The organism is Sphingomonas qilianensis (assembly GCF_039614825.1).
GTDB classification, from domain to species: domain Bacteria; phylum Pseudomonadota; class Alphaproteobacteria; order Sphingomonadales; family Sphingomonadaceae; genus Sphingomonas; species Sphingomonas qilianensis.
Genome location: NZ_JBDIMF010000003.1, coordinates 170,468 through 225,925, shown reverse-complemented (window position 1 = coordinate 225,925; position 55,458 = coordinate 170,468). Strand labels below are relative to the sequence as shown.

At 66.4% G+C, this 55,458-nt stretch carries 55 protein-coding genes (2 of these 55 only partly in view); 32 read left to right on the top strand and 23 right to left on the bottom strand.

Features of this window, described 5'->3' with window-relative positions:
- Positions 1–1,758 carry the 5' portion of a 1-deoxy-D-xylulose-5-phosphate synthase gene (dxs, locus tag ABC969_RS09850; RefSeq protein WP_345864516.1) on the bottom strand. 168 nt of this gene lie to the left of the window's left edge, so only the first 1,758 of its 1,926 coding nucleotides appear in the window; the start codon lies at positions 1,756–1,758; its stop codon lies off the left edge, out of view.
- Between the two features lie 93 nt (positions 1,759–1,851).
- Here dxs and ABC969_RS09845 point away from each other — a divergent pair, with 93 nt between their 5' ends.
- The gene (locus ABC969_RS09845; protein WP_345864515.1) at positions 1,852–2,394 is read left to right on the top strand and encodes a GNAT family N-acetyltransferase; all 543 of its coding nucleotides are present in this window, start codon (positions 1,852–1,854) and stop codon (positions 2,392–2,394) included.
- 258 nt (positions 2,395–2,652) lie between these two features.
- Here the strand turns inward: ABC969_RS09845 and ABC969_RS09840 are convergent, their stop codons facing one another.
- Both ABC969_RS09840 and ABC969_RS09835 read right to left on the bottom strand, forming a co-directional pair.
- Positions 2,653–3,120 (bottom strand): Fur family transcriptional regulator, encoded by a 468-nt coding sequence (locus ABC969_RS09840; RefSeq protein WP_345864514.1) that lies wholly within the window; start codon positions 3,118–3,120, stop codon positions 2,653–2,655.
- 61 nt (positions 3,121–3,181) lie between these two features.
- Positions 3,182–3,574, bottom strand: a complete 393-nt coding sequence (locus ABC969_RS09835) for a MerC domain-containing protein (RefSeq protein WP_345864513.1) — start codon at positions 3,572–3,574, stop codon at positions 3,182–3,184.
- A 322-nt stretch (positions 3,575–3,896) separates the two neighbouring features.
- On the opposite strand from ABC969_RS09835, the gene ABC969_RS09830 reads away from it, so the two are divergent.
- The 5 genes from ABC969_RS09830 (at position 3,897) to rpsI (ending at position 7,639) form a co-directional block, all read left to right on the top strand.
- Entirely contained in the window at positions 3,897–4,454 is a 558-nt protein-coding gene (locus ABC969_RS09830) for a hypothetical protein (RefSeq protein ID WP_345864512.1), read from the top strand.
- Positions 4,455–4,482: 28 nt separating this feature from the next.
- The gene (locus ABC969_RS09825; RefSeq protein WP_345864511.1) at positions 4,483–5,334 is read left to right on the top strand and encodes an alpha/beta hydrolase family protein; all 852 of its coding nucleotides are present in this window, start codon (positions 4,483–4,485) and stop codon (positions 5,332–5,334) included.
- An 11-nt stretch (positions 5,335–5,345) separates the two neighbouring features.
- A complete protein-coding gene (locus ABC969_RS09820; RefSeq protein ID WP_345864510.1) occupies positions 5,346–6,386 on the top strand; it encodes a COX15/CtaA family protein in 1,041 nt (346 codons plus the stop codon).
- Positions 6,387–6,602: 216 nt separating this feature from the next.
- A complete protein-coding gene (gene rplM, locus ABC969_RS09815) occupies positions 6,603–7,082 on the top strand; it encodes a 50S ribosomal protein L13 (RefSeq protein ID WP_261292930.1) in 480 nt (159 codons plus the stop codon).
- Positions 7,082–7,639, top strand: a complete 558-nt coding sequence (rpsI, locus tag ABC969_RS09810; RefSeq protein ID WP_345864509.1) for a 30S ribosomal protein S9 — start codon at positions 7,082–7,084, stop codon at positions 7,637–7,639. Before rplM ends, rpsI begins: the two co-directional genes overlap by 1 nt.
- Positions 7,640–7,708: 69 nt before the next feature.
- Here rpsI and ABC969_RS09805 read toward each other — a convergent pair whose 3' ends face one another.
- The 5 genes from ABC969_RS09805 to ABC969_RS09785 form a co-directional block, all read right to left on the bottom strand.
- Positions 7,709–8,479 (bottom strand): metallophosphoesterase family protein, encoded by a 771-nt coding sequence (locus ABC969_RS09805; protein ID WP_345864508.1) that lies wholly within the window; start codon positions 8,477–8,479, stop codon positions 7,709–7,711.
- Complete coding sequence (locus ABC969_RS09800) at positions 8,476–9,309, bottom strand: diacylglycerol/lipid kinase family protein (RefSeq protein WP_345864507.1); 834 nt, start codon at positions 9,307–9,309, stop codon at positions 8,476–8,478. Before ABC969_RS09800 ends, ABC969_RS09805 begins: the two co-directional genes overlap by 4 nt.
- Positions 9,310–9,481: 172 nt before the next feature.
- Positions 9,482–10,036: a DUF922 domain-containing protein gene (locus ABC969_RS09795; RefSeq protein WP_345864506.1), complete on the bottom strand. Its 555-nt coding sequence runs from the start codon at positions 10,034–10,036 to the stop codon at positions 9,482–9,484.
- On the bottom strand, positions 10,021–10,704 hold the full coding sequence (locus tag ABC969_RS09790; protein WP_345864505.1) for a Fe2+-dependent dioxygenase: 684 nt from the start codon (positions 10,702–10,704) through the stop codon (positions 10,021–10,023). Before ABC969_RS09790 ends, ABC969_RS09795 begins: the two co-directional genes overlap by 16 nt.
- A 72-nt stretch (positions 10,705–10,776) precedes the next feature.
- On the bottom strand, positions 10,777–13,236 hold the full coding sequence (locus ABC969_RS09785) for a TonB-dependent receptor (RefSeq protein WP_345864504.1): 2,460 nt from the start codon (positions 13,234–13,236) through the stop codon (positions 10,777–10,779).
- Between the two features lie 123 nt (positions 13,237–13,359).
- Between ABC969_RS09785 and ABC969_RS09780 the strand changes: the two genes are divergently transcribed.
- The 3 genes from ABC969_RS09780 to ABC969_RS09770 all read left to right on the top strand — a co-directional run bounded on the left by ABC969_RS09780 (position 13,360) and on the right by ABC969_RS09770 (position 15,805).
- Positions 13,360–14,370 carry an aldo/keto reductase gene (locus tag ABC969_RS09780; RefSeq protein WP_345864503.1) on the top strand — a complete coding sequence of 337 codons (1,011 nt, stop codon included), beginning with the start codon at positions 13,360–13,362 and terminating at the stop codon, positions 14,368–14,370.
- On the top strand, positions 14,370–14,642 hold the full coding sequence (locus ABC969_RS09775) for a hypothetical protein (RefSeq protein WP_345864502.1): 273 nt from the start codon (positions 14,370–14,372) through the stop codon (positions 14,640–14,642). The genes ABC969_RS09780 and ABC969_RS09775 overlap by 1 nt, the downstream gene beginning before the upstream one ends.
- Positions 14,643–14,734: 92 nt before the next feature.
- Positions 14,735–15,805, top strand: coding sequence for a winged helix-turn-helix domain-containing protein (locus ABC969_RS09770; RefSeq protein WP_345864501.1), 1,071 nt, complete (start codon positions 14,735–14,737; stop codon positions 15,803–15,805).
- Positions 15,806–15,993: 188 nt separating this feature from the next.
- On the opposite strand, the gene ABC969_RS09765 is transcribed toward ABC969_RS09770, so the two are convergent.
- The 5 genes from ABC969_RS09765 to ABC969_RS09745 all read right to left on the bottom strand — a co-directional run bounded on the left by ABC969_RS09765 (position 15,994) and on the right by ABC969_RS09745 (position 19,521).
- Positions 15,994–17,796 (bottom strand): acyl-CoA dehydrogenase C-terminal domain-containing protein, encoded by a 1,803-nt coding sequence (locus ABC969_RS09765; protein WP_345864500.1) that lies wholly within the window; start codon positions 17,794–17,796, stop codon positions 15,994–15,996.
- 10 nt (positions 17,797–17,806) lie between these two features.
- Positions 17,807–18,229: a MerR family transcriptional regulator gene (locus ABC969_RS09760; RefSeq protein WP_345864499.1), complete on the bottom strand. Its 423-nt coding sequence runs from the start codon at positions 18,227–18,229 to the stop codon at positions 17,807–17,809.
- 31 nt (positions 18,230–18,260) lie between these two features.
- Positions 18,261–18,770, bottom strand: coding sequence for a hypothetical protein (locus ABC969_RS09755; protein WP_345864498.1), 510 nt, complete (start codon positions 18,768–18,770; stop codon positions 18,261–18,263).
- A complete protein-coding gene (gene hisI / locus ABC969_RS09750; RefSeq protein ID WP_345864497.1) occupies positions 18,767–19,129 on the bottom strand; it encodes a phosphoribosyl-AMP cyclohydrolase in 363 nt (120 codons plus the stop codon). The genes ABC969_RS09755 and hisI overlap by 4 nt, the downstream gene beginning before the upstream one ends.
- A 143-nt stretch (positions 19,130–19,272) precedes the next feature.
- Entirely contained in the window at positions 19,273–19,521 is a 249-nt protein-coding gene (locus ABC969_RS09745) for a DUF7218 family protein (RefSeq protein WP_345864496.1), read from the bottom strand.
- A 132-nt stretch (positions 19,522–19,653) separates the two neighbouring features.
- Here ABC969_RS09745 and purF point away from each other — a divergent pair, with 132 nt between their 5' ends.
- Positions 19,654–21,120 carry an amidophosphoribosyltransferase gene (purF, locus tag ABC969_RS09740; protein ID WP_345864495.1) on the top strand — a complete coding sequence of 489 codons (1,467 nt, stop codon included), beginning with the start codon at positions 19,654–19,656 and terminating at the stop codon, positions 21,118–21,120.
- Positions 21,121–21,231: 111 nt separating this feature from the next.
- Positions 21,232–21,942 (top strand): SDR family NAD(P)-dependent oxidoreductase, encoded by a 711-nt coding sequence (locus ABC969_RS09735; RefSeq protein ID WP_345864494.1) that lies wholly within the window; start codon positions 21,232–21,234, stop codon positions 21,940–21,942.
- 61 nt (positions 21,943–22,003) lie between these two features.
- Here ABC969_RS09735 and ABC969_RS09730 read toward each other — a convergent pair whose 3' ends face one another.
- The 5 genes from ABC969_RS09730 to ABC969_RS09710 all read right to left on the bottom strand — a co-directional run bounded on the left by ABC969_RS09730 (position 22,004) and on the right by ABC969_RS09710 (position 27,055).
- Positions 22,004–23,263, bottom strand: a complete 1,260-nt coding sequence (locus tag ABC969_RS09730; RefSeq protein ID WP_380807705.1) for a class I SAM-dependent methyltransferase — start codon at positions 23,261–23,263, stop codon at positions 22,004–22,006.
- Positions 23,264–23,308: 45 nt separating this feature from the next.
- Complete coding sequence (locus ABC969_RS09725; RefSeq protein ID WP_345864493.1) at positions 23,309–24,685, bottom strand: cryptochrome/photolyase family protein; 1,377 nt, start codon at positions 24,683–24,685, stop codon at positions 23,309–23,311.
- A 60-nt stretch (positions 24,686–24,745) separates the two neighbouring features.
- The gene (locus tag ABC969_RS09720) at positions 24,746–25,144 is read right to left on the bottom strand and encodes a GxxExxY protein (RefSeq protein WP_345864492.1); all 399 of its coding nucleotides are present in this window, start codon (positions 25,142–25,144) and stop codon (positions 24,746–24,748) included.
- 108 nt (positions 25,145–25,252) lie between these two features.
- The gene (locus ABC969_RS09715; RefSeq protein WP_345864491.1) at positions 25,253–26,068 is read right to left on the bottom strand and encodes a PEPxxWA-CTERM sorting domain-containing protein; all 816 of its coding nucleotides are present in this window, start codon (positions 26,066–26,068) and stop codon (positions 25,253–25,255) included.
- An 84-nt stretch (positions 26,069–26,152) separates the two neighbouring features.
- On the bottom strand, positions 26,153–27,055 hold the full coding sequence (locus tag ABC969_RS09710) for a histone deacetylase family protein (RefSeq protein WP_345864636.1): 903 nt from the start codon (positions 27,053–27,055) through the stop codon (positions 26,153–26,155).
- A gap of 58 nt (positions 27,056–27,113) precedes the next feature.
- Here ABC969_RS09710 and ABC969_RS09705 point away from each other — a divergent pair, with 58 nt between their 5' ends.
- The 7 genes from ABC969_RS09705 to ABC969_RS09675 all read left to right on the top strand — a co-directional run bounded on the left by ABC969_RS09705 (position 27,114) and on the right by ABC969_RS09675 (position 33,718).
- Complete coding sequence (locus tag ABC969_RS09705; RefSeq protein ID WP_345864490.1) at positions 27,114–28,088, top strand: alpha/beta hydrolase; 975 nt, start codon at positions 27,114–27,116, stop codon at positions 28,086–28,088.
- 123 nt (positions 28,089–28,211) lie between these two features.
- Positions 28,212–28,688: an RNA pyrophosphohydrolase gene (locus tag ABC969_RS09700; RefSeq protein WP_345864489.1), complete on the top strand. Its 477-nt coding sequence runs from the start codon at positions 28,212–28,214 to the stop codon at positions 28,686–28,688.
- A 68-nt stretch (positions 28,689–28,756) separates the two neighbouring features.
- Complete coding sequence (locus ABC969_RS09695; RefSeq protein WP_345864488.1) at positions 28,757–29,635, top strand: DUF481 domain-containing protein; 879 nt, start codon at positions 28,757–28,759, stop codon at positions 29,633–29,635.
- Positions 29,636–29,793: 158 nt separating this feature from the next.
- Positions 29,794–30,999 carry a hydrolase gene (locus ABC969_RS09690; protein ID WP_345864487.1) on the top strand — a complete coding sequence of 402 codons (1,206 nt, stop codon included), beginning with the start codon at positions 29,794–29,796 and terminating at the stop codon, positions 30,997–30,999.
- The gene (locus tag ABC969_RS09685; RefSeq protein ID WP_345864486.1) at positions 30,999–32,018 is read left to right on the top strand and encodes an arginine N-succinyltransferase; all 1,020 of its coding nucleotides are present in this window, start codon (positions 30,999–31,001) and stop codon (positions 32,016–32,018) included. Before ABC969_RS09690 ends, ABC969_RS09685 begins: the two co-directional genes overlap by 1 nt.
- Positions 32,019–32,180: 162 nt before the next feature.
- The gene (locus ABC969_RS09680) at positions 32,181–33,434 is read left to right on the top strand and encodes an N-succinylarginine dihydrolase (RefSeq protein ID WP_345864485.1); all 1,254 of its coding nucleotides are present in this window, start codon (positions 32,181–32,183) and stop codon (positions 33,432–33,434) included.
- Positions 33,435–33,499: 65 nt separating this feature from the next.
- On the top strand, positions 33,500–33,718 hold the full coding sequence (locus tag ABC969_RS09675; RefSeq protein WP_345864484.1) for a hypothetical protein: 219 nt from the start codon (positions 33,500–33,502) through the stop codon (positions 33,716–33,718).
- Between the two features lie 6 nt (positions 33,719–33,724).
- Here ABC969_RS09675 and ABC969_RS09670 read toward each other — a convergent pair whose 3' ends face one another.
- Positions 33,725–35,209 (bottom strand): serine hydrolase domain-containing protein, encoded by a 1,485-nt coding sequence (locus ABC969_RS09670; RefSeq protein WP_345864483.1) that lies wholly within the window; start codon positions 35,207–35,209, stop codon positions 33,725–33,727.
- 88 nt (positions 35,210–35,297) lie between these two features.
- On the opposite strand from ABC969_RS09670, the gene ABC969_RS09665 reads away from it, so the two are divergent.
- Complete coding sequence (locus ABC969_RS09665) at positions 35,298–36,680, top strand: leucyl aminopeptidase family protein (RefSeq protein WP_345864634.1); 1,383 nt, start codon at positions 35,298–35,300, stop codon at positions 36,678–36,680.
- A 63-nt stretch (positions 36,681–36,743) separates the two neighbouring features.
- The gene (locus ABC969_RS09660) at positions 36,744–37,205 is read left to right on the top strand and encodes a DUF3606 domain-containing protein (RefSeq protein ID WP_345864482.1); all 462 of its coding nucleotides are present in this window, start codon (positions 36,744–36,746) and stop codon (positions 37,203–37,205) included.
- A gap of 44 nt (positions 37,206–37,249) precedes the next feature.
- On the opposite strand, the gene tpiA is transcribed toward ABC969_RS09660, so the two are convergent.
- Entirely contained in the window at positions 37,250–38,026 is a 777-nt protein-coding gene (gene tpiA / locus ABC969_RS09655; protein WP_345864481.1) for a triose-phosphate isomerase, read from the bottom strand.
- Positions 38,027–38,154: 128 nt separating this feature from the next.
- Here tpiA and ABC969_RS09650 point away from each other — a divergent pair, with 128 nt between their 5' ends.
- Entirely contained in the window at positions 38,155–40,107 is a 1,953-nt protein-coding gene (locus ABC969_RS09650) for a peptidylprolyl isomerase (RefSeq protein ID WP_345864480.1), read from the top strand.
- A complete protein-coding gene (locus ABC969_RS09645; RefSeq protein ID WP_345864479.1) occupies positions 40,107–41,609 on the top strand; it encodes an anthranilate synthase component I family protein in 1,503 nt (500 codons plus the stop codon). Before ABC969_RS09650 ends, ABC969_RS09645 begins: the two co-directional genes overlap by 1 nt.
- Before the next feature lie 99 nt (positions 41,610–41,708).
- Here ABC969_RS09645 and ABC969_RS09640 read toward each other — a convergent pair whose 3' ends face one another.
- Entirely contained in the window at positions 41,709–42,137 is a 429-nt protein-coding gene (locus ABC969_RS09640) for a hypothetical protein (protein ID WP_345864478.1), read from the bottom strand.
- A gap of 123 nt (positions 42,138–42,260) precedes the next feature.
- Between ABC969_RS09640 and ABC969_RS09635 the strand changes: the two genes are divergently transcribed.
- The 4 genes from ABC969_RS09635 to moaC are packed head-to-tail and all read left to right on the top strand — an operon-like array spanning position 42,261 to position 45,086.
- Complete coding sequence (locus ABC969_RS09635) at positions 42,261–42,842, top strand: anthranilate synthase component II (RefSeq protein WP_345864477.1); 582 nt, start codon at positions 42,261–42,263, stop codon at positions 42,840–42,842.
- Positions 42,839–43,834 (top strand): anthranilate phosphoribosyltransferase, encoded by a 996-nt coding sequence (gene trpD / locus ABC969_RS09630; protein ID WP_345864476.1) that lies wholly within the window; start codon positions 42,839–42,841, stop codon positions 43,832–43,834. The genes ABC969_RS09635 and trpD overlap by 4 nt, the downstream gene beginning before the upstream one ends.
- Positions 43,831–44,616 (top strand): indole-3-glycerol phosphate synthase TrpC, encoded by a 786-nt coding sequence (gene trpC, locus ABC969_RS09625; RefSeq protein WP_345864475.1) that lies wholly within the window; start codon positions 43,831–43,833, stop codon positions 44,614–44,616. Before trpD ends, trpC begins: the two co-directional genes overlap by 4 nt.
- Positions 44,613–45,086, top strand: coding sequence for a cyclic pyranopterin monophosphate synthase MoaC (moaC, locus tag ABC969_RS09620; protein ID WP_345864474.1), 474 nt, complete (start codon positions 44,613–44,615; stop codon positions 45,084–45,086). The genes trpC and moaC overlap by 4 nt, the downstream gene beginning before the upstream one ends.
- Positions 45,087–45,360: 274 nt before the next feature.
- Here moaC and ABC969_RS09615 read toward each other — a convergent pair whose 3' ends face one another.
- Positions 45,361–47,679: a TonB-dependent receptor gene (locus ABC969_RS09615; RefSeq protein ID WP_345864473.1), complete on the bottom strand. Its 2,319-nt coding sequence runs from the start codon at positions 47,677–47,679 to the stop codon at positions 45,361–45,363.
- 253 nt (positions 47,680–47,932) lie between these two features.
- Between ABC969_RS09615 and ABC969_RS09610 the strand changes: the two genes are divergently transcribed.
- Both ABC969_RS09610 and lexA read left to right on the top strand, forming a co-directional pair.
- Entirely contained in the window at positions 47,933–49,114 is a 1,182-nt protein-coding gene (locus ABC969_RS09610; RefSeq protein WP_345864472.1) for a molybdopterin molybdotransferase MoeA, read from the top strand.
- A 54-nt stretch (positions 49,115–49,168) separates the two neighbouring features.
- The gene (gene lexA / locus ABC969_RS09605) at positions 49,169–49,870 is read left to right on the top strand and encodes a transcriptional repressor LexA (RefSeq protein WP_345864471.1); all 702 of its coding nucleotides are present in this window, start codon (positions 49,169–49,171) and stop codon (positions 49,868–49,870) included.
- A gap of 100 nt (positions 49,871–49,970) precedes the next feature.
- Here lexA and ABC969_RS09600 read toward each other — a convergent pair whose 3' ends face one another.
- Entirely contained in the window at positions 49,971–52,115 is a 2,145-nt protein-coding gene (locus ABC969_RS09600) for a ComEC/Rec2 family competence protein (protein WP_345864470.1), read from the bottom strand.
- Positions 52,116–52,271: 156 nt separating this feature from the next.
- Between ABC969_RS09600 and gltX the strand changes: the two genes are divergently transcribed.
- The 4 genes in view from gltX to ABC969_RS09580 are tightly spaced (at most 21 nt apart) and all read left to right on the top strand, a layout consistent with a single transcriptional unit that may run on beyond the window.
- Positions 52,272–53,681: a glutamate--tRNA ligase gene (gene gltX / locus ABC969_RS09595; RefSeq protein ID WP_345864469.1), complete on the top strand. Its 1,410-nt coding sequence runs from the start codon at positions 52,272–52,274 to the stop codon at positions 53,679–53,681.
- 10 nt (positions 53,682–53,691) lie between these two features.
- Positions 53,692–54,975 (top strand): citrate synthase, encoded by a 1,284-nt coding sequence (locus tag ABC969_RS09590; protein ID WP_345864468.1) that lies wholly within the window; start codon positions 53,692–53,694, stop codon positions 54,973–54,975.
- Entirely contained in the window at positions 54,975–55,169 is a 195-nt protein-coding gene (locus tag ABC969_RS09585; protein WP_345864467.1) for a hypothetical protein, read from the top strand. Before ABC969_RS09590 ends, ABC969_RS09585 begins: the two co-directional genes overlap by 1 nt.
- 21 nt (positions 55,170–55,190) lie before the next feature.
- Positions 55,191–55,458, top strand: the 5' portion of a protein-coding gene (locus tag ABC969_RS09580; protein ID WP_345864466.1) for a DUF2490 domain-containing protein. 440 nt of this gene lie beyond the right edge of the window; only the first 268 of its 708 coding nucleotides appear in the window; it begins with the start codon at positions 55,191–55,193; its stop codon lies off the right edge, out of view.

Here is a 55,458-nt window from a genome sequence, read left to right as displayed (position 1 = left end):
ATCGGTCAGCCCCTCGTCCGACGCCAGCGTCAGCACATGCGCGCCGAGCCCGCCGACGGCGCCTTCCTCGATCGTCACCGCGACTTCGTGCGTGGTCAGCAGGCGACGGATCAGCGCTTCATCAAGTGGCTTGGCGAAGCGCAGATCGGCGACCGTGGTGCTCAGTCCCTTGGCATCGAGCGCATCCGCCGCCTTGAGTGCTTCGGCCAGGCGGGTGCCGAGCGACAGGATGGCGACCTTCTTGCCTTCGCGCACGACCCGGCCTTTGCCGATCTCCAGCCGCTCGGGCACTGCGGGCAGAGCGATGCCGATGCCGTTGCCGCGCGGATAGCGCACGGCGATCGGGCCGCTGTCATGCAGCACGCAGGTGTGCGTCATGTGCACCAGTTCCGCTTCGTCCGCTGCGGCCATGACGACGAAGTTGGGCAGCGTCGCCAGATAGGTCACGTCGAACGAGCCGGCGTGCGTCGCGCCGTCAGCGCCGACCAGACCGGCGCGGTCGATGGCGAAGCGGACGGGCAGGTTCTGGATCGCCACGTCATGCACCACCTGATCATAGGCCCGCTGCAGGAAGGTGGAATAGATCGCGCAGAACGGACGCATGCCCTGCGCCGCCAGCCCGGCGGCGAAGGTTACCGCATGCTGCTCGGCGATGCCGACATCGAAGAAACGCTCGGGATAATTCCTGGCGAAGGCATCGAGCCCGGTGCCCGAGGGCATCGCCGCGGTGATCGCCACGATGCGCTCGTCGGTAGCGGCTTCCTTAACCAGCTGCGCGCCGAACACGTTCTGATATTGCGGCGGCCCCGGGGGCGCCTTGGCCTGCGTGCCGGTGATCACATCGAACGTCTGCACGCCGTGATATTTGTCCGCCGCGGCCTCGGCCGGGGCATAGCCCTTGCCCTTCTTGGTCACGACATGGATCAGCACCGGGCCTTCCTTGGCGTCGCGGACATTCTCCAGCACCGGGATCAGATGCTCGAGATTATGGCCGTCGATCGGGCCGACATAATAGAAGCCCAGCTCCTCGAACAAGGTGCCGCCGGTGGCCAGGCCGCGGGCGAATTCCTCGGCCTTGGCGGCAGCGCTGTGCACCCGGGGGGACAGCTTGCGCGCGACCTTCTTGGCGAGGCTGCGGAACCCCATATATTCGGACGACGACACCATCCGGGCGAGATAGGCCGACAGCCCGCCGACCGGCGGCGCGATCGACATGTCGTTATCGTTGAGGATCACGACCAGGCGGCTGCCCGCCGCCTGGGCATTGTTCATCGCCTCATAGGCCATGCCCGCCGACATCGCGCCATCGCCGATCACGGCAATGCCCTTGCCCGGCGTACCGGCCAGCTTGTTGGCCACGGCAAAACCCAAGGCGGCCGAGATCGAAGTCGACGAATGCGCCGCGCCGAATGGGTCGTACTCGCTTTCGCTGCGCTTGGTGAAGCCCGACAGGCCGCCGCCGGTGCGCAAGGTGCGGATGCGGCTGCGCCGTCCGGTAAGGATCTTGTGCGGATAGCATTGATGGCCGACATCCCAGACGAGCTTATCGTTCGGCGTATCGAACACATAATGGATCGCCACGGTCAGCTCGACCACGCCGAGCCCGGAGCCGAGATGGCCGCCGGTGACCCCGACCGCCGAAATCGTCTCCGCGCGAAGCTCATCGGCAAGCTGGCGTAACTGGGCGGGAGCGAGCTTGCGCAGGTCCTCGGGCGTATCGACCGTATCGAGCAACGGCGTTTGGGTAACGTCAGACATTGATAGGGTTTAGCGAAAGCACCAACGCGTGTCGATTGGTCTAGTCAGATGCCGCGTCTTGACGTCGCCGCTACGGTATGGGGAGATTGGCGCATGATTTCGCTCTCGCACCGCATCGCCACCCCGGTCGACGCGCCCGCCATCGCCGCGCTGATGGAGCGGGCGATCGAATCGCTGCAGCAGGCTTTTCTGACGCCGGCGGAAATTGCGGCGAGCCGGCTGAGCATGGGGCTGGATACGCAATTGATCGATGACGGCACCTATTTCCTGGTCGAGTCCGGCGGCGCGCTGGCCGGGTGCGGCGGATGGAGCAGGCGCGCGACGCTGTATGGCGGCAATCACAGCGCGGCGCTGCGCGATGATCGGCTGCTTGACCCCGCGACGGAACCGGCGCGGATCCGCGCCATGTATACCGATCCGGCGTTCGTGCGGCGCGGCGTGGGGCGGCTGATCCTGACGCTGGCCGAGGCGGCGGCGCAGGACGCGGGATTTGCCCGCGCCGAGATGATGGCGACGCTGGCGGGCGAGCCGCTATATGCGGCGTGCGGCTATGCGCCGATCGAACGGGTGACGCGGATGTCGGCGCAAGGCGCGCCGGTGCCCGGGGTACGGATGGGCAAGATCCTGACACGATGACCGCTGGCTTGCGGCGAATGTTGACAATGTTGAGGCGCTGGCACGGGTTTGGCCAGCCGACTCGGCCGACGCGACGGCGATGCACTACGAGGCGCCGCCAACGCGGCACTGACGCGCCACTGACGTCCCTGATGCGCAACGGCGCGCACCGAGTCCGCAACGGCGCGCAACAGCAAATATCGACGGCAGCAATGTCAAAGAACCATCCTAGGTTCTCAGACAAAATCCAACATTACAAGTGTTTGCCGCCAATACGGGTCAGTTCGCCGCGGTGCAGTCCTCGCACGTGCCACGCACTTCGATCACCGGGCGGACCGGCGAGAATCCCGTTGCCGACGCGGCCGAGCGCACGCCGCTGGTGATCACATCATCATCGATATGCACGGTGCTGCCGCAGCTGTCGCAGACCAGAAAGATGCAGTCGTGCAGGCAATCGGGATGCGCGTTGGCGACATAGGCGTTGGCGCTCTCGACTTTCCGCGCGAGGTTTGAGGCCACGAACAGATCGAGGATGCGGTACACGCTGTTGGCGGCGACGCGACGCCCCTCCGATTTGGAAACTGCCTCGGCAATGTCATAAGCGGAGGCGGGCTTATCGAACCCGGCCAGCGCCTTGTAGATCTGCGCGCGCATCACCGTCCATTGCTCGCCGGATTTCTCCAGCGTGGCCTGCGCCGCGGTGGCGAGATCGGCGCCGGAAGGTTCGTGATGATGATGCGATGCCATGCGCTTCAGATAAGACGCGGGCAGCCCCGGGGCAAGCGCCCGGCCCCGACGCGCACGCTGCTCAGTAAGTGGCGCGGCGGTTCAGATCATGGCCAAGCGCGAGCAGGCCGACGCCGACCAACGTCCAGATCGTCTCCAGCCCGCTGCCATCATGCGGCAACGACATCGCGCCGGCCATGATGCCCAGCCCCATGGCGCCGACCGACGCCGGCATCATATAGCCATGCGAGGCGATGCCGCGACCGAGCGCGAGGATGCCGAAGCCGATCGCGATGGTCAGCCCGATTTCGTGGAACAGCGGATTGAGCAACAGCCCCCCCGCGGTCGACAGCAAGGCCAGCAGCACCGCGCTGGCCAGGCAATGCACCATGCACAGGCCCGACAGCCCGATCGCCAGGCGATCGGCATGCGACTCGATCCAGCCGAGCGGGGTGGTGCGGAGGTGCGTCGTCATCGTGGGCGCTATATGGCAGCGGCGGGGCCGGGTTACAATATATCATGGAGTAAATTTGTGCGATGGGGGCGCTGTGGTGCCGGTGGGGGGATGCAGGAAGCAACGATGGCTCCCGGATCCCCTCACCACTCAGGCTATGCTCGGCTCGGCTGCGCTAGCTTTCCGTATCCTCTCCTCTCGGAAGTGGGATTGTGGTGCTCGTGCCAGGATCGCGCCGTGGCGTGCGTGCGCACGAAGTCTTCCAGCCAGCAATCGCACCTTTGCGCAAAACGGCAGCTTCCGCCCAATTGCAGACATAGAGGTGACGGGTTAGCCTCGACATATGGATGATGACGACGACGCCAAGCCCCTTCCCAGGTGGCTGTTCATTCCAACAGGCGCTCTTGGAATATTAGTTACGTATCTTCTGAATAAAATATCTTTTTTCGCAATGGCCGAAGCTGCAGGATTTTCCACTGCTATCTTGACTGCCGCCGCAGTAGCAATGTGGCCGCTACGCCGCGAAGTTTCCACCCAGATATTTGCGGCTGTTGCTGTGTTGGCTACCATAACAGGTCTGATCTTTATCCCTTGGCCAGAACACCACCAGTTTGAAAAATCTGACGCGATCTATGTCTGGCTATATTCACTCTCACTGGTTGGCGGCGGATTGCTGGTGGACCGCCTTACGCGCTTGCTTAGACGCGGGAGAGCCGTCAGGCGGTGGTGGCCACGCGGAGGAGTCGTAGAACATGCCGAAAAGAATATCAGAAACGCGGCGACGTTTCTCGCGCGATTTGCGTTCGCGTGCATGCCGCAGCGACTGCAATTTCGGGGCGGAAGCGACACCGGGCAGCATAGCGTCGAAGCGCGCATTCCATTGACCTTCACGGCCATATAGATGCACCGTCACACTGAGGAGCCCCGTGATGCGCATCCTGCCCCTGCTTGCCGCCCTGCTTGCCATGCCCGCCGTGCTGCCCGCGCAGCAAGTGCCGCCTGCGCTCTATACCGATCCTGCGCCGGACAAGGCGCACCCCGCCGGCATGACCGTGCTGCATGTGCCGAGCGGCGGGGTGACGATCAACGGCATCGCTTATCGGCCGGGCGGCGCCGGGCCGCATCCGGTGGTGATCATCGCGCACGGCCTGCCCGGCAACGAGAAGAACCTCGATCTGGCGCAGGCGTTGCGCCGCGCGGGCTGGATCGCGGTAACGTTCAATTATCGTGGCTCCTGGGGCAGCGCGGGCACGTTCCGCTTCGCGCATAATCCCGAGGATGCCGCCGCGGTGGTGGCGTGGGTGCGCCGCAATGCCGCCAGCATCGGCGCGGATCCGTCGCGTATCGCGCTGATCGGGCACAGCATGGGCGGCTGGGTCGCGGCCAAAACGATCGCGCGCGATCCCGGCCTGCTCGGCGCAGCGCTGATCTCCGCCCCCGATCTTGGCGCGGTCGGCGCGCAACCGCGCGCGGCGGTCCAGGCGCTGATGGCGGACAATCGCGAAACGCTCGCCGCCACTGCGGACGAGATGGCGGACGAAGTGATCGCCCATGCCGCGCGCTTCGCGCTGACGCCCGATGCGCCCGCGCTGGCCAAGGCCAGGCTGCTCGTGCTGACTTCGGACGACGGCCTTGCCCCCGGCATGGATGCGCTTGTCGGCGCGATCCGCCGGGCCGGGGGCTTGCAGGTCAAGACGCGCCACGTCGCCACCGATCATGGCTGGTCGGATCATCGCATCGCGCTGCAGGCGGCGATCATGGACTGGTTGGCCACGCTCTAGTAAGAGGCGCCATGCTCCAGGCCACCACCAAACCCGATACCGCCCGCCCCCGCGCCATCGCGCTGTGGCTGTTCATCGTCGCCGCCATGATCCTGGCGATCGTTGCGGTCGGCGGGATCACGCGGCTGACCGAATCGGGCCTCTCGATCACCGAGTGGAAACCGATCAGCGGGATCATCCCGCCGCTCAATGACACACAGTGGCAGGCCGAGTTCGCCGCCTACCAGCAGATCCCCGAATATACGCAGATCAACAGCGGCATGACGCTGGCCGGGTTCAAGACGATCTTCTTCTGGGAATATCTGCACCGTGTGCTGGCGCGGGTGATCGGGCTGGTGTTCGCGCTGCCGCTTTTGTGGTTCGCGCTGCGGCGGCAGATCCCGCGCGGCTATGGCTGGCGGCTGGTGGCGATCCTGGCGCTGGGCGCGCTGCAGGGCGCGATCGGCTGGTGGATGGTCAAATCGGGGCTGAGCGAGCGCACCGATGTCAGCCACCTGCGGCTCGCCACGCATCTCACCACCGCGTTGATCACGCTGGCCGGGACGGTGTGGACCGCGCTCGATCTGCGCGCGCTGCACCGCGATCGTTTCGCCCGCCCGGCGCGGCTGCTGCCGGTGGCGACGATCGCCCTGCTGGCGCTGTTCGTGCAGATCATCCTCGGCGCGTTCACCGCCGGGCTCGATGCGGGCTATGCCTTTTCGAGCTGGCCGCTGATGGGCGATGCGTGGTTCCCGGCGGGCGGCTGGCATGTCGGCTGGTCGACGGCGCGCAACGCGATCGACAATCCCATCGTCGTGCAGTTCATCCACCGCTGGATAGCGTTCATCACCGCCGCGGCGGTGATCTGGCTGGCGGTGCGATCGTCGCGCATCGGCAGCAGCGGGCCGGGCCATGCCATCATCACGCTGGTGGTGCTGCAGATCATGCTCGGCATCGCCACGCTGATGAGCGGCGTGCAGATCGCGGTGGCGGTGGCGCACCAGGTGAATGCCGCGCTGCTGCTGATCGCGGTAACGGTGGCGGCACATCAGGTGGGGCGGCGGGCCAGATAACCGCTGATCGTCACCCCGGACTTGGTCCGGGGCGACGATCAGGGCGCATGGTATCATAATACCCGTCAGCAAAGCCGCGCAAAGCTTGACTTTGCGCGCCCCTCGCAGCATTAGCCTCGTCATTCGCGCTGCCCGGGCCCGTGGTTCCCATGAAAGTATTACTTTCATGGGTGCCCATCCGGCGGCGCGTTATCGTTTAACACTGGAAGGTCTGCCATGAAGGCGCTGATGAAGACCACCAAGTCGGCCAAGCCGTACGAGGTGGAGAAGAAATGGCATATTATCGATGCCGATGGGCTGGTCGTCGGCCGGATGGCCTCGATCGTCGCGAACATCCTGCGCGGCAAGCACAAGCCGAGCTATACCCCGCACGTCGATTGCGGTGACAATGTCATCATCATCAACGCCGACAAGGTTCGGTTCACGGGCAACAAGCTCAAGGACAAGATCTATTATCGCCACACCGGTTATCCGGGCGGCATCAAGGGCGTGGCCGCGGGCAAGATCCTCGAGGGTCGCTTCCCCGAGCGGATCATCGAAAAGGCGATCGAGCGGATGATCCCGCGCGGTCCGTTGGGTCGTGATCAGATGCGCAACCTGCGCGTCTTCGCCGGCACCGAGCATCCGCACGAAGCGCAGGACCCGCAGGTCCTCGACATCGGCAGCATGAACCGCAAGAACAAGGTGGGCGCATAATGTCCGACAACCGCCAGTCGCTTTCCGACCTCGCCGGCCTGACCAACCAGGAGCCGGCCACGCAGAATAACGGCGTCAGCACGCCGGTCCTCGCCGGTGACGAATATGCACCGTCGGCGCCGGTGATCGAGCGCGAGCCGATGCCGCTGCGCGAGCAGATCATCGACAAGCAGGGCCGCGCCTATGCTACCGGTCGCCGCAAGGACGCGGTCGCCCGCGTGTGGATCAAGCCGGGTTCGGGCAAGATCACCATCAACGGCCGCGATCAGGAAACCTATTTCGCACGCCCCACGCTTCGTCTGGTGATCAACCAGCCGTTCGGCATCGCCGAGCGTGACGGCGCCTATGACGTGATCTGCACCGTCAAGGGTGGTGGACTTTCGGGCCAGGCCGGCGCGGTCAAGCACGGCATCAGCCAGGCGCTGACCAAGTACGAGCCGGTGCTGCGCGCCGCCGTCAAGGCAGCGGGCTTCCTGACCCGCGACAGCCGCGCGGTCGAGCGTAAGAAGTACGGCAAGGCGAAGGCGCGCAAGAGCTTCCAGTTCTCGAAGCGCTAAGCTTTTCCACGTCGCGATACACGAAGGGGCGGTCCGGGAACGGGCCGCCCTTTTCGTTTGGCCGGCGTGTCAGGCCGTGGTGGTTTCCTTGGGCAGCACGACATCCGGCTTGGCCCCGAAATTGCGCAGCACGACATCGAATGCGCCGTCCGCCACGCGCACCTCGTTGAACGACGGCGGCAGCGCGCGGGTGCGCTGCGAGAGCGTGCCCGCGCCGATCATGCGCATCTTGTGATCGCCCGCCTCGTGCAGAATATCGAACGCATCGTGGACGTGCCCGGTCAGCACCGCATGCGCGCCCGCCGCGGCCAGCGCAGCGAAAGCCTTCTCGCCGTGCCGCGTTTCCGAGGTCGCCTGGGTATCCGCCTCGATCAACGGATGGTGGCAGGCGATGAACACCAAGGCGTCCTTGGGCGCCGCCTCGACCTGCGCCAGCGTCTCCTCCAGATTGCGCTTGGCGACATAGCCTTTCGACCAATCGAGCCGCCACTGGAACCGCGCGGTCGTGACCAGCGGCACGATCACCACGCCGGGCAGATCGAGCGGCTGTTCGACCATCCGCTCGACCTTGTGATAGCGATGATAAGGCCGCAAGAAGCGCCGCAGCGGATTGAACAGCGGCAGATCGTGATTGCCGACCTCGACCGTGACGGGCACGCCGAGCCGCTGCAGCCAGGCCAGCCCGGCATCGAATTCGGCGCTTTTGGCACGCATCGTCAGATCGCCCGTCATGATCACCGCATCGGGCTTTTCCTGGCGCACCGTTTCCTCGAACCACGCCACCGCGGCTTCGTCCTCGCGCCCGAAATGCACGTCGCTGACGTGGAACAACCGAATCATGCCATCTCTTTCTTAGTCTGAAGGAACATCTTGCGCGTCGTGCCGCCGCTGATCGTTACGCCCGGATCGAGCATCACCGGCTCGCCATCGAACAAGGCGAGCGTCGGCTTGCGCCCGGCGATGCCGAATGACGTGACATGGACCTGCGTGATGGCGGGTGAGGCGATCCAGTCGCCGGTCAGCCAATCCCAGCCCAAGGCCAAGATCGCGCGCCATTCGCGCGCATCCACGCCGCGTAGATCGAGCGCGCCCTGATCGGGCATGACGAAGATCGCCTGCTGGCGATGATGCATTGCGGGCACACGCTCCAGACGGATGCCGCGCGTGAAGGTCTTCGCCCATGCGTGGCGCACCGCGCGGAGCAGGCCGCGCACGCGCCGCCCGCGCACCAGTTCACGCGCGCGCACCCAGCTCGCCGCCGGCCCGAGGATCACGCCGACCAGCGCGCGGTGCGGCCCGGCCTGGACGATCGGCAACGCGATCGTCTCGCCGCCTTCGTGCGCGGCATGGATGATCGCGGCAGCATCGGCATCGCCGTGCAGCGTTTTGGCGAGCAGGTTCATCGTGCCGCCGGGCAGGATCAGGATCGCCCCGCCCCACTGGGCCAGCGCGGCGACGGCGGCGTTGATCGTGCCATCCCCGGCGAACAGCACCGCAGTATCCACGCCCACCGCATCGAGCGCCGCGGGCGTGGGCAGATCATCTTGCGGAAAGATGGTACGCTTGATCAGATCAAGCCCGCGCTCGGCGAAGACCGCCTCGATCGCATCGCATTTGGCCTGCGTGGTCGAGCCCGACGACGGGTTGGTGATGAACCAGAGCTTCTTCATGGCCCGCGAACGCATGACCCGCGGGAAAGGTGCGCGCGGGCGACACAATGGGTGTGCTGGGTCAGCCCATATGCGGCCAAACACCGTCATTCCAGCGCAAGCTGGGATCTCGCGGTGAACGTCCCGCGCAGACCTCTAGAGACCCCGGCGTTCGCTGGGGTTACGGGTGGGATCAGAACGCTGCGTCCGCTTTGCTATGCTCGGTCGCGCGATCGAACATCCTATCGCGCTCCTGAATGCGGCGCAGCGCGGCTTGCGCCGCCGCATTGGCGGTGTCGCATGTCGCCGCCTTTATTACCGCGAGAATCTCGTCTCGGCCCTCATAACCGTGGCGCAGATGCGTCCGTTCATGCGCCACCAGCTGCGCCAGATAGGCGGCCCAATCTGCGCGCACGCGGGGTGCCACGATCGCCGGGTCGGCCAGGCGCGGCAACGTCACCGTGGCAGCAAAGCGAACGGCGGCATCGGGCAAGCGGCACGCGCCATTCTCGATCGGCCACGACCAGCGTAACACGACGCGGGTTAGCGCATCGACGCGCTGCCCGTCATTCGGATCCGTCGGTCGAGCCTTGCGCATTGCCGCCCGGATCGCCGCGCGATCGCCGCCGTGAACGTCATAATAGCTGATCGTAACATCGGGGAACGCAGCAAATGGCGACGCCTGTGCACAGGCGGCACCCGCCGCGAGCGCCAGCACGATCGCGACGGCCTTCAGACCTCGGCCCATCGCCGCAACAGATTGTGATAGACGCCGGTCAGTTGCACCACCGCCGCATCCCCTTGCCCCTGGGTCGTCGCCACGCTCTGCACCGCCTGGTCGAGATCGAACAGGATGCGCCGCGCGCCATCATCGCGGACCATCGACTGGATCCAGAAGAACGATGCCGTGCGCGTGCCGCGCTTTACCGGCTCCACGCGATGGAGGCTGGAGGCGGGATAGAGCAGCAGTTGCCCGGCGGGCAATTTGACCGACTGCACGCCGAACGTGTCCTCGATAATCAGCTCGCCGCCGTCATAGGCTTCGGGCGGCTCGAGAAATAAGGTGGCCGAAAGATCGCTGCGGATGCGGAAATCGCTGCCGCGCTGCATCCGGATCGCATTGTCGATATGCGTGCCGAACGCCTGCCCGCCGGCATAGCGATTGAACAAGGGCGGAAACACCTTGGCCGGCAAGGCGGCGGCGACGAACAGGGGCACGCGGCCCAGCGCATCGAGCACGATGCCGCCCGCCTCGCGCGCCGCGGCGCTTTCCTCGGGCAATTGTTCGTTGCGTTTGGCCAGCGCGCTTTGCGCGCCCGAGGTGACGTTGCCATCCACCCACTGCGCGGCATCGATCAGCGCGCGCACCCGCGCGACCGATGCCGCATCCAGAACATCGGGGATCGCGGTCAACATCGATAAAACTTTCGGGTCATGAGCGGAGTGTGCCGCGATCGGGCGGGCAGCACCAGCCCGATCGCGCGCGTGTCAGAAGCTGTAGTACAGGCTGAATACCGCCGAGCGATCCTCGCCCGGCACCGCCCAGCCATTGTTGCGGATGCCGGTGAAATAGCGCGTGTTGGTGAAGTTCTGCACGTTGACCTGCGCCGTCAGCCCCGGCGTGACCGGATAAGACAGGAAGGCGCGGTGGGTCAGGTAATCCTCGCTGCGGAATACCGGGGTCAGCGTGGTGCCGTTAGCCAGGCCATTGCCGCCCGCCACCAGCGGCGCCGCCAGCGCGCGGGTGTTGAGCCCGAAATCGCCCTGATGAGTAAGGCCGTACCCCAGCTGCAGCCCGAACGGCAGCGTATAGGTGGTGAACAGGCTGCCCGAATGTTTCGGCGTGTTGGCCAGTTCCTGCCCGGCCTGCGGATCGAGCACCGCCGTGCTGTTGCCGCACGGATTGGTAATCGTGGTCGTCGTGCCACTCGTGGTGCTGACAAGGCGGCCCGGATTGCCCAGGCAATAGTTGGACACGCTCTGCTTAATCTCACCCTTGAGATAGGTGTAATTGGCGAAAATGCTCCACGCCTTGGTGATGTTGCCGCTGGCCCCCAGCGCGATGCCATCGACGCGCGAGCGGCCGTCATTCACCGGCAGCGTGGCGACGATCGGATCGTTGGTGGCGACGCGGTAATTGGTGCGATCGTTGCGGAACACGGCGGCGGTCAGCTGCAGCTTGTGCCCGAACAGATCGGCCTTGGCGCCGATCTCGTAATTGACCGCCTTTTCGGGCTGTACGTCGCACGGATCGCGCGCGCCCGAGGGGGCGGCAATGACGGTACCGCAGCTCAGCCGCACCGTGGCCGAGGTCGGCGTGGTCGAATTGCCATAGGCGGCATACAGGCTGACCGTCTCGATCGGCTTGAAATTCAGCCCGAAGCGATAGGAGAAAAGCGTCTCGTCGCTCGATTGGTCGGCGCCCCGCGTATAGGCGCCCAACGTTGCCGCGGCGGTGGCATAGCTATCGGTGCGAAATGTCGCCTTGGCGTGTTCATAGCGCAGCCCGACATTGGCCTCCAGTTGCGGCACGATCTTCACCGTATCGAACAGATAGACCGCGGCATTGGTGCTATCGCCCTGCGCGCGGCTGGCCTGAATGAAGTTGACGGGGCCGGTATAGGTCGTGTTCGGATCGAACAGATTGATATTGGGCTGCGCCACCGTGCTGCCATCGGGGTTGCGCAGCAGATTGCCGCTGACCAGCTGATAATCCTCCTGGGCGAAGGACGCGCCGAGCACGGCGGTATGCTCCAGCCCGAACGTGTCGAACACCGCGCGCAGATCGGTCTGGTTGTAGAGCAGCTGGTTCTCCTGGTTGCGCACGAACCCGCGCGGCCCGCTCGGCACATAGAAGCCCGGCGTCGCGCAGGATGCGCCAAGCCCGCTGATGCCGCTGCCCGCGGTCGCGCCGGGCAGACAATAGGTGCCCTGGGGGGCGCTGGTGGCCGAATCCTGGCTCACGCGCTGCCAGCGCGTCAGGTTGCGGATCGAGACCTTGTCGCTGAACGCATGCGTGAAGCGCATTGTCGCCTGATCGACCAGGATATCCTGCGCATCGAGATTCTCAATGCCGTAATAATCGCTGTCGTCGACGCCCGGCAACGGCCCGCCAAAGGTGGCGTTGCGATAATAAGGCACGCCGTAGACGGGGATATTATCGTCTTTCTGGTGCAGATACTGGAAGGTCAGGTTGGTCGGGCTGTCGATGCCGATGGTCAGCGACGGGGCCACCGCCCAGCGCTTGTTCTGTTCGACGTCACGGCCCGGAATATCATTGCGGTGATACACCGCGTTGAGCCGTACCGCGACGAGATCGCTGACCCGCGCATTGCTGTCGATCGTGCCGCGATAATAATTGTCCGTGCCGACGCCGGCCTGCACGATCGTCAGATTCTCGCGCTGCGGCACCTTGGTGACGAGGTTGATCGTCCCCCCGATCGAGCCCGCGCCGCTGAACACGCTGTTGGCACCGTTATAGACCTCGATCTGCTGCAGGTTGAACGTCTCGTTGCGGCTATATTGCGCGCTGTCGCGGACGCCATCGATGGTGATGTCGTTATTGGCCGAATAACCGCGCAGATTGATGCTGTCGCCATAGCCGCCGCCACCTTCGCCCGCACCGAACGTGATCCCGGGAATGGTTTGCAGCGCATCACGCAGCGTCAGCAGGTTCTGCTTGCGGATCGTCTGATCGCCGATGACGGTGATGGTCTGCGGCGTATCGAGCAACGGGCGCGTGGCCTTGGGGCTTTCGAGCTGCTTTTCGCGCGCGCCGTTGACGATGATGTCGTCCGCCCGCTGCGTTTCATCGGCATCGCTCGCCGCCGCGAGCGGCACGTCGATCGGGTCAGCGTGCGCCGGCGCGGTCATGAGGGCGCCAACGCAGGACAGCGCCAAAAAGGCGGGCGTCGCGCTGGTGCGGCGGGTGGTCGTGTCGGATTGCATATGTCCCCCTTTGGTGTTGGAGCCCGGCTATTGCGAGTCACTCGCATTGTCAATGCTATTGAGAGTTGTTCGCATTTTCATGCGTCGCTTGCCGCCGGCAGGACGGCTCAGTAGGTCGCAGAGATGACCACGCTTCCCACCCGTCCGCTCGGCCCCCTCACGGTTTCGGCGATCGGCCTCGGCTGCATGAACCTCAACCACGCCTATGGCGTGCCACCGGAGGAGCGCGACGCGATCGCGGTGCTGCACCGCGCGGTCGATCTCGGCGTCACCCTGTTCGATACGGCGGCGCTGTATGGCCTCGGCGATAACGAGCGGCTGGTCGCCACGGCGCTGCGCAGCCGCACCGAACCGGTCACGCTGACCAGCAAATGCGTGCTCGATTTCGTCGATGGCAAGCGCTCGCTTAACGGCACGCCTGCGGCGATCACGCGCACCGTCGAAGGCTCGCTACAACGGCTCGGCACCGATCATATCGCGCTCGTCTATCTCCACCGGCTCGACCGGAACGTGCCGATCGAGGAGTCGGTCGGCGCACTCGTGCGGCTCAGGGAAGCGGGCAAGATCGGCGCGATCGGGCTGTCGGAAATGTCCGCCGCGACGATCCGGCGCGCCCACGCCGTGCATCCGATCGCCGCGGTGCAGAGCGAATATTCGCCCGTCGTGCGCAATCCCGAGATCGCCGTGCTCGATGCCTGCCGCGAGCTCGGCATCGCTTTCGTCGCCTTCTCGCCGGTCGCGCGCGGATTGCTCGCCGGGGCGGTGCGCAGCGCGGACTATGCCCAACACGACATCCGCGCGCAGATGCCGCGCTTCACCGAGCCCAACCTGGCGCACAATCTGCGCGCGGTGGATGCCTATGATGCGCTGGCCGCCGCGCACGGCATGACGCCCGCGCAGCTGTCGATCGCCTGGACGCTGGCCCGGGGCGAGCACATCATCCCGATCCCCGGCACGCGCAGCATCCACCATCTCGAGGAAGACGTCGCCGCCGCGACGATGACCTTGCCCGACGAGATTTTCGACCAGATCGACGCGATCTTCGCGCCCGGCGCGATCCGCGGCGCGCGTTATGCCGCGGCGATGCAGGCGCAGATCGACACCGAGACGCTGCCGCACGAGGAGCTCGCCTGATGGAGTTGGATATCCTGCTGGCGCATTATTTCGGCACCACCGATCTCACCACGCTCGACGATGCCGGGTTCGAGCGCGGCGTGGAGAAACTGGGCACCGCATTCGGCGTCGAGAAGGAGCCCGGCCGCCGCTTTGCGCTATGGTCACTGCTCCACGCACTGGGCGATGCGCCCGACCCGGCGGTGGCGTTCAAGAACCCCGCCGAGCGCCGCGCGGCGGAAGACTATGCCCATGCCGCCGACCGCGCGGCTTACCGGGCCGAGCATTCCTGAGCACGACGCTGTCTCCGGCGCAGGCGCGGCGCATCGCGCTCGCCGCGCAAGGCTTCGGTCGGCCGCATCCGGGGCGCGTGGATGCGGGGCAGATGCGCCGCACGATCGAGCGGCTGTCGCTGCACCAGATCGACAGCGTCAACGTACTCGCGCGGGCGCATTATCTGCCCGCCTTTTCGCGCCTCGGCAGTTACGACCGCACTTTGCTCGATCGCGCCGCGTGGGGCCGCAAGAGCGAGCGCCGGCTGTTCGAATATTGGGCGCACGAAGCCTCGCTGCTGCCGCTCGACCTCCATCCGCTGCTGCGCTGGCGCATGGCGCGCGCGGATCGCGGCGACTATGGCTGGGCGGCGATGCGGCGCTATGCGACTGAGGGCCGCGCCGAGGCGCAGGCGGTCCTCGAGCGCATCCGCGCCGACGGTCCGCTCGCCGCCTCCGATTTCGAGGAGGGCAAAAGCAGCACCGGCTGGTGGGCCTGGGGCGATACCAAGCGCGCGCTGGAATGGCTGTTCTGGGCCGGGCACATCACCACGGCGACCAGGCGACGCAGCTTCGAGCGCGTCTATGATCTGACTGAGCGCGTGATCCCGCCCCATATCATGGCGCTGCCGACGCCACCGGAGGATGACGCGCACCGCGCGCTGGTCGCGCGGGCCGCCGCGGCGATGGGCGTCGCGACGGAAACCGACCTGCGCGATTATTTCCGGCTTGGCGTCATCGAAGCCCGAACCGCGATTGCCGAATTGGTCGAACAGGGCGTGCTGCTGCCAATCCAGGTCGCAGGGTGGCCCAAGACTGCCTATCTGCACCGTGATGCCCGGCACCCCCGCCGCATCGAGGGCGCGGCGCTGCTCGCCCCGTTCGACCCGCTCATCTGGGAACGCGACCGCGCCGAACGCCTGTTCGGCTTTCGCTACCGCATCGAGATCTACGTGCCGGCGGAGAAGCGTGTGCACGGTTACTACGTGCTGCCCTTCCTGCTCGACGATGCGCTGGTCGCACGCGTCGATCTCAAGGCGGATCGGCAGAACGGGCGGCTGCTGGCGCAGCGCATCCACCTGGAACCGGATGCCCCGCCGGAAACGCGCGGGCGACTGGCGATCGAGCTTACCCGGATGGCCGGCTGGCTGGCGCTCGATGGCGTCGTGATGCCGGCGGGCTAGCAGGTCTCAAAATATAAAATCCTCCCCCGCCAGGGGGAGGTGGCGCCAAAGGCGTCGGAGGGGGGGTAAGCGGTGTCCTTACCAAACAGAGCGCACCGCGTACCGCCCCCTCCGTCACGCGGTGCGTGCCACCTCCCTTCGCGGGGGAGGATAGCATTGCTCAACGAAGATCGATCGTCCTAGCCCCCTCACGCCGCCAGGAACGCCTCCACCGGCAGCGCCATCAGCGACTCGCTGCCGCCCTCGATCTTGCGACGCAGCGCGCCGGCATCGGGCAGGATGCGCTCGGCGAAGAAGCGCGCGGTCATCAGCTTGGCGTCGAGGAAGGCGGCATCGCCCTCGCCCGCCGCCTTCAGCTTCACCGCCGCGGAGGCCATGCGCAGCCACATCAGCCCGGTCGAAACCAGCCCCATGATCTGCATATAGCTGTAGGCGCCGGCGCCGACATTGTCGGGGTTTTGCATGCCGTTCTGCATGAACCACATGGTTGCCGCCTGCAGCTGACCATTAGCCTTCTCCAGTGCCTCGGCGAGCGCCGCTGTTTCGGGCACGGCCTTGGCGGCAGCGACATCCTCGGCCACCAGCTTGAAGAACGCCTGCACCGCGCGGCCACCGTTGGAGGCGAGCTTGCGCCCGACCAGATCCATCGCCTGCACGCCGTTCGTGCCTTCGTAGATCATCGCGATGCGGGCATCGCGGACGTATTGCTCCATGCCCCATTCGGCGATGTAGCCATGCCCGCCATAAACCTGCTGCGCGTTGGTGGCGATTTCATAGCCCTTGTCGGTGCCGTAACCCTTGATCACCGGGGTGAGCAGGCCGAGCAGATCGCCCGCGAGCTGCTTCTCCTCATCGGTCGCCGCGGCATGCTCGAGATCGGCCTGCAGCGCGCCCCACAGGCACAAAGCACGAAGCCCTTCGGTCATTGCTTTGGCTTCCATCAGCATGCGACGTACGTCCGGATGTACGAACAGCGTGTCGGCCTTTTCGGTCGGCTCCTTGGGACCGGTGAGCGCGCGGCCCTGGCGGCGATCCTGGGCATATTGTACCGCGTTCTGATAGGCGACTTCGGCGACGCCCAGACCCTGTAGCCCCACGCCAAGGCGCGCCGCGTTCATCATGATGAACATGGCGGCCAGGCCCTTCATCTCCTCGCCGACCAGCCAGCCGGTCGCGCCGTCATAGTTCATCACGCAGGTCGAATTGGCGTGGATGCCCATCTTGTGCTCGATCGAGCCGCAGCTGACCGCGTTGCGCGCGCCGAGCGAGCCATCCTCGTTGACGATGAACTTGGGCACGACGAACAGCGAAATGCCCTTCGAGCTGTCCGGTGCGCCCGGCGTCTTGGCCAGCACGAGATGGATGATGTTCTCGGTCAGATCATGCTCGCCGGACGAGATGAAGATCTTGGTGCCGGTGATGGCATAGCTGCCATCGGCCTGCGGCTCGGCGCGGGTGCGGATCAGGCCCAGATCGGTGCCGCACTGCGGCTCGGTGAGGTTCATCGTGCCGCCCCATTTGCCGCTGACCATGTTGGGAACGTACATCGTCTTCTGCGCGTCCGTGCCCTTGACCAGCAGCGCCGCGGTGGCGCCGTGCGTCAGGCCCGGATACATCGCGAAGGCCATGTTGGCCGAGATCAGATATTCCGAAAACGCCGTCGAGATGACATGCGGCATGCCCTGCCCGCCATATTCTTCGGGACCCGACAGCGTGCCCCAGCCCGATTCAACGAACTGGGCATAGGCCTGCTTGAAGCCCTTGGGCGTCGTCACCGAGCCATCCTCGTGGCGCATGCACCCTTCCTGATCGCCCGTCGCATTGAGCGGGAACAGCACTTCGGCAACGAACTTGCCGCCTTCGTCGAGCACCGCATCGACCACGTCAGGCGTGGCGTTCTGGAAACCGGGCAAATTGGCGTAATTCTGCAGGCCGACGACATGGTCGAGGATGAAGCGCGTATCGCGCACGGGCGGGGTGAACTGGGGCATGATGATTCCTTCAGGCGTGCTGTGATTGGGCGATGACGGCGATGAAATCGGTAAGCTCGGCGATCGCGGCATCGATATCGCGCTTCTGCGCCTCGAGCAGCGCGACGCGATCCTGGCAGCGTTCGATCGTGACCTGGCGCTGCGCCTTGCGGCCGTCGCCGAGATCGTAAAGATCGATCATCTCGCGGATTTCGGTAAGCGAAAAACCCACGCGCTTGCCGCGCAGGATCCACGCCAGCCGCGCGCGATCACGATGCGAGTAAATCCGCGCGGTGCCGCGCCGCTCGGGCGCGATCAGCCCTTCGTCCTCGTAGAAGCGCAGCGCGCGCGCGGTGACGTCGAACTCGGCCGACAGATCGGAGATCGTGAAATGCTCGCGATCGTCGCTTGGCGGGACGACGACATAAGCAGGGGCGTAATCCGTGTTCGACATGACCTTCTATGTAATTCCGTTTACGTGAACGTCAACCACTGCCACCGCATAGCAGTCGCCCTTTGGTATCGCGCAACGCCGACGCTTCGGAGGCCGAGTCGCTCAGCCGATCGACGCTGAGCGCGGCGATCGACGCGCGCGCACGGCACAGCGCGCGGCAAGCGTCCGGCACCTGCCCCGGAAAGACGATTCGGTCCGCATCGAAACGCGCCGCAAAGCTGCATCCGGGCGCGGCCGGGAAATCGACCGCAAGCGCATCCCCGGTCCTGGCCACCGTCCCGCTGCCGTCGCACGCCGGACCGTCGCCATGATCGATCGACACACCGATACGATAATCGGTGGCGGCGGGCACAATGCACACGCGATCGGAATCGCGCGCATACAGGCCGGTGATGTCGTTGCTGGCCGGATCGGTGATCAGTCCCGCCTCGATGGCCGCGGCTTCCAGCCCTGCGGCCGGGGTCGGCGTGGCGGACGGCGTTGGCGCGGAGGGCGGGGTGCACCCTGCCAGCAGCAGCAACCCGACCAGCACAGTCCTCATGCAACCGCGCTCAATCGATCCCCATCGATGCGACGGAAGAAGCAGCTGCGCGCGCCGGTATGGCAGGCCGGGCCGGCCGCATCGACGATCAGCCATACCGCATCCTGATCGCAATCGATGCGGATTTCGGCGACGTGCAGCACGTGCCCCGAACTTTCGCCCTTCTTCCATAATGCGCCCCGGCTGCGCGACCAGAAATGCGCCTCGCTGGTGGCGATCGTTGCCGCCAGCGCCTCGGCATTCATATGCGCCAGCATGAGGATTTCACCAGTGGCGCGATCGGTGGCGACGGCAGTGATCAGGCCGGCGGCGTCGTATTTCGGGTTCAGCACCAGGCCGGTGTCGCGAGGGTTGGTCATGCTTTACCTTAGCCGCCCCGTCACCCCAGCGGAAGCTGGGGTCTTGATGGGGGCAACGCAGCGACAGCCACGTAAAGATCCCAGCGCTCCGCTGGGATGACGGGAGGGCCTGCTCTTCCTCCCCCCTCCCAACGGGGCAGCAGTCACCCCTTCCGGATCGCCTTCACCAACGCCGCCTTGTCCATCGTCGAGCGGCCGGCGATGCCGATCTCTTTGGCTTCCTTCAGCAGATCCGCCTTCGTGCGCTGCTCCAGCTTGCCGCCCCCCGCCTGCAAGGTGCCCGCCGCCTGGGCATTGGCGATTCGCGCGGCCTTTTCCGGCGAGGCGCCATCGGCGCGCAAATCCTCGTAGAGCTTGTCGTTTTTGATCGCCGGTCCGTGATTTTTCGCCATCGCCCGTCTCCTTGAATCCTCCAAAAACGGCCATCGTGATGGTTCGCTCCGGGTAAATCTTACAAAAGCGCGACAAACCCGCATCGCCTCCCTATATGCCTGCGCGACGCTACCCACCCCCCGAAGGGCGCCATGCTGACAACTAATCCGTTCGACGTCGCCGATGGCGACAAGCTGCACGAAGAGTGCGGCGTATTTGGTGTTTCCGGCAGCGAAGGCGCCGCCGCGCTCGTTGCGCTGGGGCTGCACGCGCTGCAGCATCGTGGCCAGGAGGCCGCGGGCATCACCAGCTTCGATGGCCACGAGTTCCACACGCATCGCGCGATGGGCCATGTCGCGGGCAATTTCGATCGCGACGACGTGATCTTTGCTTTGCGCGGCAACGTCGCCTGCGGCCATGTGCGCTATTCGACCACCGGTGAAACGGCGCTGCGCAACGTGCAGCCGCTTTATGCCGATCTGGCCAGCGGCGGTTTCGCCATCGCGCATAACGGCAATATCTCGAATGCGATGCGCATTCGCCGCGATCTCGTGCGGCGCGGCTCGATCTTCCAATCGACCAGCGATACCGAGACGATCATCCATCTCGTCGCGACGAGCAATTATCGCACGGTGGTCGACAAGTTCATCGACGCGCTGAAGCAGGTCGAAGGCGCCTATTCGCTGATCGTGATGACGCCCGAGGGCATGATCGCCTGCCGCGATCCGCTCGGCATTCGTCCGCTGGTGATGGGCAAATTGGGTGATGCGGTGATCTTTGCGTCGGAAACGGTCGCGCTCGACGTGTGCGGCGCGGAATTCGTCCGCTCGATCGATCCGGGCGAGCTGGTCATCGTCAAGGGCGACCAGATCACCTCGCACCGCCCGTTCGGCAATGTCGCGCCGCGGCCGTGCATCTTCGAATATGTCTATTTCTCGCGCCCCGATTCGATCTCCGAGGACCGCAGCGTGTATACGGTGCGTAAGGCGATCGGCGCGCAGCTGGCGATCGAAAGCCCGGTCGATGCCGATCTGGTCATCCCTGTGCCCGATTCGGGCACGCCCGCCGCGCTCGGTTATGCGCAGCAATCGGGCATCCCGTTCGAGCTTGGCATCATCCGCTCGCATTATGTCGGCCGCACTTTCATCCAGCCCTCGAGCGAGGTTCGCCATCTCGGCGTCAAGCTCAAGCACAACGCCAACCGGGCGCTGATCAAGGGCAAGAAGATCGTGCTGATCGATGATTCGATCGTGCGCGGCACGACCTCCTTAAAGATCGTGCAGATGATGCGCGATGCCGGCGCGGCGGAAGTGCATATGCGCATCGCCAGCCCGCCAACGCGACATTCGTGCTTCTACGGTGTCGATACGCCGGAGCGCGGCAAGCTGCTCGCCGCCAACATGAACATCGAGGAAATGAACACCTACATCCAGGCCGACAGCCTGGCGTTCGTGTCGATCGACGGGCTGTACAAGGCGCTCGGCGAACCCTGCCGCGCGGATATCCGCCCGAGCCATTGCGACGCCTGCTTCACCGGCGATTACCCGACGAAGCTGACCGATCAGGACGATGTCGTGCAGATCGATCAGTTCGCGCTGCTCGCCGAGCGGATGGTTTAATCCCGCACCGTCATGCCGGACTTGTTCCGGCATCCACCGTGGTGCAAACGCGCCATCGCTTTTGCGGCACGGTGGACCCCGGACTAAATCCGGGGTGACGAAGGAAGAACGATGACCGACCTCCCCCTCCACAACCAGATCGCGCTCGTCACCGGCGCCAGCCGTGGCATCGGCGCCGCCACCGCCAAGGCGCTGGCCGCCGCCGGCGCGCATGTCGTGCTCACCGCGCGGACGGCCAGGGATCTCGAAGACGTCGAATCGGCGATCTTCGATGCCGGTGGTTCGGCCACCATCGCGCCGCTCGATCTCACCGAAACCGACAGCATTGCACGGCTGGGCCTCGCGATCGGCGAGCGCTGGCCGCAGCTCGATATCATGGTGCTCAACGCGGGCATGCTCGGCAGCCTGACGCCGGTGCCGTCGATCGACGCCAAGGAACTGGCGCAGGTGCTGACGCTCAACGTCAGCGCGCAGGCCGCGCTGATCGCGGCATTCGATCCGATGCTGCGCCAGTCGAAGCGGGCACGGGTGATCGGGATCACCTCCAGCGTCGGGCGCACGCCGCGCGCGTATTGGGGCCTGTACGGCGCGTCCAAGGCGGCGTTCGAGGTGCTGATCGCCGCTTATGGCGAGGAAATGGAGCGCATCAGCACCATCCGCACCGCGATCCTCGATCCCGGTGCCACACGCACCAAGATGCGCGAGCGCGCCTATCCGGGCGAGGATCCCGCCTCGGTCAAGGAACCCCGCGTGGTGGCCGAGCGGATCGTCGCGCTGGTCCAGGAAGATTTCGCCACGGGGCATTTCGAGCGGGTAGCGTAGCCATAATCGTCATCCCGGACCAAGTCCGGGATGACGGGTTACGTGGCGGTCCGCTTCCTCATCACCTTTTCACCAGCGTCACCTGCGCGACATCGATGCCGCCGCCCCTGAACCCGCCCTCGCAATACATCAGATAATAGCGCCACAGGTTGACGAAATGCGCGTCAAACTCCGGCGGCAATTTCCCGGCATCGACCGCGTCATCGAACGCCACCCGCCAGCGGCGCAGCGTTTCGGCATAATCCAGCCCGAAGCCGACGCGATCGTGCCAGCTCAGGCCATTTTCCTCGGCCAGCGCGCGGAACCGGCTTTCGGATAGCAGCATGCCGCCGGGAAAAACGTACCGCTGGATGAAATCCACGTTGCGCGCATACGAATCGAAGATGGCATCGTCGATCAGGATATACTGGATCGCCGCGCGCCCGCCGGGCTTCAGCGCCCCGGCCACCGCCTGCAGATAGGCCGGCCAGTATCGCTGTCCCACCGCCTCGACCATCTCGATGCTGACCACCGCATCATACTGCCCGGCGATATCGCGATAATCGGTCAGCGCCACGGTCACGTCGCCCAGCCCCGCCGCCGCCATGCGCGCGTCCACCGCCGCCTTCTGCTCGGCGGAGAGCGTGACGCCGTGCACCGTGCGACCGGCGCGCGCGGCGGTTTCGGCGAACGAGCCCCAGCCGCAGCCGAGCTCCAGGATCGTGTCGCCGGGCCTGGTCGCGGTGCGCGCCAGCATCGCTGCCAGCTTGGCGGCCTGCGCATCCTCGAGCGACTGGGTCGGGGTGGCGAACATGGCGCTCGAATAGGTCATGCCGGGATCGAGCCAGAGCGCATAGAAATCGTTGCCGAGATCGTAGTGAAACTCGATATTGCGCCGCGAGCCATTCTTGTGGTTGCGCCGCAGCCAGTGCGTCACGCGCCCGACGAGCCGCTTGACGCCGCCGGACCGCGCCGTTTCGCCGAGCGACACGGCGTTGCGCATGAACAGATCGAACAATGGCACCGGATCGGGGCTGGACCAGTCGCCGTCCGCCCAGGCGCGATACCAGCCGGCCGATCCACCGGTCACCAGCCGCACCAGCGCGCGCCAGCTCGACATGTCGACGATGACCCCGGGCCCCGGCGCGCGCCCGCCAAGCAACCGGCTGGTCCCATCCGGCAGCGTCGCCTCGATCGAGCCGCTCGCCAGCCCGGCATCGATGCGATCGAGAATGCGGTGGAACAGCCGGCCAAAGCGGTTGAGCAGCCAATCGCCGCGGCGCATGCGGCGGCGTCGGGCGGGGCCGAAGCGGCGCCCTCTATTGGGTGTGATCGCGTTCATCTGGCGCGTCTAATGCACGGCGCACGGCGTCGCGAACAGCTATTATCACCGCGTCCGCTGCAGCGCTGCCAGCGCGCGCTCGCGCCCCTCGCGATGGCCGATGATCTTGGCGGGATAGTCACGGGGCCGCCGGCCGAACGCGTCCGGATCGTGGATCGTCTCGTCGCTGAGCCCTGCCAATTCCGGCACCCACTCGCGGATATAGCCGGCGGCGTCGAATTTTACCGATTGCGTCAGCGGCGCCATGATGCGGCTGAACATGTTGGCGTCGATCCCCGTCCCCGCCACCCATTGCCAGTTGACCGTGTTCGACCCGTAATCGGCATCGACCAGGCAATCCCAGAACCATTGCTCGCCGCGCCGCCAATCGATCAGCAGATGCTTGATCAGGAACGAGGCGGTGATCATACGCACGCGATTGTGCAGCCAGCCGCTGGTCCACAGCTGGCGCATCCCGGCATCGACGATCGGGTAACCGGTGCGCCCCTGCTGCCACGCGGCCAGATCGGCGTCCGCCTCCGGCCCGCTGCGCCATGCCAGCGTATCGAGACTGGGGCGGCCATTGGCGCGGCCATAATCGGGATATTGCTGGATCACGTTCTGCGCATAATCGCGCCAGGCGATCTCCTTGAGATAGACGGTCGCATCGCCCTTTGCGGCCAATATGCCGTGCCACACCGTGGCGGGCGAGATTTCGCCGAAATGCAGGTGCGGCGAGAGGCGCGAGGTCAGTTCGTCGGACGGCAGGTTGCGCCCGGTGTCGTAGCCGCCGGCATGCGGCAGGAAATCGGCCAGCCGCTCCTGCGCGCCCGCCTCGCCCGGGGCCCATTCCTGGGCGAAGCCCGGTGCCCAATCGGGCTTGGTCGGCAGCAGCTGCCAATGGGCCAGCGTGTCGCTTGCCGGCCAGTGCGCCGGCGCGGGGATCGTATCGGGCGCGGGCGCCGGCGGCGGGGGCGGCATCTGATCGCTCAGCGCGCGCCAGAACGGTGTGTAGATCTTGTACGGCTGGCCTGCGCCAGTGGTGATCGACCCCGGGGGCTCAAGATAATTGCCGTCATGGCAGACCAGATCGAGCGTCTGCGCCACGGCGCGCTCGGCATTGCGCCACCACGGCTCGTAATGCCGGATGCAGTGCACGCGCGTCGCCCCGGTCTGCGCGGCGAGCTCGGCCAACACAGTCGCCGCCACGCCGCGCCGCAGGATCAGCCGCGAGCCTTTGCCGCGCAACGCCGTGTCCAGCGCCGCCAGGCTATGATGCAGCCACCAGCGCGATGCGCCGCCCATCCTGCGATGCTTGGGCGTATCGTCATCGAGGATATACACCGGGATCACCGGCCCCTCGGCCACGGCCGCGATCAATGCCGCGTGATCGGAAAGGCGCAGATCACGCCGGAGCCAGAGAAGCGAAATACTGTCGGTCATAGCGCGCGCTATACGCACAAGAATGGCGCGCACGAAGACACGAAGACACGAAGAAGACGATTATGCCCATGGTCCCCGATAATCGTTGGCGATACGGCGGACGCCATCCTTGAACGTTGGCGCGCCGAAGTTCATGAGGATGCCAAGCGGTAAGGTCATCAGCCGCAGATAGGTGAGCACCTGCTTGGCGTGAACAGGCGCATGCGCTTCAGTCGATTTCAGCTCGATGAGCAAGCGATCCTCCACGACCACATCGGCACGAAATGCTTCGTCCAGGACAATGCCATTAAAGCGGATCGGGACGATCTTTTGGCGCTCAACGGACAGTCCGCGATCCGCGAGGCTATGACACAGACACGCCTCGTAAACGGACTCGAGCAAACCGGGGCCCAGCGCTTCGTGTAGCTTGAACCCGCAATCGACGGCGACCCGCGCCAATTCTTCCAGTGTCGCGCTCACCCCACCCCCTTCGTGGCTTCGTGACTTCGTGCGAATCTCCCTATACCAAAACGCAAAAGGTCGCCGGTCTTTCGACCGGCGACCTCTGCCACCAGACTTAAGCCAAGCTCAGCCCGCGAACGCCACCCGCGTCGCGCCAGAGCGACGACGGCGCATCGCGCCACCGACAGCGCCGAAGCCGACGAGCATCATCGCCCAGGTGCTCGGCTCCGGCACGGCAGTGACGACCGAGCCGACCGAGAAATTGTCAATCGCCAGGCCATCATCGGCACCCGACGGATCGGCATCGATCCAGCGGAACGCGAACGACGCGCCCGAGCCGATCGACAGTCCCGAAAGCGTGCTGCTCAGCGAGGTGCTGTTGAGATTGCCGTCTAGGCCGCTCACTGCAGCATTGTTCGGCGCGGAGAAGGTCAGGCCCAACACCGAGGTCCAGGCCGAACTGCCGATCGCGTCGCCGATATTGGTCGACGTCAGCGAATATTGAAAGCCGAGCGAATCGATCGACGCGCTGCCGTTGCGCCACTGTTCGCCGGTGAAGCCGACCAGCAGATCGGTTATCGTGGTGCCGGTCGCGTTGGTGAACACCGCGCCGATCGTGGGGATCAGATTGCCGCTGCGCAGCGTGCCCAGTGCGCGATCGGACGAACCCGCAGCGCCGTAGCTGAGCACGTCGCCAGCGTTGTTCGAGCCGGTGCCGACGCCATAGCTGCTGTTGCTGTTGGCCCCGGTTTCCGACACGCGCCAGCCGGTGGGCAGCGCGGTGCCGGTCGTGCCGGTGCGTGCCAGCGTATCGAAATCCTGCGTGTAAGTGGTGGCGCCCAGCGCGACCGTGCCGGTGCCAAAGGTAGCGGCGAAAGACGGCGCAGCGGCCAGCAGCGCGACGGCGCTGGCGCCGCGGGCGGCGATCGAGAAGATGATCATGAAACGTTCCCCGTTAAAGATGCAACGCAGCACTGCGCGTCGCCATCGCGATTACCGGGAGAATGCGTAAATCTTATGACTTTATTAACCCAAATATTTAATTTTATTGAACATATTTCCCAGGTTCAGGATGCTGCGGACATGCCGCTGGGCAATCTCCAGGGCATCCTCGCCATAGCCCCCGCCCACTGTCGCCGCGAGCGGCACCCCCCGCGTCAGCGCCAGCCGCGCGACGAGCTTTTCGCGCGCGTCCAGCCCGTCCTGCGTCAGCGCGAGCCGGCCGAGCCGATCCCCGACGAATGGATCGACACCCGCCTGGTACAGGATCAGATCCGGCGCCACGCCATCGAGCAGCGGCGCCAGCGTTGCCTCCAGCGTGGCGAGATAGACTGCATCGCCGGTGCCATCGGGCAGCGGCACATCGAGCGTCGAGCGTGTCTTGCGTACCGGGAAATTCTTCTCGGCGTGGATCGAATAGGTCACGATGCCGGGATGCCCCGCGGTGAGCGCCGCCGTGCCGTCGCCCTGATGCACATCACAATCGACAATCGCCACGCGCACACCTTCGGCCGCCAGCTGCACCGCGGCGATGGCCAAGTCGTTGAACACGCAGAAGCCCGCCCCCGTATCCGCCAGGGCATGATGGCTGCCCCCCGCGCTGTTCGCGGCAAAGCCGTGCGTCAGCGCCAGCCTGGCCGCCAGATACGTGCCGCCGGGCACGACGCGCGCGCGCGCCGCGACTTCCGGCGTGACCGGAAAACCGATCCGCCGCTCCTTCTCACGCGGCACCTGCGCGGCCAGCACCTGCGCGACATAATCGGCGTCGTGCACCGCCTCCAGCCAGGCGCGCGGCGCCGGTTCGGGCACGTGCCACGCCACGTCCTGCTGGCGCAGCAAATCGCGGATCAGCCCGTTCTTGTTCCATTGATACGTGCTGCGCGCCGGCGCCCACGCCACACCACCGGGGTGGTGGACGATCGCGATCATGGCGTTTACGTAATCATCGACAAGCCTTCGCGCCATCGACGGAGGCCGGAGAGCCCGTATGACCGATCCGTTCGTCCGCCCCGATACCAATGCGTTCCTGGGATTTTTGAACAACGTGCCGTGGCCGAAAATGCATGAGCTGGAGCCGGCGGCGGCGCGCGCGCAATTTCTGGCGATGAACGATGTCGCCGATCTGCCGGTGGGCGAGCTTGCCACCCGGCGCGATCTGGTGATCCCCGGCCCCGCAGGCGACATCCCCGCGACCCTGTTCGACGCCCGCGCCAGCCGCGCGCCCGGCCCGGCAGTCGCCTTCTTCCACGGCGGCGGGTTCGTCATCGGCAATATCGCGTCGCATGCCAGCTTCTGCGCGGCGATGGCGCGCGCGCTGGATCTGCCCGTCGTCTCGATCGATTATCGCCTCGCCCCCGAATGCCCCTGGCCCGCCGGGCCCGACGATTGCGAAGCCGGCGCGCGCTGGATCGCGTCCAGCCCGGCGGTGCTTGGCCGTACGGTGACCAGCCTGATCGTGTGCGGCGACAGTGCGGGGGGCAACCTTGCCATCGTCACCGCCATGGCCTTGCGCGATGCGCCCGCCGCCGTGCCGGTGATCGCACAGCTTGCTTTCTATCCCGCCACCGACACCACGATCGAATATCCCTCGTATAACCAGTTCGCCGAGGGCTATCTGCTGACCCGCGCGAGCATGGACTGGTTCGGCGCCGCTTATGCCGCCGAAGCCGATCATATCCGCGCCTCGCCGCTCCAGGGCGATCTCGCCGGCATGCCGCCCGCGGTGGTGATCACCGCCAGCCTCGATCCGATCCGCGATCAGGGCCGGGCGTACGCCGCCGCGTTGGTCGAGGCGGGGGTGCCGGTCGTGTTCCGCGAAGCGCGCGGCTCGATTCATGGCTTCATTACGCTTCGTCAGGCGATCCCGTCATCGGTCGGCGACGTTGCCGGCGCGTTCACCGCGCTGAAAGCGCTGGTGACCGAGGCCGAGGGCGAGCGCGTGATGGCGCAGGCGGCGGCATAGGGATTACCGTCATCCTGAACTTGTTTCAGGATCCAAGCGCGTCCATCTGCCGCACACGCGGCGCTCGTCGGACGACCGACCGCGCCTGGATCCCGAAACGAGTCGGGATGACGAAGGAATAAGATGAACGACTCGCCCCTCCCCTACCGCCCCTGTGCCGGCATCATGCTGCTCAACCGCGCCGGCCAGGTCTTCGTCGGCCAGCGCATCGATACCACGCTGGAGGCATGGCAGATGCCGCAAGGCGGGATCGATCCCGGTGAGGATGCCGAGACGGCGGCGCTGCGCGAACTGGGCGAAGAAACCGGCATCGCCCCCGACAAGGTCGCGCTTATCGCCGCCGCGCCGCACGAGCTGCATTACGATCTGCCCGACGAACTCATCGGCAAGGTCTGGAAAGGCAAATATCGCGGCCAGACGCAGCGTTGGTTCCTGTACCGCTTCCTGGGAGAGGACAGCGATATCAATATTGCCACCGCGCATGAGGAATTCCGCGCCTGGCGCTGGATCGCCCCCGCCGATCTCCCGCGCCTGATCGTGCCGTTCAAGCGCACGCTTTACGAACAAGTGCTCGCCGCCTTCGCCGATCGGCTCGACTAGCGACCAGCCGAGCCCGGCGCGCGACGGATTTGGTGTACCATGGGCGTCGATCGGGCTATCCCCTCGGAATGCGTGCCTTGTTATTCCTCGCGCCGTTGTTGCTGGCCAATGCGGATATTCCCCCAACGGTCAAAGCCATGCTCGACGCGGCGATCGCCGGCGGCAATCCATCCGAGGTGGCGATCGTCGAGAAATACGCGCGCGGCGCCGTGCCGGACAGCGCGGACGCAATCAGCCATCTCGCCAATGCCTGGCGCACCGACCGCGAGAACCGGCGCCTGGCCCGATTGCGCGACGCCGGGCCGCTACAGCTATGGACGGGCAACGCCGAGATCGGCGGCTATTTGTCGACCGGCAATACCGAGAATATCGGTGCCAGCGGCCAGCTCAATCTGCAGCGCGAAACGCTGCGCTGGCGGCACAAATTGCGCCTTTCCGCCGATTATCAGGAAAGCCTCGGGCTGGTCAGCCGCGAACATTATCTCGCCGCCTATGAGCCCAATTTCAAATTCTCGCCGCGCGGCTACGTGTACGGTGCCGCGCAATATGAAAGCGATCGCTTCCTCGGCTATTTCGATCGCTATTCCACCTCGGTCGGCGCCGGCTACAACGCGATCAAGCGCGACGATATCACGCTGGACGTCGAGCTCGGCCCGGCCTTCCGCCATACCGACTTCACCGACGCGACGACCGAGAGCAGCATGGCGGCGCGCGGCTCGGTCGATTTCGATGTAAAGCTGTCGCGCGCGGTATCGTTCAGCCAGGACGCTTCCGCTTATGTTCAGCGCTATAACAGCACGGTCTCCAGCACGACCGCGCTCAATGCCAAGCTGATCGGCCCGCTGGCGGCGAAATTGTCGTATAGCGTGCAATATGAAAGCATGCCGCCCGTCGGTCGCGTCGGCACCGACACGACCAGCCGCGCGGCGCTGGTGTATAGTTTCTGACAATCAGTTACCGACCGAGCCCAACCGTCATCCCAGCGGAAGCTGGGATATCAGGGGGGAGCGCACAGCACCCGCCCCACAAAGATCCCAGCTTGCGCTGGGATGACGGTATCAAGGCGGGGCTGGAGCGCCGCCCGCCAACCCGCTAGACCCGGGCGATGACGGCCCTCTCCCCCATTGAACAAACCCTCCTCGACACCGCCCGCGCGCAACCGATGCTCGCGCAGGTGGAGGATTGGGCGGCGATCAATTCCGGCACGCGCAACCTCGCCGGCCTCGCCACCATCGCCGCCAAACTCGCCGACGCCTTTGCCGCGCTCCCCGGCACGCTCGATCTCGTTGCCCCCGCCCCGGCCGACAGCGTCGCCGCGGACGGCACCGTGTCAGCCATCGAGCATGGCCGCCATCTGCATCTCGTCGTCCGCCCGCAGGCGCCGGTGCAGATGCTGTTCACCGGCCATATGGATACGGTCTATTCCGCCGATCACCCGTTCCAGACGCTGACCTGGCGGCCCGACGGGACGCTCAACGGCCCCGGCGTCGCCGACATGAAAAGCGGTCTTGCCATCATGCTGGCGGCATTGACCGCGCTCGAGGCCTCGCCGCTGGCCGCACAGCTCGGCTACGCGGTCGTCATCAATTCGGACGAGGAAACCGGCTCCTTCTCCTCCGCCGCGCTGATCGCTGAAGCCGCGCGCGGCAAGCATGCCGCGCTAACCTACGAACCCGCGCTGCCCGATGGCACGCTGGCCGGCGCGCGCGGCGGCACGGGCAATTTCTCGATCGTCGTGCATGGCCGCAGCGCGCATGCCGGGCGCAACCCGGAGGACGGGCGCAACGCGATCGTCGCCGCCGCCGATCTCGCGCTGCGGCTGAGCAAGGCGCGGGGGCCGCGTCTGGCGGTCAATCCGGCGCGAATCGAGGGCGGCGGGCCCAACAATGTGGTGCCCGATCTTGCCGTGCTGCGGGTTAATTTCCGCCCCGCCACGCTCGATGATATCACCCGCGCGCAGGTGCAGATCGACCGCGCGGTCGCGACGGTCGCCGCCGAGCATGACGTGCGGATCGCGCTGCACGGCAGCTTCAATCGCCCGCCCAAGCCGATCGATGATGGCGCCGCAAAATTGTTCGAGCTGGTGCGCCAGGCCGGTGGCGATCTCGGCCTGCCGATCGCCTGGGCGCAGACCGGCGGGGTCTGCGACGGCAACAATATCGCCGCCTGCGGCGTCCCCGTGATCGACACGATGGGCGCGCGCGGCGGCGCGATCCACTCGCCCCAGGAGTTCCTTATTCCCGATAGCCTGCCCGAGCGCGCCGCGCTGTCGGCGCTGACCATCGCGCGTATCATCACCAGGGGCCTTTGATGACTTTCCGTATTCGCGCCGCGCATGATGGCGATCTCCAGGCGCTGTATGAAATGGCCAAGCTGACCGGCGGCGGCTTCACCAACCTGCCGGCCGATCGCAAATCATTGCGCGCCAAACTCGATCGCAGCCACGAAGCCTTCGCGCGGGCGGATGATGGCACCGTCATCGAAGAGACGTTCGTGCTGGTGCTGGAGAATGTCGAGACGGGCGATGTGCGCGGCACGTGCCAGCTGTTCACGCATGTCGGCAAACGCTTTCCCTTTTACAGCTATCGGCTCGGCAATCTGACGCAGCACAGCAAGGAATTGAGCCGCACGTTCCGCGCCGACATGCTCGCGCTGACCACCGATCTCGAAGGCTGCAGCGAAGTCGGCGGGCTGTTCCTCCATCCCGGCGAGCGCGCCGGGGGCCTGGGCATGCTGCTCGCGCGCAGCCGCTATCTGTTCATCGCGCAGCATCGCGCGCGCTTCGCCGATCGCATCCTCGCCGAGTTGCGCGGGGTGATCGACGAAGCCGGCGGGTCGCCCTTCTGGGATGGGCTGGCCGGGCGCTTCTTCGGGATGAATTTTCAGGACGCGGATCATTTCAACGCCATTCACGGCCACCAGTTCATCGCCGATCTGTTCCCCAAACACCCGATCTACACCGCGATGCTCAGCGACAGCGCGCGCGCCGCGATCGGCCTGCCGCACCCCAGCGGGCGCGCCGCGATGCGCATGCTCGAAAATGAGGGCTTCGCGTTCGAGAATTACATCGACATTTTCGATGGCGGCCCGACCATGACCGCCAGGACCGATCGCGTCCGCGCGATCTGCGAGGCCAAGCGCGACACGGTGGTGGCTGTCGATGGCGATGGTCGCGACCAGGCATTGGTGGCGACGGGCACGCTGGCGGCGTTCCGCTGCGCCTATGGTTGCATCGCGGCGGGCGCCGACGGCATCGCGATCGACCCGGCCTGCGCGCGAGCGATCGACGTACAGCCGGGCGACGCGGTTATTCACGTGGGACGGATCTAACCCTACCGTACACACGGACGTCACCCCGGGCTGGTCCGGGGTCCACCAAGCTGCAAAGAAGTCGATAGTGGCGCAGTGGCAGGGCCCGCGGCACAGTGGACCCCGGACCAAGTCCCGGGTGACGGAGAGATGGGGACCGGATTGCCAGACCAAGGGGACTAGATGCTCACCGAAATAAACTTCGACGGCCTGATCGGCCCGAGCCATAATTATGCCGGGCTCAGCCCGGGCAATCTCGCCGCCACCGGCAATGCCGGCGCGCCCTCGCACCCGCGCGCCGCGGCGCTGGAAGGCATCGCCAAGATGCGCGCCAATCTCGCGCTCGGGCTGGCGCAGGGCATCCTGCTGCCGCAGGCCCGTCCCGATCATGCCTGGCTGACCAGCCTGGCGATCAGCTACGCCGCCGCCGCGCCGCATCTGCAGGCGCAGGCCCTGTCCGCCTCCGCGATGTGGGCGGCCAATGCCGCCACCGTCTCCCCCGCGCCCGATACCGCCGATAACCGCTGCCACCTGACCGTCGCCAATCTGGTGACCATGCCGCATCGCAGCCACGAATGGCCCGGCACGCTGGCGCAACTCCGCGTCGCTTTTGCTGATCCCGCTTTTGCAGTGCATGGCCCGATCCCCGCGCCGTTCGGCGACGAAGGCGCGGCCAATCATATGCGGCTATGCGCGCGGCACGAGGCCGCCGGCGTCGAAGTGTTCGTCTATGGCGTCAGCGGCGGCCCCTTCCCCGCGCGCCAGCACCGCGAGGCTAGTGCCGCGGTGGCGCGGCGGCACGGGCTCGATCCCGCGCGCACTGTGCTCGTCGCGCAATCCGAAGCGGCGATCGCCGCCGGCGCGTTTCACAACGATGTCGTCGCCGTCGCCAACGAACATGTGCTGTTTGCGCACGAACACGCCTTTGCCGATCGCAACGGATTCTACGCCGAGCTGCGCGCGGCGCTGCCGGAGGTCGAGATCATCACCGTCCCCGCCGATCGCGTCAGCCTCGCCGACGCGGTCGCCTCTTATCTGTTCAATGCGCAGCTGGTGACGCTGCCCGTCGGCGGCATGGCGCTGATCCTCCCGCAGGAGGCGCGCGAGAATGCCGCCGTGTGGGGCTGGCTGCAGGAATTGATCGCCGGCAACGGCCCGATCCGCCACTTGGAAGTAGTCGATGTGCGCCAGTCGATGGCCAATGGCGGCGGCCCGGCCTGTCTCAGGCTGCGCGTTGTCGCCGATCCCGCCATGATCGATCCGCGCTTCCTGGTCGATCACGCGGCGCTCGATCGCATCGCTGCCGTGGTCGAAGCGCATTGGCCCGAGACCATCCACATCGCCGACCTCGCCAATCCGGCGCTGATCGACCGCATCGAACAGGCGCGCCACGCGCTGATCGAGGAGCTTGGGATCGTCGAGTTAATTTACACGTAACCATTGTCGGCCAGGGCCAACCGGCGTGTTTTCCCCACTGGCCCGATGTTTGCTTCGCTGTGCCCATGTGGAGAAAATTCGCCGGGCTTTTCATCATCAAGACCAAGTTCGAGGCGTTTCTCGTAATCTACGGGCTTGGGGTTGGCGCGGTCGAACGTGGCATCCATTATCTGCAGCAATATCCGGGCTATGGCGGCTGGCTGCTGTTCGCCGCCTGCCCGATCGCGGTGTTCATGGCCGGTGCACGGATTCTCGATTCGCTGGAGCGCGAACACGAAGAGTGACCCCGCTCACGGGGTGACCGGGGTAAACTCCAACGCCTGGATCGACAACGCAGCGGTCGGCGCGCGCTGTACGCGACCGCTCACGCGCCCGTTCGTGCAGGTCCAGCTAAACCGTCCCTCCATCGCCGAAATCGGCATGATCGGCTCTCGCGCCGCGCACGTGCCGACTTGACCGCGTACCCCGGCGATCATTCTTTTCCACGCCGCGGCATCATGATCCAGCAGCACATTGTCGGCCAGCGGCGCGGCAGTGATCTCGCCCGTTCGCCACACCGCGCGCGCAGCGTCGTAAGCGGTGGCCAGCCCGGCGCTGACTTCGATCGGCCGATCATGCAACGCGCCCGCTTTCTGCAGCGCCAGTGCCGCACGGAAGACGGGCAGCGTCGCGCCACCATAGGTCTTGCTGGAAAAGGCGAAGAGCCCGACGCCCTTATCCGGCAGCAGCATCACATAGGACCCATAACCGGGATAGCCGCCCGAATGCGCGACGACCCGGCCCAGATCGCAATCGTCGATCGCGAACCAGCCCATGCCATAGGCGCGCGATTGGCGACACGGCGTGGCGCTGATCGCGGGATTGCGCGCCACCGCGCCGACGAAATTGGCCCCGGTCACGATTTCGCGCACCGTCGCGCGCGTTACCGGCCCGGCCTCCGCCGCATCGCGCGCCGGCCACGCCGCGAGCAGATATGCTACCCATCTGGCGTAATCATTGGCGCTGGTCTCCACGCCGCCCATCGCGCCGAACGCCCCGTCCTTCATATCCGGCTCGCGTACCCACGCGCCATCCTGCCAGCGATAGCCGATGCTGCGCCGCGCCTTTGGTGAGGCGAGCACATCATAGCCCGTCGCGGCCATGCCCAGCGGCGCCATGATCGTGCGGCGGATATAGTCCTGATAGCGCAGGCCCGACACGTTGGAGACGATCCGGCCCAAAATGGCATAACCGAGATTGGAATATTCCATGCCCAGCCCCGGCGCGCGCGCAAACGGCACGCCGCGCTTCAGCAGCGCGGTGAACTCGGCCTCGGGCATCACCTGCTGCCGGTCGCCCCACGGATTGTCTTCGACGAACCCGGCACTGTGCGTCAGCAGGTTGCGCACCGTGATGCGCGGGCTGTCCTTGGTCGGATAGGTCCAGCCTTTCAGCTCCGGCACATAGGTTTCCGCCGGCGCGTCGAGCGACAGCTTGCCCGCATCGCGCAGCGTGAGGATCGCGAGCGCGGTAAACGCCTTTGACATCGAGGCGATGCGGAACAGGCTGTCGGCGCTGACCGGGCTCTTGCGCTCGACATCCTGCACGCCCAGCCCCCGGACCGCCACCAGCCGGCCATCCGCGACAATGCCGTAGACCAGCCCGGGCACATGCTGGCTCTGCTGCCACTCGGCGAAGATCGCGTCGACCTCGGCCAGCGTCGCGGCATCGGGGGGCGCCGCGCTCGCGCTTGATGCGGCGAACAATCCCAACACGCCCAGCATGGTACGAAGCATCACCATCATTCCCCCGCAAGTGAACCGGCAGCATGAACCGACCGCGCCGGATTGGCAAAGCATGCGCCCCGCCCCTACCTATCGTGGCATGACCGATTTCACTTCTCTGCTGCAGCCCGATCGCGGCCAGCCCGCCCGCACCATCCATGTCGTCCATCCCGATGCCTTCAACGGCTGGCTGGCCGCGCAGCCGCAACGCACGCGCACCGCGGTTGCCGCGCACCGCCTGACCGGCAAGGCGGGCAACCGCGCCGTGCTGCCCGGCGATGGCGCCGAGGACTGGGCGATGCTGCTGGTGTGCGACGAACGCCTGGACTCGCCGTGGCGCATCGCCTCGCTTGGCGAGCAACTGCCCGAGGGCACGTACCGCCTGGCGGAGGGCGAACCCGGCGCGGCGATGCTCGGCTGGCTGCTCGCGCAACACCGTTTCGAGCGGTACAAACAGGGCGACGTCACCGGCCCGCGCATCCTGCTCACCGGCGAGCCCGCGCGGATCGACGATACCGTCCGCCTCGCCGCCGCGACCGCGTTGGTCCGCGATCTCGTCAACACCCCCGCCTCCGATCTCGGCCCCGCCGAACTGGAAGCCGAAGCCACCAAGCTCGCCACCGCGCACGGCGCGACGCTCACCGTCACCAAGGGCGCGCCGCTGGCGCAGGGTTATCCGATGATCCACACGGTCGGCCAGGCCGCCACCGCCGCGCGCGCGCCGCGGCTGATCGAGCTCGAATGGGGCGATCCCAAGCATCCGCGGCTCGCGCTGATCGGCAAGGGCGTGACGTTCGATACCGGCGGGCTCAATATCAAGCCCGGCAGCGGCATGGCGCTGATGAAGAAGGATATGGGCGGCGCCGCGCACGCGCTTGCGCTCTCCGGGCTGATCATGGCCGCGCGGCTCAAGCTCCGCCTCCACCTGCTGATCCCGGCGGTCGAGAACAGCATCGCCGGCGACGCCTTCCGCCCCGGCGACGTGCTGCGCTCGCGTGCTGGGCTGACGGTCGAGAATACCAATACCGATGCCGAAGGGCGCCTGATCCTCGCCGACGCGCTGACCAAGGCGGGCGAAGTCAATCCTGAATTGATCATCGATTATGCCACGCTCACCGGCGCGGCGCGCGTTGCGCTCGGCCCCGATCTCCCCGCCACGTTCAGCAATGACGATGCGCTGGCCGATGCGCTGCTCGCCGCCGCCACACAGGTCGGCGATCCTTTATGGCGCCTGCCGCTGTGGGACGGCTATGACGACATGCTCAAGTCCGATCTTGCCGACATGGTCAATGCCGCCGAAGGCGGATACGCCGGTGCCACGACAGCAGCGCTGTTTCTCCGCCGCTTCGTGCCCGCCACCACGCCGTGGGTCCATCTCGACACCTTCGCCTGGCGCCCCGCCGCCAAGCCCGGCCGGCCCAAGGGCGGCGACGCGCTGGGTCTGCGCGCGGCCTGGGCGCTGCTCAAGGCGCGCTATGGCTGATGGCCATCCGGCGCCGACACACCCGTAACGAAACTCTCGCGCGTCCAGCGCGTTGAGCGCGATATGACACATCAGCCCCCCGTGCCCCAAGCGGCACAATCGCCCTTCCCGCTACAGCCCAAGCCGCATAACGACGGTGCCAAGCTCGTCGCGACGCCCGCCCCCGCCAAGCCCGAGCCGTTGCTCTCGCCAGCGCTGGCGCAGCTGGCCAGCATCGGCGCAGCATTCCTGGGTTCGGCCGCGCTTGCCACCTGGTATTTCCGCCGCGACAAGAAGCAGGCGCCGGCGGCGCGCAAGGCCACGGCCCGCAAGAGCGCGCCACGTAAAACTTCCAACAGCGCCACGCCCAAGCCGCGCAAATCCTCGGACCCCGCGCGCGTCGCCGCCGGCCAGCCTTATGAAGTCAGCTATTTCGCGCGCAAGCACGGCCTGAGCACGGCGGAAGCGCGCGCCATCATCAAGGAAGCCGGCCCGAGCCGCGCCAAGTCCAACCAACTGGTCAAGGACCGCAAGGCCGAAGCCTGAACCACTCAGGCGCTTCCCCGCTCTGCGCCGGGGAAGCGCCTTGCTTATGCCTGGCCCGGTGTTTCGAAACGATCCTCCAGCGCCACTGCCGCCGCGATGATCGGCACGAACTTCGCCGCCGTCAGGCTCGCGCCGCCGACCAGCGCGCCATCCACGTTCCCCGCGCCGAGCAACTCGGCCGCGTTATCGCCCGTCACCGAACCACCGTATAGCAGCCGCACCGCTACCGCTTCTGCGCCGATCAGCGCGTGCAGATGCCCACGGATCGCGCCATGCATCGCGGTCACATCGCCCACTGTCGGGGTCCGCCCCGTGCCGATCGCCCAGACCGGCTCGTAGGCGATCGCCAACCAGTCGCTCGCCGTCCCCACTGGCAGCGATCCGGTCAGTTGTCGCAGTACCACCGCCTCGGCGTCGCCGGCATCGCGCTGCGCCAGCGTCTCACCGATACACAGGATCGCGCGCAAGCCGCCCGCCCGCAGCGCTTCGGCCTTGGCTTTCACCTCGGCATCCGTCTCGTGATTGTCCGCCCGCCGCTCGCTATGCCCGACGATCGAAAACCGCGCCCCCGCCTCGGCGATCAGGTCCACCGAAACGCACCCGGTATGCGCGCCGCGCGGCGCCGCATGGACGTCCTGCGCGCCGATCGCCAGCCCTGGCGCCATCGCCACCGCCGGTGCGATGAGCGTCGCCGGCACGGCGATTGCCACATCAACGCCACCAGCATCCTGCGCCGCATCCGCGATCGCGCGCAGTTCGGCCAGCGCCGCCAGCGATCCGTTCATCTTCCAATTGCCTGCAATCAGCTTGCGTCGCGCCATTCTAAGCCCCCTGGAAATGCTTCCCCGGGCGATAGAGCGCGGGCCGCGGTTTACGCAACCTTGAAGCCGGGCCACGCTGCCCGTAAAGCGGCGCTCAAACTTCACGCACCGCAACAGATCGGTCCTCCATGCTCAGCGTCATCCGCCGCCTTATCCATTCCAAGGTCGGCCTGGTCATCACCTTCGGTTTTCTCGCCATCATCGGGCTCGCTTTTGCCGCCACCGATATCACCGGGCTGCAATCGACCGGCGCGCCGACGGGCGATTCGGTCGCCACGGTGGGCGACGCCAAGCTGAGCGGCACCGAGCTGCGCACGCGCACGCAGGACCAGCTCGAAGCCTATCGGCAACAACAGCCCAATCTCGACATGGGGCAATTCGTCGCCGGCGGCGGGCTGGATGCGACACTGAAGGAGCTGATCGCGGGCATGTCGCTCGAACAGTTCGGGCGCGATGTCGGCTTTGTCGTCAGCAAGCGCGCGATCGATGGCCAGATCGCCAGCATCCCCGCGCTGCAGGGCACCGATGGCACGTTCAGCCAGTTGCTGTACGATCGCCTGTTGCAGGAGCGCCGGCTGACCGACGCCCAGGTCCGCGCCGATGTCACGCGCGAGACGATCGCGCGTCAGCTGATCCTGCCGACGATCGGCGCCAGCCAGGTGCCGTCGCAGCTCGCACTGCCCTATGCCTCGCTGTCGCTGGAAAAGCGCGAGGGGCAGATCGGTATCATCCCGACGCGCGCCATCCCGGCCGGCGCACCGCCGAGCGACGCTGAGCTGGCCGCCTGGTACCAGCGCAACATCGCGCGCTACACGATCCCCGAGCGCCGCGTGGTGCGTTACGCGGTCGTCACCGCCGATCAGGTCAAGGCGCAGATCACGCCGACCGAGGCGGAACTGACCGCCGCCTATCAATCGCAGCGCGCCAGCTTCGCGCCGAGCGAAAAGCGCACCTTCCAGCAGGTCATCGTCGCCGATCAGGCCGCCGCGAACGCCATCGCCGCCAAGCTCAAGGCGGGCACGGCGATCGTCGAGGCGGCACGCGCGGCCGGGCTCGAACCCAGCACCTTCACCGCTACCGACAAGACGACCTACGCCGGGCAAAGCACGGCCGCGGTGGCCGACGCGATCTTCGCCGCGCCCAAGGGCGGCATTGTCGGCCCGGTGCGTGGCGCGCTGGGCTTTACGGTCGCGCGCATCGATGATGTCCGCCAGGTACCCGGCAAGACCTTCGCCGAGGCGCGCCCCGAATTGCTTGCCGCGGTGACCAAGGACAAGACCCAGCAGGTGCTGGGCAAGATCCACGATGCGATCGATGACGCCGCCGCCAATCGCGCGACGTTCGACGAGATCATCGCCGATCAGAAGCTTTCCGCGCAGTCCACGCCGCCGCTGCTCGGCGATGGTCGCGATCCGAGCAACCCGGCGATCAAGGCCGCGCCCGATTTCGTCCCGGTCGTAGCCGCTGCTTTCGCCGCGGAGCAGGGCGACGCGCCGCAAATGGTGCCGCTCGGCACCGATGGCGGTTTTGCCGTGGTCGGTCTGGGCCGCATCGTGCCGCCCGCCGCGCCGCCGCTCGCCGAAATCCGCGCCGTCGTCGCGCGGGACGTGACGCTCGACAAGGCACGGCGCCAGGCGCGTGCGATCGCCGCCGGCATCGTCGCGAAGGCGAGCAAGGGCGGGTCGTTCCCGGCGCTGTTCGCCGCCAGCGGGGTCAAGACGCCGCCGCTGCAGCCGATGAAGGTAGCCCGCGCGCAGCTCACCGCCAATCCGCGTGGCGCGCCCCCGCCGTTGACCTTGCTGTTCAGCATGTCGCAGGGCTCAACCAAGCTGCTCGAAGCGCCCAACAATGAGGGCTGGTTCATCGTCCATCTCGATCGCATCGAGCCGGGCAACGCCGCCGCGCAAAAGCCGGTGATCGATCAGATGCGCGCCGAGATCGGCCGGTCGATCGGGCGTGAATATGCCGAACAGTTCACGCAGGCGGTGCAAGCCAAGGTCGGCGTCAAGCGCAACGAGAAGAGCATTGCCGCAATCAAGGCGGAAATGGCCGGCGGCACGGCCGGCGCCAAACTGCCCTGATGGCCGATCATGATGCGGCCACGGCGCTGGCGGCGGGCCGGCCGGCCTTGGTCTGGCGCCGCCAGATCGCCGATACCGAGACGCCGGTTGCCGCCGCCCTCAAGCTGATCGAGCCCGGCCGCGGCGATTTTCTGCTCGAATCGGTTGAGGGCGGCGCGATCCGTGGGCGGCATAGCCTGATTGGCCTCGCGCCCGATCTGGTGTTCCGCGCGCACGGGCACAGCGCCGAAATCAACCGCGCATGGCTGATCGATCGCAGCGCTTTCGTGCCATGCGACGTTCCGACGCTGGACGCCCTGCGCGGCTTGGTCGCCGATTGCCGCATGGACGTGCCCGCCGAGCTGCCGCGCGCGCTGGCCTGCCTGGTCGGGTATTTCGGCTATGAGACGGTCGGCCTGGTCGAGCGCTTGCCCGTCCCCGCGACCGATGCGCTTGGTCTGCCCGATATGATGTTCGTGCGGCCCACGGTCGTGCTGATCTTCGATCGGCTTGCCGATGCCTTGTTTCTCGTCGCCCCGGCCTGGCCCGATGCCACGCGCGATCCTGCCGCGATCGTGGCGGAGGCCGAAGAGCGCATCGATGCCGTCGCCGCGCGGCTTGCCTCGGCCGGCCTGCCCGAGCCGGTGCGTCTCCACGATCCCACACCGGTCGCGCAGACACCGATCCTCCCCCCCGGGCGCTATGCCGATATGGTCGCGACCGCGCAGGATTATATTCGCGCCGGAGACATCTTTCAGGTCGTGCTGGCGCAGCGCTTTACCACGCCCTTCCCGCTCCCGCCGATCGAGCTGTATCGCGCATTGCGCCGGATCAATCCGTCGCCCTTCCTGTATCACCTCGATCTGCCGGGATTCTCGCTCACCGGCTCGAGCCCCGAAATTCTCGTCCGCGTGCGCGATGGCGAGGTAACGATCCGCCCGATCGCCGGCACCCGTCCCCGCGGCAAGACACCGGCTGAGGACGAGGCCAACCGCGCCGAACTGCTCGCCGATCCCAAGGAGCGCGCCGAGCATCTGATGCTGCTCGATCTTGGCCGCAACGATACGGGCCGAGTCTCGAGGGCAGGCAGCGTCACCGTCACCGACAGTTACACGGTCGAACTGTACAGCCATGTCATGCACATCGTCTCCAACGTGGTCGGCCGCCTGTCGCCGGCTCACGACGCCATCGATGCGCTGCTCGCCGGCTTCCCCGCCGGCACGGTCAGCGGCGCGCCGAAGGTCCGCGCGTGCGAGATCATCGCCGAGCTGGAGCCCGAAAAGCGCGGTGCCTATGCCGGTGGGGTCGGTTATTTCTCGCCCGATGGCTCGATGGACAGCTGCATCGTGTTGCGCACCGCATTGGTCAAGGATGGCGTGATGCATGTGCAGGCCGGCGCGGGCATCGTCGCCGACAGCGACCCCGCCTCCGAACAGCGCGAATGCGAAGCCAAATCGGGCGCGCTCTTCGCCGCCGCGCGCGAGGCCATCGCGCGCGCCAGCGACAGCCGCTTCGGGCAGTAGTCCCCAACCGTCATCCCAGCGAACGCCGGGATCTCAAGCCGATGCGCGGGCCAGGAGCCGCACGAGACCCCAGCTTTCGCCGGGGTGACGTCTACGGCCTCAAGGCACCGATTGAGCCGTCCGCTTCTGCTCACGCTTCTCTGCCGCCCAGTTGCGCAACAGCTTCTGCGTGCACCCCGTCTGGCCGCCCGAGCCGACCGGCGAACAGGTATCCGGCAACCCCGCGGCTTCGCGCCCGACTTCATCCATTGTCGCCGCGCGGTTGACCCAGCTCTGCTGGACCGCATCGGGCTTCGTTTCGCGGAGGGATTTGGGAATGCGATACGGTTCTTCCACCGTCCCGCACACGACCACTTCGCCCTCGGACGTCGCCGCCGGGCACGGTTCGCCACGCTGCAATTGCACGTTGCGGATGCGCTGCACCGGTTTGCCCGTCTCGGCCTGCTGCGCGGCATTGGACGTCTGCTGCTGCGCGAACCCGGTCGCGGGTGCCGCTAGCAAGGCGATGGCGAGCGATAGGCGGATCATGGTCAACTCCTGTTTTGCCACTCAACGTGCCCAGGCGTGGATTGCTCCACGCTGAATGATCGTCAAGGACAGCAACGAACCGGCACGGTTGCGCTGTAACGCGCTTAGGGTATGGCACCGGACATGATCCTGGTCATCGACAATTACGACAGCTTTACGTGGAACTTGGTCCATTATCTGATGGAGCTCGGCGCCGAGACGAAAGTGGTGCGCAACGACGCGCTGACGGTGCGCGAGGCAATCGAGAGCAATGCGCAGGCGTTTCTCATCTCGCCCGGGCCGCGCACGCCAACCGAAGCGGGAATCAGCCTCGATCTCGTTGCCGCCTGCGCGGAGGCGGGCAAGCCACTGCTCGGCGTGTGCCTCGGCCATCAGGCGATCGGCGAGCATTTCGGCGGCAACGTCGTGCGCGGCGGGCTGATGCACGGCAAGACCTCGCCCGTCACGCATGACGGCACCGGGCTGTTCGAAGGCCTGCCCAGCCCGTTCACCGCAACGCGCTATCACTCGCTGATCGTCGAGGACATTCCCGCGCACCTCGTGATCAACGCGCGCAGCGACGATGGCTCGGTGATGGGCTTCCGTCACGAGACGCTGCCGATCCACGGCGTACAGTTCCACCCCGAAAGCATCGCGACGGAACATGGCCACCAGATGCTGGCCAATTTCCTGCGGCTGGCGGGGCTGCCGGTGCCCGCGCGATGACCACGCTCGCGCTGCTGCCCGATCCCGGCACCCCGCTCAGCCGCGAGTCCGCCGCCCAGGCCTTTGCCGACATTCTCGACGCGCGCACCTCGGAAGATGCCGTCGCCGAGTTCCTCACCGCGCTCGCCATCCGCGGCGAAACCAGCATCGAGATCGCCGAGGCGGCCCGGGCGCTGCGCGCGCGCCTGATCCCGATCACCGCGCCGGCAAACGCGATCGACGTGTGCGGCACGGGCGGTGACGGGCATCATACGCTCAACGTCTCCACCGCGGTCAGCCTGATCGTCGCGGCCTGCGGCGTGCCCGTGGCCAAGCATGGCAACCGCGCCGCCTCGTCCAAGGCGGGCGCCGCCGACACGCTGGAGGCACTCGGGCTCGATATGGAGCGCGCCGGCGCGATGGCACAGGCGACGCTCGATGATCTCGGCATCTGCTTCCTGTTCGCCGCCAACCATCATCCGGCGATGAAACGCATCACGCCGATCCGCCGCCGCATCGGCCGCCGCACGATCTTCAACCTGATGGGCCCGCTGGCCAATCCGGCGCATGTCACGCGGCAATTGATCGGCATCGCCCGCCCCGATTATGCCGGCACCTATGCCGAAGCACTGGCGCAGCTCGGCACGGCATCCGCCATCGTCGTGTCGGGCGAAGAGGGGCTCGATGAATTGTCCGGCGCCGGCCCCAGCATCGTCGTGAATGTCGGCAGCGCCGCCTTCCCCCCGCGCATCGCGCCCGAGGATGCCGGCCTGCCGCGCCACCCGATCGCCGCGATCCACGGTGGCGACCCCGCCTTTAACGCCGCCGCGCTCAGCCGCCTGCTGCACGGCGAAACCGGCGGCTATCGTGACGCCGTGCTGCTCAACGCCGCCGCCGCCTTGATGGTCGCCGGCCATAGTTCTACCCTGCCCGAGGGCGCCGCGGCCGCCGCGGACGCGCTCGATGCCGGCCGCGCCAACGCGCTGCTCGATGCCTGGATCGCCTATTCATGACCGATATTCTCGACCGTATCCTGGAGACCAAGCGCGCCGAAGTCGCCGCGCGCAAGGCCACGATCAGCCTCGCCGAGCTCGATGCGCGGGGCGCCGCGCAGTCCAAACCGCGCGGCTTTCGCGCCGCGCTCGACGCGCAGGCGCAGACGGGCCACGCGCTGATCGCCGAGATCAAGAAGGCCAGCCCCTCCAAGGGCCTGATCCGCGCCGATTTCGATCCGCCGGCGCATGCCCGTGCCTATCAGGCGGGCGGGGCCGCCTGCCTGTCGGTGTTGACCGACGAGCCGTGGTTCCAGGGCGACGACCAGTATCTGATCGACGCGCGCGCGGCCTGCACACTGCCGGTGCTGCGCAAGGATTTCATGATCGATCCGTGGCAGGCGCCGGAGGCGCGCGCGATCGGCGCCGACGCCATCCTGCTGATCATGGCCGCGCTCGACGACACGTTGCTGGCGGAAATCGAAGCCAGCGCGATCGAGTGTGGCATGGATGTGCTGGTCGAGGTGCACGACAGCAAGGAGCTCGATCGCGCGCTGAAGCTCAAATCGCGGCTGATCGGCGTCAACAATCGCAATCTGCGCGATTTCACCGTGGATTTCGCGCGTACCTATGAGCTGGTGTCGAAAGCCCCCGCCGGCTGCACCTTCGTCGCCGAAAGCGGGCTGACCACGCGCGCCGATCTCGATGCGATGGCCGAACACGGCGTGACATGCTTCCTGATCGGCGAAGCGCTGATGCGGCAGGACGATGTCGAGGCGGCGACGCGGGCGTTGGTGGGTTGAGCGACCTTACCCATCTCGATTCCGCCGGCGCCGCGCACATGGTCGACGTTTCCGCCAAAGAAGTGACCGCGCGCGAAGCCACCGCCACCGGCCGCATCACCATGTCGCCGCAAGCCGCCAGCGCGATCCGCACCGGTGCCGCCGCCAAGGGCGATGTGCTGGCCGTCGCGCGCATCGCCGGGATCATGGCGGCCAAGCGCACCAGCGATCTCATTCCCTTGTGCCACCCGCTGCCGCTGACGCGTGTCGCGATCGAGCTCGTCACCGACGATAGCGGCGTCACCGCCACCGCCACCGCGCGCACCGACGGCAAGACCGGCGTGGAAATGGAAGCGCTCACCGCCGTGTCCGTCACGCTGCTGACGATCTACGACATGGCCAAGGCGATCGATAAGGGCATGCAGATCGACGGCGTGCGGCTGCTGACCAAGAGCGGTGGCAAATCGGGCGACTGGGTCGCGCAGGCCTGACCCCACACCCGTCATCCCGACTGTATTTCAGGATCCAGGCAGGATGCGCAGCGCTTGTTAGGGGCGCGCACCTCCCAAGGCCGTCACCCCGGACTCGTTCCGGGGTCCACCAGGCGGCTTTGGCTGAGGAATGTGCCCTGAGGGCATGAAGTGCGGCATGGTGGACCCCGGATCAAGTCCGGGGTGACGGTTCGGAAAGCTCGAATGCCTGCCAGCCAGTTCGATATCGTTACGGGGAACGGGCGGCGCGCGCCCCGCGCGCCGCCCGTTCAGCTCAGAACTTGCCGCTCAGCGACACGCCGATCACGCGCGGCTCGTTGAACACCGCCGCGTTGAAGTTCTCGATCACGCCTTTGAGGTTCTTCTCATTGGTGATGTTGCGCGCGAATGCGGCAATCTCATACTGCCGGTCCGGCGTGGTGTAGCCGACCTTCAGCCCGCCCTCGATATTGCCATCGGCATAGAATTCCGCCGTCTTGTACAGCACGAGGTTGGTATATCCTTGCGCGTTCCAGTCGGTCGAAACGAACAGATTGCCGTCGTTCCACAACGGAATGTCGTAGCGCACCGCGGCGTTCAGCTGCCATTTGGGCGCATTCGGCAGCGGATTGCCATCGATCTGCGCGAACGTGGTCTGCGTGCCGAACAGCGGGCGAACGATCGTCGGATCCTGCACCGTGCAGGTCACGGTCGCGCCGATCGCGCAGACCTGCGCATAGACGTTCTTGTCCTTGATCTCGGTATGCAGCGCGCTGCCGCCCAGCGAAATGCTGATGTTGCGGATCGGCCGCCACTCCAGCTCGGCCTCGACGCCATAGGCATTGGCGTGATCGGCGTTGAACAGCACGCCGTTGCCATTGGCGTCGTTGCCGTTGAGCTGGATGTCATCCACGCGGTAGGTGAAGCCCGTCACGTTGAAGCGCATGTTGCTGAACGGGCGCGTTTTGAGGCCCGCCTCGTACGACATGATCGTCTCCGAATCCGCCGTCGTGAAGGCCGATCCGAACACCGCCGAACGCCCCTGGATCGTCGGCCCGCGGAAGCCGCGCGCGACGCGGCCGTACAGGCTGATGTCGTTCGATGCCTCGTACAGCGCCGACACGTCGAAGCTCGGCTCCTTGCCCTTCAGGCGCACGTCGCGCGGCGCGGTGGCTGGGAAGTTGACCACGCCCGCCGCCGTATAAGCCGGCGTGGTCAGGATCGTGCGCTTGTTATCTTCGGTGTAGCGGCCGCCGGCGGTCAGTGTCAGCTTCTCGGCGATGCGATAGCTGATCTGGCCGAACGCCGCCCACGACGTATTGATGTCATGCAGCTGCACCAGATTGCGGGCATTATAGCCGGTGGCGGTCGGCAGCAGCAATGAAGCGCGCTGGCGGAACTCGGTGTCGTCGCGCTGGTCGAAATAGAAGCCGCCGATCTGCCATTTGAAATCGGTGTCGCCGTTGCTGGAAAGGCGCAGTTCCTGCGTCCACTGATCGAGATCGCGGATGCGCCCCTGGCTTTGCCCGGGATTGCCGGTCGGGAAGCGCACCGTCGTGCCGCCATCGGTATCGCCGCGGCTATAGCCCTTGGTCGTCTCGTAAGCGGTGATCGACGTCAGCGTCGCCGCGCCGAAATCCCATGCCGCATTCACCGACGCGCCATAGGTCTTGTAGGCCTGCGGGTTGCCGACCGCTTCGTCGAGCGCGACGCTGTAACGCGGTTCGCGCTGGATATTGTTCGATCCGCGCACCAGCGCGCCGCGATGGAAGATCGTCGATGTGCCCTTGTAATCGCGCGCATGGCCCGAGACGTTGATGCTCAGCGTGTCGGTCGGCGTGAACAGCAATTGCAGCCGCACGTCCTTCTCGTCGAACCCGCCCAGCGCGTTCTTGCCGCCCTTGGTGCCGTCAGGCCCGGTGCCGGCGAACGTATTGTCCACCCAGTCGTCGCGATGCTGGTACAGGCCGGACAGGCGGAACGCGATCTTGTCGGCCACGATCGGGCCACCAATGCCGGCATCCGCCGTGATCGTGTTGTAGCTGCCATAGGATGCCGTGCCGCGGCCTTCGAACGTCTGGCTGGGCCGGATCGTGTCGAACTTGATGATGCCCGCGGTCGTGTTGCGACCGAATAGCGAGCCCTGCGGCCCGCGCAGCACTTCCACCTGCTGCACGTCGAACACCGGGTTCGATTTCAGCACGACATGCTCGAGCACGACATCGTCCTGGATGATCGACACGGGCTGCGACGCGCCGAGATAGAAATCGATATTGCCCAGGCCGCGAATGTAAAAGCGCGGGAAGATGCGCCCCGTGGTGCTTTCCGCATACAGGCCCGGTACGCGGCCGGCGAGGCTCAGAATGTCTTCGCCTCCGCTCTGGAAATCGCGCAGCGAATCGCCACCGACCACGGCGACCGACACCGGCACCTTCTGCAAATTCTCCGAGCGGCGCTCCGCTGTCACCACGACCTCGCCCAGATCGCTGTCCGTGCCGGCATCGCTCACTGCCACGTCGGGCGCATTCTGTGCCGACGCGGTCGTCGCACTCAGCAGCGCGCCAAAGGCAGCGCCGACGAGCAGGGTCGATTTGATGACGGTCGTGTTGAACATTGCGTGTCCCCCCAGGGCGTAGATCGTTGATGCACAGCGGCGCGCACGGCATTTCGCCACCGTTGACCGGTGCCGACATGGTGAGGTGGAAAGACGATGCCTTGCGCTTGGCGCGGCCCTAGGCGGCCAATAAGACGGATTCGTGACGCCCCAGCAACAGGCCAGCAATAGTGTCGCACTGTGTGATCGACGCCACACTGTTGTCTGGCAGATGCTGCTGGACCTTTGCCCGCGCCGCGCGATAGGCAATGGCATGACCCTGCTTCCCGTCGCCGACGCGCAAGCGCGCCTGTTCGCGCTCGCCCCCGCCATCACGACGGAAACCGTGCCGCTCGCCGCTGCCGTTGGCCGCTGGGCCGCTGCCGACGTGCTGGCCCGCCGCACCCAGCCCGCCAGCGATCTTTCCGCCATGGATGGCTATGCCATCCGCTATGCCGACCGCCCCGGCCCCTTCGCGCTGATCGGCGAGAGCGCTGCGGGGCGTCCCTTTGCCGGCACGATGGCGGCGGGCGAGACGGTGCGCATCTTCACCGGCGCGGCCATGCCCGACGGCGCCGACAGCGTGCTGGTGCAGGAAGAAGCCTCGCGCGAGGGCGACACGATCCACCTGACGGGTGATGGCCCGCGCCGCCACGGCGGCAATGTCCGCGTGCAAGGGCTCGATTTCCACGACGGCGACGTGCTGGTCGCCAAGGGCGAGCGGCTTACGCCCGCCCGCCTCGCCGTCACCGCGATCGGCGGCCATGGCGTGCTGCCCGTCGCCCGGCGGCTGCGCGTAGCGATCGCCGCCACCGGCGATGAGCTGGTCCCCGCCGGGCGCGATCTCGCCCCCGGCCAGCTCCCCGAATCCAACGGGCTGATGCTCGCCGCGATGCTGGCCGCGCTCCCCGTCGAGGTGATCGATCTCGGCATCATCCCCGACGACCTCGCGATCATGACCGCCGCCTTTGCCGGGATCGATGCGGATATTCTCGTGACGACCGGTGGCGCCTCGGTCGGCGATCACGATCTCGTCCGCCCCGCGCTCGACGCCGCCGGCGGCAGCCTCGATTTCTGGAAGATCGCGCTGCGCCCCGGCAAGCCGATGATGGCCGGCCGGCTGGGTGGCGCGGTCGTGCTCGGCCTGCCCGGCAACCCTGTCTCCGCCTTCGTCACCGCGCAGCTCTTTCTGCTGCCGTTGATCGCCATGATGTCCGGTGCGCGCGATCCGCTGCCGACCACCATCGCCGCGCCGCTCGGCGAGCCGCTCCCCGCCAACGACCACCGCACCGATTATCTGCGCGGCGAATTGCGCGACGGGCAGGCTTTCGCCTCGACCATCCAGGACAGTTCGATGCTGCGCACGCTGGCCCGCGCTACCTGCCTGATCCTGCGCCCGCCGCAGGCGGCGGCAGCGCAAATTGGCGACTCGGCGGAAATCCTTATCCTGGCTTGACTTGATGGAAACTGTTCCATAAAGGTTCCGCGTCTGTTCTGACGGAGGAACGCAATGCTAACGCGCAAGCAGCACGAGCTTATCTGCTTCATCAGTGATCGCCTGGAGGAAACCGGCGTGTCGCCCTCGTTCGAGGAAATGAAGGATGCGCTCGATCTCAAATCCAAGTCGGGCGTGCACCGCCTGATCAGCGCGCTCGAAGAACGTCAGTTCATCCGTCGCCTGCCCAATCGCGCGCGCGCGCTTGAAGTGCTCAAGATGCCCGAGCGCGGGGATGTGGTGAAGCTGACCAGGAAGACGGCCGCGCCAATGTCGCCGGCAATGTCGCCAGCGTCTCAACTTTCTCAACATTCGCGCCCCGAACCGGCCAACGACGTGATCGAAATTCCGTTGCACGGCCGCATCGCTGCCGGTCTGCCGATCGAGGCGTTCGAGAGTAGTGCAATGCTTTCGGTGCCCGCAGCCTTGCTCGGCAAGGGCGATCATTATGCGCTCGAAGTGTCGGGCGATTCGATGGTCGAGGCCGGCATTCTGGATGGCGATTACGCGCTGATCCGTCGGCAGGACGTGGCCCGCGATGGCGAGATCGTCGTCGCGCTGATCGAGGATGCCGAGGCGACGCTCAAATATTTCCGTCGCGAAGGTGCCATGGTCCGGCTCGATCCCGCCAACCGCGCTTACGATCCCCAGCGTTACGCGCCGCAGCAGGTCCGTGTGCAGGGCAAGCTCGCCGGATTGCTGCGCCGCTACGACTAACCTTCGCCTAGCTTTCCGAGTTTCGCGCTTTCCTGGCGGAGGCCGGGCCCCAGAAGTGGCGGACGCGGTAATTGGCAAAGGCCGGGTCACTTTAGTGATGCTACCGGACCCCGGTCCGCGCCGGGCGAGTGCCTTTGAAAAGGTGGTTTTGTTTTAGGGAGGGCGGGAGCCGCCACGGATGCCGATCCCCCGGCGCCCGCACCGTCCGCACCATGCCGTGCGCCAACGCGATCGCCACGCCCCCGGTGCGCGCCAGCATCGGCCGATCCAGGGTCAGCCATCGCGCCGAACACCCCCGCGGCAGACGCCGCTCGCTGACCACGATATCGGCGTCGCGACACGCCGCGAGCAGTTCCCGCACCGGCACGAGATAAGCACTCCGCGTCGCCAGAACCCGCCACCGCCGCCCGCCGGCCACCCGCTCGATCAGACACAGATCCCGCGTGCACCGCGCCTCCGGCTGCTCGGCGAGCAGCAACGGCGCGCCATCCACCCCGCCATTCTCCGCCAGCATATCCGAGGTGTAGTCCCCCACCCGGTCGCGCAGCATCGCCAGCCCGCCCTCCGCCGTGCGCACCGCAACATGCCGTCCGTCGCCGGTCACCAGCAGGTCCGGCGACGGTGCCACCAGCGCCCAGCCCAGCCCCACCAGCAGCGGCGCCAGCCCCAACCGTCGCCACCGTGTCCGCCACAAGGCGAGCCACAAGCCACCCGCTACCATCAGCCCAAACGCGGCCGCGGGCATCGCCGGCAACGCGGCAACCGACCCCGGCAAGGCCGCCGTCGTCCGTGCCATCCACAACAGCAAGCGCAGCGCATGATCCGTCAGCCACCAGCCCGGCGCCCCAAGCCCCACCGCATCGAGCGCCAGCGAAAGCGCCTCCAGCGGCATCACCACGAACGTCGTCAGCGGGATCGCCACGATATTGGCCAGCGCGCCATACAAACCGGTCTTGTGAAAATGAAACAGCGCGATCGGCATCAACGCCAGCTCCACTGCCAGGCCGGTCAACACCAGTGCCGCCAGCCACCTGGCAAGTTTCGGCAACCGCCCTTCGCCACGGGGGGCAAACCATGCCGTCACGCGCGGATGCTCGTGCAGCGCCACGATGGCGGTAATGGCGGCGAACGAGAGCTGAAAACTGGGCCCCGCCAGTGCCTCGGGCCACAGCAGCAGCACGACCACCGCGCCCGCCGCGACCAGCCTGAGCGTCATCGCCTCGCGCCCCATCGCCAGCGCGACCAGCACCAGCAAGGCGGCGACACACGAACGGATCGTCGGCACCTGCGCGCCCGTCAATATGGTGTATCCGACCGCCGCCGCCGCCCCGGCCGCCGCGGCGATCAGCGGCAGCCGCACGTGCAGCGCCAGCCACGGGCTCAGCGCCAGCGAGCGCATCACCACGAGCATCACCAGTGCCACCACCGCGGTGATATGCAAGCCGCTGACAGACAACAGATGGGCGAGCCCGGCGCGCCGCATCGCCTCCGCATCATCCTCGGCGATCGCACCCTGATCACCCGTCGCCAGCGCGGAGGCGATGCCGCCCGCACTGCCATCAACACGCGCCTGGATGTGCCGCGAAAGCCGGTCGCGCAAATCGGCCCCCACAGCCTCTCCCGGCTTGACGATCGTCACCGGTGCAAAGCCCCGCCCGGTCGCCCCGATGCGATCGAACCAGGCGACACGCGCATAATCATACGCTCCCGGGACGGCCGGCTCGGGCGGCGGCATCAGCCGCGCACGGAGCCCGATCGTAGCGCCCCGCGTCAGCCCCGCCGGCACGTCCTTCTCCGCCAGATTGACGCGCACGAAGGCCGGCAACACCGTTGGCTGGCCGCGCCGAACCGGCATGCGCTCGACGATCCTGATCGGCGCCAGGCGCAAGCGCACCAGATCGCGTGCCGCCAGCGGTTCGAGGCTCACCACTTTTGCCTCGAACGCTACGATCACCGGTCGCGTCAGCACCTCGCCGGCGACACGCTCGGCCCGCCACCATATCAACGCCAGGCCCAGCGCCACGCTCACGAAGCCGACCGCCAGCGCCCGCGACGCCCGCCCGCCCGATCCCACGGCCAGCGCAGCCAGGCCGCCGGCCGCGCACAGCAGCAGCACCGTCGCCCACGCGGCTTCATCGGGCAGGACAAACCATAAGCTGATTCCCGCCCCCAGCATCACCGGCAGCCACAGCACGATCTGGTCGCGCTCCGCCTCCAGCCACTGCTCGAGCCCCAGGCGTGTCATGCCGAGACGCCCCGCGATTTGGCGCGGCCAAGGTCGCATGCTAGGGGCGTCGGCGGCTGAGCTGGCCATAGTTCACAAGTCTGAAAGGATGCGCGTTTGGGCGCAATAGCCACCCCCGAAGCTTCGGCTTCCGGTACTTCTTCCGCGACCCCCGATATGGGCAAGGTCGTCACCCGGTTCGCGCCTTCGCCGACCGGTTTTCTGCATATCGGCGGCGCGCGCACGGCCTTGTTCAACTGGCTGTTCGCGCGCCATCATGGCGGCGAGTTCCTGCTGCGCATCGAGGATACCGATCGCGCGCGCTCGACGCAGCCGGCGATCGACGCGATCCTCGATTCGATGAGCTGGCTCGGGCTCAACTGGGATGGCGACACCGTCTACCAGTTCGAACGCGCCGCGCGGCATGCAGAGGTCGCGCATCAATTGCTCACCGCCGGCCACGCCTACAAATGCTACGCCACCGCCGAAGAGCTGTCGGCGCTTCGCGAGCAGCAGAAGGCCGCCAAGCAGCCGATGCGCTACGACGGCCGCTGGCGCGATCGCCCCGATAGCGATGCCCCCGCCGGCGCGCCCTTCGTGGTGCGCATCAAGGCGCCCAAGGAAGGCGCGACGACGATCCAGGATCAGGTCCAGGGGCCAGTAACCGTGCAGAATGCCGAGCTCGACGATTTCGTCCTGCTGCGGTCGGACGGTACGCCGACCTATATGCTTGCAGTAGTGGTCGATGATCACGACATGGGCGTAACGCACGTGATCCGGGGAGACGATCACCTCAACAACGCCTTCCGCCAGATGACGGTCATTCGCGCTATGGGTTGGCCCGAGCCGGTCTACGCGCATATCCCGCTGATCCACGGCACCGATGGCGCCAAGCTCAGCAAGCGCCACGGGGCGGTCGGCGTCGATTCCTATCGCGACGAGCTCGGCATCCTGCCCGAGGCGCTGGATAATTATCTGCTGCGTCTTGGTTGGGGCCATGGCGACGATGAAGTGATTGGCCGCGAGCAGGCAGTCGAATGGTTCGATCTCGCCGGCGTTGGGCGATCACCCTCGCGGTTCGATCTGAAGAAGCTCGAAAACCTCAACGGCCACTATCTCCGTTTCGCCGACGACGCCCGGCTGGCCGACCTGGTGGCGGCGCGACTCGATTTTACGGTATCTACCGACCAACTGGAATTGCTGCGCCGCGCCATGCCCGCGCTCAAGCCGCGCGCGGCCAATCTTAACGACCTCGCCAGCGGCACCGCGTTCTTGTTTCGCTTGCGTCCCCTTGTGCTCGATCCGGCCGCCGCCGATCTGCTCACCGTGGAATCGCGTGCCCTGCTCGCATCTGCGCATGTCAAACTTGACGCGCTGCAAAGCTGGGATACGGAGAGCTTAGAACATGCGGTTCGGCAGACGGCCGAGGAGGCCGGGATCAAACTCGGCCAAGTTGCGCAGCCGTTACGCGCGGCGCTGACCGGCAAGAAGACCTCGCCCGGCATCTTCGAGGTGCTCGATCTGCTCGGTCGCGACGAAAGCCTCGGCCGCATAAAAGACCAGATAAACGCCGTTTCGGCACAATAAAGGACGATTGATGAGCGATTCCGCAAAGCTGAACGTCGGCACCAAAGATCTCGAACTGGCCGTGATGCAGGGCAGCGTCGGCCCCGACGTGATCGATATCCGCAAGCTCTATGCCCAGACCGGCAAGTTCACCTACGATCCCGGCTTCACCTCGACCGCCTCGTGCGACAGCGCGATCACCTATATCGATGGCGATGAAGGCGTGCTGCTGCACCGGGGCTATCCGATCGGGCAGTTGGCCGAGCAATCGAGCTTCATGGAAGTCAGCTATCTGCTGGTTAACGGCGAACTGCCGTCCAAGGCCGAGCTGGACAATTTCACCTACACGATCAGCCGTCACACGATGCTGCACGAGCAGCTCGCCACCTTCTATCGCGGCTTCCGCCGCGATGCGCATCCGATGGCGATCATGTGCGGTGTGGTCGGCGCGCTCAGCGCTTTCTATCAGGATTCGGCCGACATCAGCGATCCGCAGCAGCGCATGATCGCCAGCCACCGGCTGATCGCCAAGATGCCGACGATCGCGGCGATGGCGTATAAATATTCCATCGGCCAGCCGTTCATGCACCCGGACAATTCGCTGAGCTATACCGGCAATTTCCTGCGCATGACGTTCGGCGTTCCCGCCGAGCCCTATATCGTCAACCCGATCGTCGAAAAGGCGATGGACCGCATCTTCATCCTGCATGCCGATCACGAGCAGAACGCCTCGACCTCGACCGTCCGGCTGGCCGGTTCGTCGGGGGCCAACCCCTTTGCCTGCATCGCCGCCGGCATTGCCTGCCTGTGGGGCCCGGCGCATGGCGGCGCCAACGAAGCCGCGCTCAACATGCTGCGCGAGATCGGCACGGTAGATCGCATTCCGGAATATATCGCCCGCGCCAAGGACAAGAACGATCCGTTCCGCCTGATGGGCTTCGGCCACCGCGTGTATAAGAATTACGATCCGCGTGCGACCGTCATGCAGCAGACCGTGCGCGAAGTACTGGGCGAACTGGGCGTGACCGATCCGATCTTCGATGTGGCGCTGAAGCTCGAGGAAATGGCGCTCAACGATCCGTACTTCATCGAGAAGAAGCTGTTCCCCAACGTCGATTTCTATTCCGGCGTGATCCTCTCGGCGATCGGCTTCCCGACCACCATGTTCACCGCGCTGTTCGCGCTCGCGCGCACGGTCGGCTGGGTGGCGCAGTGGAACGAGATGATCTCCGATCCGGAGCAGAAGATCGGCCGCCCGCGTCAGCTCTATACCGGGCCGACCGAGCGTGATTATGTGGGCGTGGAGCAGCGCTGATGCGGATCCCCCGGGCCTTGCTGCTGATCATCGGCCTCGTCGCGCTGGCGCTGGGCTTGCTGTTCATCGGCCAGGGCCTGGGGATCATCCTGTGGCCGGCGTCGAGCTTCATGCTACAGGAGCGCGAGTGGGCGGTGCGCGGGGCCTTGCTGGCACTCGCCGGGGCGGTCGCCATCTGGCGCGCGCGGCGCTGAGGCGGCGGCCTGCCGGATCCCATGGGCCTTACCCGCCTGCCCGCCCGCATTTACAGTATCGTCGCTGCGTCGGTCACCGTGCTGGCGATGCCGGCGCAGGCGCAGCAGCACGACGCGCAATTATGGACGCAGGTGAACGTCAACTTGCCGGTGACCAAGCAGGTCAAGGTGACACTGGAGCAGATCGCCCGCTTCAGCGATCGGCAGGACGGGCTGTTCCAAACCGAATATGGCGTGTTGCTCGGGCTACGCGTGGCCGAGGGCATCGAGCTCGCCGCGGGCTATCGCC

Coding starts and splice junctions, on each gene's coding strand:
- ABC969_RS09765 (WP_345864500.1), bottom strand. CDS start 17,796: ATGCCCCAGTTCACCCCGCCCGTGCGCGATACGCGCTTCATCCTCGAC.
- ABC969_RS09840 (WP_345864514.1), bottom strand. CDS start 3,120: ATGGCATCGCATCATCATCACGAACCTTCCGGCGCCGATCTCGCCACC.
- ABC969_RS09745 (WP_345864496.1), bottom strand. CDS start 19,521: ATGGCGAAAAATCACGGACCGGCGATCAAAAACGACAAGCTCTACGAG.
- ABC969_RS09845 (WP_345864515.1), top strand. CDS start 1,852: ATGATTTCGCTCTCGCACCGCATCGCCACCCCGGTCGACGCGCCCGCC.
- rpsI (WP_345864509.1), top strand. CDS start 7,082: ATGTCCGACAACCGCCAGTCGCTTTCCGACCTCGCCGGCCTGACCAAC.
- ABC969_RS09760 (WP_345864499.1), bottom strand. CDS start 18,229: ATGTCGAACACGGATTACGCCCCTGCTTATGTCGTCGTCCCGCCAAGC.
- ABC969_RS09650 (WP_345864480.1), top strand. CDS start 38,155: ATGCTCAGCGTCATCCGCCGCCTTATCCATTCCAAGGTCGGCCTGGTC.
- ABC969_RS09770 (WP_345864501.1), top strand. CDS start 14,735: ATGCGCCGCACGATCGAGCGGCTGTCGCTGCACCAGATCGACAGCGTC.
- ABC969_RS09790 (WP_345864505.1), bottom strand. CDS start 10,704: ATGTTGACCGCGATCCCCGATGTTCTGGATGCGGCATCGGTCGCGCGG.
- ABC969_RS09780 (WP_345864503.1), top strand. CDS start 13,360: ATGACCACGCTTCCCACCCGTCCGCTCGGCCCCCTCACGGTTTCGGCG.
- ABC969_RS09675 (WP_345864484.1), top strand. CDS start 33,500: ATGTGGAGAAAATTCGCCGGGCTTTTCATCATCAAGACCAAGTTCGAG.
- ABC969_RS09730 (WP_380807705.1), bottom strand. CDS start 23,263: ATGAACGCGATCACACCCAATAGAGGGCGCCGCTTCGGCCCCGCCCGA.
- rplM (WP_261292930.1), top strand. CDS start 6,603: ATGAAGGCGCTGATGAAGACCACCAAGTCGGCCAAGCCGTACGAGGTG.
- trpC (WP_345864475.1), top strand. CDS start 43,831: ATGACCGATATTCTCGACCGTATCCTGGAGACCAAGCGCGCCGAAGTC.
- ABC969_RS09610 (WP_345864472.1), top strand. CDS start 47,933: ATGACCCTGCTTCCCGTCGCCGACGCGCAAGCGCGCCTGTTCGCGCTC.
- ABC969_RS09805 (WP_345864508.1), bottom strand. CDS start 8,479: ATGATTCGGTTGTTCCACGTCAGCGACGTGCATTTCGGGCGCGAGGAC.
- ABC969_RS09665 (WP_345864634.1), top strand. CDS start 35,298: ATGACCGATTTCACTTCTCTGCTGCAGCCCGATCGCGGCCAGCCCGCC.
- ABC969_RS09695 (WP_345864488.1), top strand. CDS start 28,757: ATGCGTGCCTTGTTATTCCTCGCGCCGTTGTTGCTGGCCAATGCGGAT.
- ABC969_RS09680 (WP_345864485.1), top strand. CDS start 32,181: ATGCTCACCGAAATAAACTTCGACGGCCTGATCGGCCCGAGCCATAAT.
- ABC969_RS09800 (WP_345864507.1), bottom strand. CDS start 9,309: ATGAAGAAGCTCTGGTTCATCACCAACCCGTCGTCGGGCTCGACCACG.
- ABC969_RS09785 (WP_345864504.1), bottom strand. CDS start 13,236: ATGCAATCCGACACGACCACCCGCCGCACCAGCGCGACGCCCGCCTTT.
- ABC969_RS09710 (WP_345864636.1), bottom strand. CDS start 27,055: ATGATCGCGATCGTCCACCACCCCGGTGGTGTGGCGTGGGCGCCGGCG.
- ABC969_RS09715 (WP_345864491.1), bottom strand. CDS start 26,068: ATGATCATCTTCTCGATCGCCGCCCGCGGCGCCAGCGCCGTCGCGCTG.
- ABC969_RS09685 (WP_345864486.1), top strand. CDS start 30,999: ATGACTTTCCGTATTCGCGCCGCGCATGATGGCGATCTCCAGGCGCTG.
- tpiA (WP_345864481.1), bottom strand. CDS start 38,026: ATGGCGCGACGCAAGCTGATTGCAGGCAATTGGAAGATGAACGGATCG.
- gltX (WP_345864469.1), top strand. CDS start 52,272: ATGGGCAAGGTCGTCACCCGGTTCGCGCCTTCGCCGACCGGTTTTCTG.
- ABC969_RS09645 (WP_345864479.1), top strand. CDS start 40,107: ATGGCCGATCATGATGCGGCCACGGCGCTGGCGGCGGGCCGGCCGGCC.
- ABC969_RS09705 (WP_345864490.1), top strand. CDS start 27,114: ATGACCGATCCGTTCGTCCGCCCCGATACCAATGCGTTCCTGGGATTT.
- ABC969_RS09635 (WP_345864477.1), top strand. CDS start 42,261: ATGATCCTGGTCATCGACAATTACGACAGCTTTACGTGGAACTTGGTC.
- ABC969_RS09825 (WP_345864511.1), top strand. CDS start 4,483: ATGCGCATCCTGCCCCTGCTTGCCGCCCTGCTTGCCATGCCCGCCGTG.
- ABC969_RS09700 (WP_345864489.1), top strand. CDS start 28,212: ATGAACGACTCGCCCCTCCCCTACCGCCCCTGTGCCGGCATCATGCTG.
- ABC969_RS09590 (WP_345864468.1), top strand. CDS start 53,692: ATGAGCGATTCCGCAAAGCTGAACGTCGGCACCAAAGATCTCGAACTG.
- ABC969_RS09585 (WP_345864467.1), top strand. CDS start 54,975: ATGCGGATCCCCCGGGCCTTGCTGCTGATCATCGGCCTCGTCGCGCTG.
- ABC969_RS09615 (WP_345864473.1), bottom strand. CDS start 47,679: ATGTTCAACACGACCGTCATCAAATCGACCCTGCTCGTCGGCGCTGCC.
- ABC969_RS09820 (WP_345864510.1), top strand. CDS start 5,346: ATGCTCCAGGCCACCACCAAACCCGATACCGCCCGCCCCCGCGCCATC.
- ABC969_RS09600 (WP_345864470.1), bottom strand. CDS start 52,115: ATGACACGCCTGGGGCTCGAGCAGTGGCTGGAGGCGGAGCGCGACCAG.
- ABC969_RS09795 (WP_345864506.1), bottom strand. CDS start 10,036: ATGGGCCGAGGTCTGAAGGCCGTCGCGATCGTGCTGGCGCTCGCGGCG.
- ABC969_RS09670 (WP_345864483.1), bottom strand. CDS start 35,209: ATGCTTCGTACCATGCTGGGCGTGTTGGGATTGTTCGCCGCATCAAGC.
- ABC969_RS09775 (WP_345864502.1), top strand. CDS start 14,370: ATGGAGTTGGATATCCTGCTGGCGCATTATTTCGGCACCACCGATCTC.
- ABC969_RS09640 (WP_345864478.1), bottom strand. CDS start 42,137: ATGATCCGCCTATCGCTCGCCATCGCCTTGCTAGCGGCACCCGCGACC.
- ABC969_RS09830 (WP_345864512.1), top strand. CDS start 3,897: ATGGATGATGACGACGACGCCAAGCCCCTTCCCAGGTGGCTGTTCATT.
- ABC969_RS09690 (WP_345864487.1), top strand. CDS start 29,794: ATGACGGCCCTCTCCCCCATTGAACAAACCCTCCTCGACACCGCCCGC.
- hisI (WP_345864497.1), bottom strand. CDS start 19,129: ATGACCAACCCTCGCGACACCGGCCTGGTGCTGAACCCGAAATACGAC.
- ABC969_RS09660 (WP_345864482.1), top strand. CDS start 36,744: ATGACACATCAGCCCCCCGTGCCCCAAGCGGCACAATCGCCCTTCCCG.
- ABC969_RS09725 (WP_345864493.1), bottom strand. CDS start 24,685: ATGACCGACAGTATTTCGCTTCTCTGGCTCCGGCGTGATCTGCGCCTT.
- purF (WP_345864495.1), top strand. CDS start 19,654: ATGCTGACAACTAATCCGTTCGACGTCGCCGATGGCGACAAGCTGCAC.
- ABC969_RS09835 (WP_345864513.1), bottom strand. CDS start 3,574: ATGACGACGCACCTCCGCACCACCCCGCTCGGCTGGATCGAGTCGCAT.
- lexA (WP_345864471.1), top strand. CDS start 49,169: ATGCTAACGCGCAAGCAGCACGAGCTTATCTGCTTCATCAGTGATCGC.
- trpD (WP_345864476.1), top strand. CDS start 42,839: ATGACCACGCTCGCGCTGCTGCCCGATCCCGGCACCCCGCTCAGCCGC.
- ABC969_RS09755 (WP_345864498.1), bottom strand. CDS start 18,770: ATGAGGACTGTGCTGGTCGGGTTGCTGCTGCTGGCAGGGTGCACCCCG.
- ABC969_RS09735 (WP_345864494.1), top strand. CDS start 21,232: ATGACCGACCTCCCCCTCCACAACCAGATCGCGCTCGTCACCGGCGCC.